Origin of the sequence: Arundinibacter roseus, assembly GCF_004348825.1 — a bacterium.
Lineage (GTDB): Bacteria > Bacteroidota > Bacteroidia > Cytophagales > Spirosomataceae > Arundinibacter > Arundinibacter roseus.
On record NZ_SMJU01000002.1, the window covers coordinates 173014 to 229503 of the forward strand.

General features: G+C 46.8%; 59 protein-coding genes (2 of these 59 cut by a window edge). 25 read left to right on the top strand and 34 right to left on the bottom strand.

Going from position 1 to position 56490, the window contains the following annotated elements; genetic code table 11:
- From EZE20_RS03205 to EZE20_RS03225, 5 genes are all read right to left on the bottom strand, one after another.
- Positions 1–1352, bottom strand: partial view of a SusC/RagA family TonB-linked outer membrane protein gene (locus EZE20_RS03205; protein ID WP_132114444.1) — the beginning only. The gene continues 2023 nt to the left of window position 1, outside the view; only the first 1352 of its 3375 coding nucleotides appear in the window; the start codon lies at positions 1350–1352; its stop codon lies beyond the left edge, outside the window.
- Between the two features lie 32 nt (positions 1353–1384).
- A complete protein-coding gene (locus tag EZE20_RS03210) occupies positions 1385–2413 on the bottom strand; it encodes a FecR family protein (protein ID WP_132114446.1) in 1029 nt (342 codons plus the stop codon).
- A gap of 57 nt (positions 2414–2470) precedes the next feature.
- The gene (locus EZE20_RS03215) at positions 2471–3145 is read right to left on the bottom strand and encodes an RNA polymerase sigma-70 factor (protein ID WP_132114448.1); all 675 of its coding nucleotides are present in this window, start codon (positions 3143–3145) and stop codon (positions 2471–2473) included.
- A 389-nt stretch (positions 3146–3534) separates the two neighbouring features.
- The gene (locus EZE20_RS03220; RefSeq protein ID WP_132114450.1) at positions 3535–4320 is read right to left on the bottom strand and encodes an L-fucose dehydrogenase; all 786 of its coding nucleotides are present in this window, start codon (positions 4318–4320) and stop codon (positions 3535–3537) included.
- Positions 4321–4422: 102 nt separating this feature from the next.
- Entirely contained in the window at positions 4423–4860 is a 438-nt protein-coding gene (locus EZE20_RS03225) for an SRPBCC family protein (RefSeq protein ID WP_132114452.1), read from the bottom strand.
- Positions 4861–5005: 145 nt separating this feature from the next.
- On the opposite strand from EZE20_RS03225, the gene EZE20_RS03230 reads away from it, so the two are divergent.
- On the top strand, positions 5006–5362 hold the full coding sequence (locus EZE20_RS03230) for an ArsC family reductase (RefSeq protein ID WP_132114454.1): 357 nt from the start codon (positions 5006–5008) through the stop codon (positions 5360–5362).
- 49 nt (positions 5363–5411) lie between these two features.
- Positions 5412–6401, top strand: coding sequence for a glycosyl hydrolase family 18 protein (locus tag EZE20_RS03235; protein WP_228713507.1), 990 nt, complete (start codon positions 5412–5414; stop codon positions 6399–6401).
- A gap of 55 nt (positions 6402–6456) precedes the next feature.
- Here EZE20_RS03235 and EZE20_RS03240 read toward each other — a convergent pair whose 3' ends face one another.
- Together EZE20_RS03240 and EZE20_RS03245 are read right to left on the bottom strand one after the other, a co-directional pair.
- Positions 6457–7098, bottom strand: coding sequence for a hypothetical protein (locus tag EZE20_RS03240; RefSeq protein WP_132114456.1), 642 nt, complete (start codon positions 7096–7098; stop codon positions 6457–6459).
- A 30-nt stretch (positions 7099–7128) separates the two neighbouring features.
- Complete coding sequence (locus EZE20_RS03245) at positions 7129–8355, bottom strand: THUMP-like domain-containing protein (protein ID WP_132114458.1); 1227 nt, start codon at positions 8353–8355, stop codon at positions 7129–7131.
- Positions 8356–8504: 149 nt separating this feature from the next.
- On the opposite strand from EZE20_RS03245, the gene EZE20_RS03250 reads away from it, so the two are divergent.
- The 9 genes from EZE20_RS03250 to EZE20_RS03290 all read left to right on the top strand — a co-directional run bounded on the left by EZE20_RS03250 (position 8505) and on the right by EZE20_RS03290 (position 19035).
- On the top strand, positions 8505–8924 hold the full coding sequence (locus tag EZE20_RS03250; protein ID WP_132115081.1) for an IS1 family transposase: 420 nt from the start codon (positions 8505–8507) through the stop codon (positions 8922–8924).
- Positions 8925–9190: 266 nt separating this feature from the next.
- On the top strand, positions 9191–10588 hold the full coding sequence (locus EZE20_RS03255) for a porin (RefSeq protein ID WP_199879867.1): 1398 nt from the start codon (positions 9191–9193) through the stop codon (positions 10586–10588).
- A gap of 37 nt (positions 10589–10625) precedes the next feature.
- Positions 10626–10889: a DUF4212 domain-containing protein gene (locus EZE20_RS03260; protein ID WP_132114460.1), complete on the top strand. Its 264-nt coding sequence runs from the start codon at positions 10626–10628 to the stop codon at positions 10887–10889.
- Positions 10890–10937: 48 nt separating this feature from the next.
- Positions 10938–12638: a sodium:solute symporter family protein gene (locus EZE20_RS03265; protein ID WP_132114462.1), complete on the top strand. Its 1701-nt coding sequence runs from the start codon at positions 10938–10940 to the stop codon at positions 12636–12638.
- A gap of 131 nt (positions 12639–12769) precedes the next feature.
- Complete coding sequence (locus EZE20_RS03270) at positions 12770–12970, top strand: hypothetical protein (protein WP_132114464.1); 201 nt, start codon at positions 12770–12772, stop codon at positions 12968–12970.
- 2 nt (positions 12971–12972) lie between these two features.
- Positions 12973–15693, top strand: coding sequence for a sensor histidine kinase (locus EZE20_RS03275; RefSeq protein WP_132114466.1), 2721 nt, complete (start codon positions 12973–12975; stop codon positions 15691–15693).
- Positions 15694–15699: 6 nt separating this feature from the next.
- A complete protein-coding gene (locus EZE20_RS03280) occupies positions 15700–16077 on the top strand; it encodes a response regulator transcription factor (RefSeq protein ID WP_165933398.1) in 378 nt (125 codons plus the stop codon).
- A 132-nt stretch (positions 16078–16209) separates the two neighbouring features.
- On the top strand, positions 16210–18099 hold the full coding sequence (acs, locus tag EZE20_RS03285; RefSeq protein WP_132114470.1) for an acetate--CoA ligase: 1890 nt from the start codon (positions 16210–16212) through the stop codon (positions 18097–18099).
- A 336-nt stretch (positions 18100–18435) separates the two neighbouring features.
- Positions 18436–19035, top strand: a complete 600-nt coding sequence (locus EZE20_RS03290) for an immunoglobulin domain-containing protein (RefSeq protein ID WP_132114472.1) — start codon at positions 18436–18438, stop codon at positions 19033–19035.
- Positions 19036–19152: 117 nt separating this feature from the next.
- Here EZE20_RS03290 and EZE20_RS03295 read toward each other — a convergent pair whose 3' ends face one another.
- The 13 genes from EZE20_RS03295 to EZE20_RS03355 all read right to left on the bottom strand — a co-directional run bounded on the left by EZE20_RS03295 (position 19153) and on the right by EZE20_RS03355 (position 28815).
- A complete protein-coding gene (locus tag EZE20_RS03295) occupies positions 19153–19302 on the bottom strand; it encodes a FeoB-associated Cys-rich membrane protein (RefSeq protein ID WP_228713508.1) in 150 nt (49 codons plus the stop codon).
- A 28-nt stretch (positions 19303–19330) separates the two neighbouring features.
- Positions 19331–19870, bottom strand: a complete 540-nt coding sequence (locus EZE20_RS03300) for a YfiT family bacillithiol transferase (RefSeq protein WP_132114474.1) — start codon at positions 19868–19870, stop codon at positions 19331–19333.
- Positions 19871–19991: 121 nt separating this feature from the next.
- Complete coding sequence (locus EZE20_RS03305) at positions 19992–20759, bottom strand: class I SAM-dependent methyltransferase (RefSeq protein WP_132114476.1); 768 nt, start codon at positions 20757–20759, stop codon at positions 19992–19994.
- Positions 20756–21670 carry a glycosyltransferase family 2 protein gene (locus tag EZE20_RS03310; protein WP_132114478.1) on the bottom strand — a complete coding sequence of 305 codons (915 nt, stop codon included), beginning with the start codon at positions 21668–21670 and terminating at the stop codon, positions 20756–20758. The genes EZE20_RS03305 and EZE20_RS03310 overlap by 4 nt, the downstream gene beginning before the upstream one ends.
- An 8-nt stretch (positions 21671–21678) precedes the next feature.
- Positions 21679–22770 carry a DegT/DnrJ/EryC1/StrS family aminotransferase gene (locus EZE20_RS03315; RefSeq protein WP_132114480.1) on the bottom strand — a complete coding sequence of 364 codons (1092 nt, stop codon included), beginning with the start codon at positions 22768–22770 and terminating at the stop codon, positions 21679–21681.
- Positions 22771–22813: 43 nt separating this feature from the next.
- Positions 22814–23221 (bottom strand): sugar 3,4-ketoisomerase, encoded by a 408-nt coding sequence (locus tag EZE20_RS03320; protein WP_132114482.1) that lies wholly within the window; start codon positions 23219–23221, stop codon positions 22814–22816.
- Between the two features lie 90 nt (positions 23222–23311).
- Positions 23312–24103, bottom strand: a complete 792-nt coding sequence (locus EZE20_RS03325) for an inositol monophosphatase family protein (protein WP_132114484.1) — start codon at positions 24101–24103, stop codon at positions 23312–23314.
- Complete coding sequence (locus EZE20_RS03330) at positions 24100–25341, bottom strand: Lnb N-terminal periplasmic domain-containing protein (RefSeq protein ID WP_228713509.1); 1242 nt, start codon at positions 25339–25341, stop codon at positions 24100–24102. The genes EZE20_RS03325 and EZE20_RS03330 overlap by 4 nt, the downstream gene beginning before the upstream one ends.
- Positions 25307–25975 carry a 16S rRNA (cytidine(1402)-2'-O)-methyltransferase gene (gene rsmI, locus EZE20_RS03335; RefSeq protein WP_132114488.1) on the bottom strand — a complete coding sequence of 223 codons (669 nt, stop codon included), beginning with the start codon at positions 25973–25975 and terminating at the stop codon, positions 25307–25309. Before rsmI ends, EZE20_RS03330 begins: the two co-directional genes overlap by 35 nt.
- Positions 25976–26066: 91 nt before the next feature.
- Positions 26067–26309 (bottom strand): 4a-hydroxytetrahydrobiopterin dehydratase, encoded by a 243-nt coding sequence (locus tag EZE20_RS03340; RefSeq protein WP_132114490.1) that lies wholly within the window; start codon positions 26307–26309, stop codon positions 26067–26069.
- Between the two features lie 125 nt (positions 26310–26434).
- A complete protein-coding gene (locus tag EZE20_RS03345; RefSeq protein ID WP_132114492.1) occupies positions 26435–26869 on the bottom strand; it encodes a hypothetical protein in 435 nt (144 codons plus the stop codon).
- 60 nt (positions 26870–26929) lie between these two features.
- On the bottom strand, positions 26930–27964 hold the full coding sequence (locus tag EZE20_RS03350) for a sialidase family protein (RefSeq protein WP_132114494.1): 1035 nt from the start codon (positions 27962–27964) through the stop codon (positions 26930–26932).
- 107 nt (positions 27965–28071) lie between these two features.
- Positions 28072–28815: an NYN domain-containing protein gene (locus EZE20_RS03355; RefSeq protein WP_132114496.1), complete on the bottom strand. Its 744-nt coding sequence runs from the start codon at positions 28813–28815 to the stop codon at positions 28072–28074.
- 203 nt (positions 28816–29018) lie between these two features.
- On the opposite strand from EZE20_RS03355, the gene EZE20_RS03360 reads away from it, so the two are divergent.
- Together EZE20_RS03360 and EZE20_RS03365 are read left to right on the top strand one after the other, a co-directional pair.
- Positions 29019–29450 (top strand): OsmC family protein, encoded by a 432-nt coding sequence (locus tag EZE20_RS03360; protein WP_132114498.1) that lies wholly within the window; start codon positions 29019–29021, stop codon positions 29448–29450.
- A 53-nt stretch (positions 29451–29503) separates the two neighbouring features.
- Positions 29504–30298 carry a thymidylate synthase gene (locus tag EZE20_RS03365; RefSeq protein ID WP_132114500.1) on the top strand — a complete coding sequence of 265 codons (795 nt, stop codon included), beginning with the start codon at positions 29504–29506 and terminating at the stop codon, positions 30296–30298.
- Positions 30299–30332: 34 nt separating this feature from the next.
- On the opposite strand, the gene EZE20_RS03370 is transcribed toward EZE20_RS03365, so the two are convergent.
- A complete protein-coding gene (locus EZE20_RS03370; RefSeq protein WP_132114502.1) occupies positions 30333–30590 on the bottom strand; it encodes a 2TM domain-containing protein in 258 nt (85 codons plus the stop codon).
- A 38-nt stretch (positions 30591–30628) separates the two neighbouring features.
- Positions 30629–30910: a 2TM domain-containing protein gene (locus EZE20_RS03375; RefSeq protein WP_132114504.1), complete on the bottom strand. Its 282-nt coding sequence runs from the start codon at positions 30908–30910 to the stop codon at positions 30629–30631.
- Positions 30911–31319: 409 nt separating this feature from the next.
- Here EZE20_RS03375 and EZE20_RS03380 point away from each other — a divergent pair, with 409 nt between their 5' ends.
- Entirely contained in the window at positions 31320–31862 is a 543-nt protein-coding gene (locus EZE20_RS03380) for a GNAT family N-acetyltransferase (protein WP_132114506.1), read from the top strand.
- A gap of 3 nt (positions 31863–31865) precedes the next feature.
- Here EZE20_RS03380 and EZE20_RS03385 read toward each other — a convergent pair whose 3' ends face one another.
- On the bottom strand, positions 31866–33569 hold the full coding sequence (locus EZE20_RS03385) for an N-acyl-D-amino-acid deacylase family protein (protein WP_132114508.1): 1704 nt from the start codon (positions 33567–33569) through the stop codon (positions 31866–31868).
- Between the two features lie 142 nt (positions 33570–33711).
- Here EZE20_RS03385 and EZE20_RS03390 point away from each other — a divergent pair, with 142 nt between their 5' ends.
- Positions 33712–33984, top strand: a complete 273-nt coding sequence (locus EZE20_RS03390) for an acylphosphatase (RefSeq protein ID WP_132114510.1) — start codon at positions 33712–33714, stop codon at positions 33982–33984.
- A 317-nt stretch (positions 33985–34301) separates the two neighbouring features.
- On the opposite strand, the gene pckA is transcribed toward EZE20_RS03390, so the two are convergent.
- Positions 34302–35891: a phosphoenolpyruvate carboxykinase (ATP) gene (gene pckA, locus EZE20_RS03395; protein ID WP_132114512.1), complete on the bottom strand. Its 1590-nt coding sequence runs from the start codon at positions 35889–35891 to the stop codon at positions 34302–34304.
- A gap of 625 nt (positions 35892–36516) precedes the next feature.
- Positions 36517–37524 carry an NAD(P)H-dependent glycerol-3-phosphate dehydrogenase gene (locus tag EZE20_RS03400; RefSeq protein ID WP_132114514.1) on the bottom strand — a complete coding sequence of 336 codons (1008 nt, stop codon included), beginning with the start codon at positions 37522–37524 and terminating at the stop codon, positions 36517–36519.
- A 247-nt stretch (positions 37525–37771) separates the two neighbouring features.
- On the opposite strand from EZE20_RS03400, the gene EZE20_RS03405 reads away from it, so the two are divergent.
- The gene (locus tag EZE20_RS03405; protein WP_132114516.1) at positions 37772–38110 is read left to right on the top strand and encodes a DUF2853 family protein; all 339 of its coding nucleotides are present in this window, start codon (positions 37772–37774) and stop codon (positions 38108–38110) included.
- Positions 38111–38266: 156 nt separating this feature from the next.
- Here EZE20_RS03405 and EZE20_RS03410 read toward each other — a convergent pair whose 3' ends face one another.
- Both EZE20_RS03410 and EZE20_RS03415 read right to left on the bottom strand, forming a co-directional pair.
- On the bottom strand, positions 38267–39667 hold the full coding sequence (locus EZE20_RS03410) for an efflux RND transporter periplasmic adaptor subunit (RefSeq protein ID WP_132114518.1): 1401 nt from the start codon (positions 39665–39667) through the stop codon (positions 38267–38269).
- Positions 39668–39721: 54 nt separating this feature from the next.
- Entirely contained in the window at positions 39722–41224 is a 1503-nt protein-coding gene (locus EZE20_RS03415; RefSeq protein ID WP_228713510.1) for a TolC family protein, read from the bottom strand.
- 8 nt (positions 41225–41232) lie between these two features.
- Between EZE20_RS03415 and EZE20_RS03420 the strand changes: the two genes are divergently transcribed.
- From EZE20_RS03420 to EZE20_RS03445, 7 genes are all read left to right on the top strand, one after another.
- Positions 41233–41883 carry a hypothetical protein gene (locus EZE20_RS03420; RefSeq protein WP_132114520.1) on the top strand — a complete coding sequence of 217 codons (651 nt, stop codon included), beginning with the start codon at positions 41233–41235 and terminating at the stop codon, positions 41881–41883.
- Positions 41884–41912: 29 nt separating this feature from the next.
- A complete protein-coding gene (locus tag EZE20_RS03425) occupies positions 41913–42275 on the top strand; it encodes an RHS repeat domain-containing protein (RefSeq protein WP_228713545.1) in 363 nt (120 codons plus the stop codon).
- A 29-nt stretch (positions 42276–42304) separates the two neighbouring features.
- Positions 42305–42736, top strand: coding sequence for a hypothetical protein (locus EZE20_RS03430; RefSeq protein ID WP_132114524.1), 432 nt, complete (start codon positions 42305–42307; stop codon positions 42734–42736).
- Positions 42717–42926, top strand: coding sequence for a hypothetical protein (locus tag EZE20_RS03435; RefSeq protein WP_132114526.1), 210 nt, complete (start codon positions 42717–42719; stop codon positions 42924–42926). Before EZE20_RS03430 ends, EZE20_RS03435 begins: the two co-directional genes overlap by 20 nt.
- 122 nt (positions 42927–43048) lie before the next feature.
- Positions 43049–43201 (top strand): hypothetical protein, encoded by a 153-nt coding sequence (locus EZE20_RS23945; RefSeq protein WP_165933399.1) that lies wholly within the window; start codon positions 43049–43051, stop codon positions 43199–43201.
- 235 nt (positions 43202–43436) lie between these two features.
- The gene (locus tag EZE20_RS03440) at positions 43437–44129 is read left to right on the top strand and encodes a DUF3800 domain-containing protein (protein ID WP_132114528.1); all 693 of its coding nucleotides are present in this window, start codon (positions 43437–43439) and stop codon (positions 44127–44129) included.
- Between the two features lie 300 nt (positions 44130–44429).
- Positions 44430–46847, top strand: coding sequence for an alpha-L-rhamnosidase-related protein (locus EZE20_RS03445; protein WP_132114530.1), 2418 nt, complete (start codon positions 44430–44432; stop codon positions 46845–46847).
- A gap of 58 nt (positions 46848–46905) precedes the next feature.
- On the opposite strand, the gene EZE20_RS03450 is transcribed toward EZE20_RS03445, so the two are convergent.
- From EZE20_RS03450 to argS, 4 genes are all read right to left on the bottom strand, one after another.
- Positions 46906–48894, bottom strand: coding sequence for a S9 family peptidase (locus tag EZE20_RS03450; protein WP_132114532.1), 1989 nt, complete (start codon positions 48892–48894; stop codon positions 46906–46908).
- 66 nt (positions 48895–48960) lie between these two features.
- Positions 48961–49857 carry a 1,4-dihydroxy-2-naphthoate polyprenyltransferase gene (locus EZE20_RS03455; protein WP_132114534.1) on the bottom strand — a complete coding sequence of 299 codons (897 nt, stop codon included), beginning with the start codon at positions 49855–49857 and terminating at the stop codon, positions 48961–48963.
- 61 nt (positions 49858–49918) lie between these two features.
- The gene (locus tag EZE20_RS03460; protein WP_132114536.1) at positions 49919–50506 is read right to left on the bottom strand and encodes a glutathione peroxidase; all 588 of its coding nucleotides are present in this window, start codon (positions 50504–50506) and stop codon (positions 49919–49921) included.
- Between the two features lie 54 nt (positions 50507–50560).
- Positions 50561–52345, bottom strand: a complete 1785-nt coding sequence (argS, locus tag EZE20_RS03465) for an arginine--tRNA ligase (protein WP_132115089.1) — start codon at positions 52343–52345, stop codon at positions 50561–50563.
- Between the two features lie 225 nt (positions 52346–52570).
- On the opposite strand from argS, the gene EZE20_RS03470 reads away from it, so the two are divergent.
- Positions 52571–54157 carry a hypothetical protein gene (locus tag EZE20_RS03470; RefSeq protein WP_228713511.1) on the top strand — a complete coding sequence of 529 codons (1587 nt, stop codon included), beginning with the start codon at positions 52571–52573 and terminating at the stop codon, positions 54155–54157.
- Here EZE20_RS03470 and EZE20_RS03475 read toward each other — a convergent pair.
- The 3 genes from EZE20_RS03475 to pyrR form a co-directional block, all read right to left on the bottom strand.
- The gene (locus tag EZE20_RS03475; RefSeq protein ID WP_132114538.1) at positions 54126–54353 is read right to left on the bottom strand and encodes a DUF2905 domain-containing protein; all 228 of its coding nucleotides are present in this window, start codon (positions 54351–54353) and stop codon (positions 54126–54128) included. The genes EZE20_RS03470 and EZE20_RS03475 overlap by 32 nt on opposite strands.
- A gap of 38 nt (positions 54354–54391) precedes the next feature.
- Positions 54392–55528 (bottom strand): hypothetical protein, encoded by a 1137-nt coding sequence (locus EZE20_RS03480; RefSeq protein WP_132114540.1) that lies wholly within the window; start codon positions 55526–55528, stop codon positions 54392–54394.
- A gap of 67 nt (positions 55529–55595) precedes the next feature.
- Entirely contained in the window at positions 55596–56135 is a 540-nt protein-coding gene (gene pyrR / locus EZE20_RS03485) for a bifunctional pyr operon transcriptional regulator/uracil phosphoribosyltransferase PyrR (RefSeq protein WP_132114542.1), read from the bottom strand.
- A gap of 64 nt (positions 56136–56199) precedes the next feature.
- Here pyrR and pth point away from each other — a divergent pair, with 64 nt between their 5' ends.
- Positions 56200–56490, top strand: the 5' portion of a protein-coding gene (gene pth / locus EZE20_RS03490; RefSeq protein ID WP_132114544.1) for an aminoacyl-tRNA hydrolase. Its footprint extends 270 nt past the window's final position; only the first 291 of its 561 coding nucleotides appear in the window; its start codon is at positions 56200–56202; the stop codon falls past the right edge of the window.

The following is a 56490-nucleotide window of genomic DNA, read 5'->3' on the forward strand; positions in this document are numbered from 1 at the left end:
GTGCGTCCCGAAAGACTGAGCTCGTGGTTGTACATCGGCGCATCCTGTGCAATTGCCAGCCACGGGTCAATCGTTCTTCCTGCGGCGCGGTTTGCTTCCTCAATGGGATTCAGAATCAGCGGTCTGCCCAAAAAATCAGCGGCATCTTCTTTCATTTGCAAATACCTTTCAGGGCCCATCATTTTAGGAGTATTGGCAAAATCCGACATGCCGTAATAAGCGTTATAGGTCAGTCGGGGCTGAGCGGACGTACCTTTTTTGGTCGTGATCAAAATCACCCCGTTCGTGGCCCGAGACCCATAAATACTTGCCGAACTGGCATCTTTCAAAATGTCAATAGATTCTATATCATTGGAATTTATATCCGAAAGTCCTCCGGTATAAATGATTCCGTCCAAAATTATGAGCGGTGCATTGCTTGCAGAAATAGAAGCATTTCCCCGAATCGAAATGGTTCCGTCGGCTCCCGGTCTGCCGGTGTCAATGACCGTAACCCCGGCCACCGAACCCCGCAGGGATTGCGACACATTCACGTTTGGATTCGTTGCATTGAGTTTAGGATCTATCCGTACAACGGAGCCCGTCAGGTCTTTTTTGCGTTGCGTTCCGTAACCTACCACGACCAATTCGCCCAGGGCTTTGGTGTCCGTTTGCAGGCTTACGTTAATGACCTGTTGGTTTCCGACGGTGCGTTCTTCGGCGGTATAGCCAACAAAACTGAAAATGAGCACTGCGTTTTCATCCGGAACGGTCAGTGTATACGCGCCTTCGCTATTGGTGGTGGTTCCGCGCTGCATACCCTTAATCAAAATACTTACGCCAGGCAGCGGTGCGTTGTTTTCCTGGTCAACAACCTTTCCGGAAATATTCAGTTCAGCTACATTTTTGATCGTAGACGCTGCGACGGTACGCTCGGCGATGACGGACTCGGATTGGTTGATGACTTCATTTTTTTCGGTTCCCGGCAGAGTCGTCTTCGATTCTGAGGTAGAAGAGGTACTGCGGGAAGCAGTTTTACTGCTGATAATATAGCCGCCTTTACCCGATTTTTTAAAAGTTAAATTCAGCGGTGAAAGCAGCCGATTGAGGTTCTGTTCCAGTGTTTGGGACGGATCATAATGTTCGGCAGGAACCTGATATTCTTCAATATTTTTACCAAAATAAAGAATATCCACCTGATGTTTTTTCTTCAATTCAAAGAGAACATCCTTCAATTTTCTGAATTTCCCTTGTTTGTCAGCTTTTACCTGCTGCTGAACCTGTTGAGCCCGTGCCCATACCTGCGCATGCAACGTGCCGGAGACACCAAGCATCAGGAGAGCAGATAGTAGAAAGTACATGCGTTTTTTCATAAAGAATAGATTTAAAAATAGGTTAATATTTTTTAGAATAAAGAGTCGGTTACAATAATTGAATCATTTTGAATGGTATAACTAAGATTGGCGGCTTCGGTAAGGGCTTTTAACAGTTCTTCGGCTGAGTGGGCCTGAAAAGATCCGTAGAGGGTAAGTTTTTTCAATTCTTCGCCTTCAATGCGGATTTTCAGGCCAAAATTATCTTCAAAAAGTTGCGTAAGTTCCTGTAAAGTAGTGCCTTCAAAAACAAAGCGATGCGCCGCCCATGCCGCATGATTCTTTGGATTTTGGATTTTACGTACATTGGCAAGCCCTGCGAGATCCACCGTTACGAGGTCGCCGGGTGCCATCATCATTTCTTTTTGCGTGTTGCCCTGCTGATACCGGAGCTGCACTTTTCCTTTATCCAGCACAACTTTGGAACCGCGTACCCGGGAGTAAACGGTAAACTCCGTTCCCAACACAACTACTTCCAGATTTTGAGGGGTTTTTACGATAAATTTCTGATTATCAAGTGTGTGCTTTACAGAAAAATTGGCTTCTCCGGTAAGTATCACTTCCCGGGTACGATTTCCAAACCCAAAAGATGGGATTTTAAGAGAAGAATTAGAGTTCAAAATCACTTTGGTGCCGTCGATGAGGTTCAGCGTTTTGGTTTCGTTGTAGGCCGTGCGGTAAGTCGTATACAGCCACATATCCTGCAAAAGCCAGGCAGCAAGCCCCAACACAAAAAACAAAGAAGCGGCGCTCCATAGGAGTCGGCGGTTGAAGCGCCAGGGCGATCCACCTTGTTCGGATGTATTCTCCTGAATAGTTTCTGGCTGCTCAGCCGTCCCGGCGTGTTGCGAGTGTGCCATGTGTTGGATGTAGGCTTCCAGCTTCTGATCAAGTTCAGGCAGATATTGTGGTGAATGCCGTTCCCATTCCACGAGCCACTCATAAAAAAGCTCCTGATTCTGAGGATGTTTCAGCCAATCTTCAATCAATCGCTTTTGCATTGCTGTACTTTTGCCTGCAAAATGATCGAAGAGTAAATATTTGTGTACGTTTGTTTCCATGAGTAGATTTATTTCTTTACGTGACAGACAAACCAAGTCTGATTTATACGTAGTATGTTAGTGACAAAACGAAAGAATTGTGAGCCAAAGCCACTGATCTTTCAGACCTGATTTCAGGATACTGAGTGCTTTATAGATGTGGGTTTCGATGGTTCGGTTTGAGAGATTCAGTTCGGTTGCAATGTCTTTTGGTGCACGTCCTTCAAAACGATTCATCAAAAAAACTTTTCGGCATTGGGGCGTAAGCGTCGAAATCAGGGCATTTACTTTCTCCAAAAGCTCTTCAATCTGCATAAGCTGTTCGGGAGTTTCTACCTGCGCCAACTGATGCGGCTGTACGGTCAGGAGTGAATCTGACTTCCGTAAATCGTTTGATAAATAATTGTATGAGCGGTTACGTACAGACCTGAACAAGTAGGCACGGTAGGAAGTGGTGACTGATTCGTAGGCCTTGGTATTCCAGAAGCTGTAAAAAATTTCTCCCACGATATCTTCGGCAATTTCCTTGGAGTATACAAACCGAACGGCATGCGTGCACATGGCGCGGTAGTAGCGCCGAAAGAGCAGTTCGCAGCCCTTTTGGGGATTCGTTTCGAATGTTTTTCGGATCAAAAGTTCGGTCGTATCCGCCTGATATGCATTCAGATTTTCTTCCTGACTGAAATCCTTCCGAGGTCCTTTATCTGATTCTTCCTGACTTTGCCAGGGATCCAAAGGTGTAATTTGAGACATTTGGCTGTGATTTGGTCTACTTTTTCCTGATATTATTCAAGAATGCTGAGGTGTATAGACAAATTCACAACTGAAAATACGTAGAGAAAATTTAAATTTTTTTTGGGAAAAGTGAAATCACCCATTTTTCGGAGTGACAATCCTGTGAGGGTGGCAATTAAATTTTAGTACAAAAGTTACCTATTTAACTCAAAAGCCGCATTTTATTCAGGATTCAGGAAAAGGGTTTTAGCAGAATAAAAAAATCGGGGTAAAGAAAATTGCCGTTTCTTTACCCCGATTGAAAGAATTTTGACCTACTTAAACGTAGGTCATGCCGTAGCTTCGTATAAAAATCAGCATTGCTTCACGTTGATACGTTTTATTTTAAGCTACAATTGAAAAACACCTCAACCAATTGCCCGGTCGAGATGTACGTAACCACCATCCACATGGATCAGCTGCCCGGTGGTATGACCCGAGCGGTCCGAAAGCAGAAAAACCACCATGTTTGCTATTTCTTCGGCGGTGGTCATGCGCTTTTCAAAAGGAATTTTTGCGTTAATCTCCGCCAGCTTTTTTTCAGGATCGGGCATTGACTGAATCCAGTCCTGATACATAGGTGTGTAGCATTCGGCTACAATCAGGGCATTTACGCGAATGCTATACGGTAGCAATTCGACGGCCCACTCGCGGGTCAGAGCGTTGCGGCCTCCGTTGGCAGCGGCATAGGCGGAGGTGCCGCCCTGTCCGGTTTCGGCGGTTTTGGACGTAACGTTCACAATTGCAGCGCCTTTTGATTCTTTCAAATAGGGCAGCGCATAATGAGCCATCAGGTAGTAATGAACCAGGTTTTTATGCAAGGAGGCGACAAACGATTCGTAACTTCCGTTTTCCAGACTAACGCCGTCGTTCACACCGGCATTATTTACAAGCCCGTCGATGCGGCCAAAAGCTGCCACCACTTCGGCCACGGCCTTGCGGCATTCGTCGGGCTGAGATAGTTCGGCGGTTACGGCAAAAGCCTTCCCGCCTGCGGCGGTAAGTTTTTCGACTGTCGCCTGATTATCAGCCTGATTGCGGCCAACTATTACCGGAATTGCATCTTCGGCGGATAGTACCTGACAAATGCCTTCACCAATTCCTTTGGCACCGCCGGTTACGAGTATTACTTTATCCTGTAAATTCAGATTCATTTTTTGAGTGATTAGTGGTAAAATCAGTAAAGGAATGTGGCCTCTTCTTTTACGCTTTTTTTCAAAATTATGAATAAAACAATCAGGTGAAACAAGCCTAATTCAGGAAAATAACCTCTTATAAATGGGTTTTCGGTAGGCAAACTGCGCCCACAGAAAAGGATACATCAGGTAGTCGAGTATCAGAAAAGGCGTACGGTACTCGATTTCGTCGGCGATGAGCGTGCCGTTGGATTCGGTCTTGATGAGTCGATGCGTATGCCGCCAAAATGACAGAAAAAAAGGTAAGGTTTGGCCTTCATCAACAAAGTATATCTCCTGCTCCGTTTCCTGCTGCGAAGCGATGATGCTTGTCCATTTTTGCTTGAATAGCAGAAAGTTAAGTTCCAGTGAGACGATGTCGCCCGGATAGCTGCCATCGAAGCGAAGCAACCGAACAGGCGGAAAAGGCGGGCTGAGTTTTGTAAAAAGGCTTTCATCAAATCCTTCCCAAACGGTACGAAGAGGAGCGGAGACGGGGGTTTGCAGTGTTACTTTCATGTTCGTAGAACTGTGAATCAACGTGGATAGTTTTGAATTTAACGAAGCATTTATCCTCGCAGAAAGCAGGCAAGGAAATGTTTTTTAAAAAATTTAATAAATTGCCTTCGTTCGTTTTTTCAGCAGTCCATTAAAAACCAAATTTATGATCACCGTTTACGGAATACCCGCCTGCAATACAGTAAAAAAAGCCCGAACCTGGCTCGATGCGCATGGCATTGCATATGTGTTTCATGATTACAAAAAATCAGGAATTGAACGCAGCAAACTGAATCATTGGATGACGCAGGTAAGTTGGGAAAAACTCGTGAATCGGGCGGGCACCACCTGGCGCAAGCTTTCAGACGAGCAAAAGGCCGCGGTCATTGATGCCAACTCGGCAGCTGAGTTGCTTCAAGTGCAGCTATCGGCAATCAAACGCCCGCTTCTGGAAGACGCCACCGGAACTATACTTGCGCTGGGATTTTCGGAAAGTGAATACGAGAAGATTTTTTCAGTTTGATTGATTTTTTCTGTACGATTTTACAAAATATTAATAATCAGATACTTACATGAACAAAAGCCATATGCTTATCGGGTTTGCAGCGCTCTCGCTGACGGCTTTGGGCAGCTGCACGACCTTACGGAAAAGCGCTTCAACTGCCAAAGATTTTAAAGTGGTGGGTTACTTTACGCCCGGCACTGCTGAGCCCGAACGTTTGCCGCTTCAATATCTCACCCACATCAACTATTCGTTCGCAATTCCGGCGCCAACAGGTGATACGCTGTTGCCACTCAGACAAGACGAAACGCTCAAACGGCTGGTAGCGCATGCGCACCGAAAGCAGCAGACCGAGGTTTTTATTTCGGTTGGTGGCTGGGACATTGGCGATGGCGGGGGAGAAGATGGCCGTTTTCATCGTATGGCCGAGCGGCCCGAAGGCAGGCACACATTCGTGAAAAGTGTCATGCACCTGGTTCGGAAATATACACTGGATGGCGTGGATCTGGACTGGGAATATCCCGATGAAAACCACCGCTCGGCAGAGGATTACGTGTTGCTGGTGAGTGAGTTGGCGGATTCGTTGCACGCATCTGGCAAAAAGCTAACCGCTGCCGTGGTGGCGAGTGGCAGTAAAGGGTATGGAACAAAGAAAGAAGCTCTTGACAAAATGGATTGGGTCAATCTGATGGCGTATGATGGCGATTACGGGGGAGATATTCTCAAAGCGCATTCGCCCTATTCGTATGCCGTGCAGAGTATTAACTATTGGATAAATGAACGTAAACTACCTGCTTCCAAAGCGCTCATTGGTTTACCCTTTTACTCTAAAAAGGGCTTTGGACAGTTTGGGCCAACCTATCAGCAGCTTATTGCCGATGGGGCAAGCGCCTATGATGACTATTGGAAAGGCGCTTTTTATAATGGCATCAATACCATTGAAGCCAAAACCCGCCTGGCCCGGAAAATGGGGCTAGGAGGAGTGATGATCTGGGAAATTGGCCTGGACACCGCAGACGATACCTCACTATTGAAGGCAATTGATCGAGCGAAACGATAAAAAAAACCGACCTGTGCAGGTCGGTTTTTTTTATCAATTTATATCCAGTTGGACCTTACAACTTTGGCACTTTGGCCTTGGCCGCTTCCAGATCTTTCTGTTTGGCCTGCATATCAATGACCGATCCTGCCAAATCGTTTTTATTGGTTTCCTGTTCTTTTGCCAGTTCTTCCAGGCGTTTTTGGGTACGCTCGATTTCTTTGGTCAGGCGCTCATTATCTTTTTGCAGTCGTTGGTGATTCTTATCCGCCAAAGAATAAAATTCTTCCGCTTTTCGAACGTCATCACGAAGAGCAGCATAGCCCGAGAAATCTTTAAGAAATTGTTCCGCAGCCCGATAGGTTGAGTCTGTGAAATTAGCGACGAAGCGATCCCCGATTTTCAAAGCCATAAATAATTGAGTAATGTTTTTGGACGTAGAGACCTGACTAATGACCTCTGCCGTAGAAGTAGTAATGCCCGGAATCGTAGCCCGGTCTACGGTATACACGCCCCGCCGGCTATTGGTTTTGCCCGTTTTTTTGAGATAATCTTCCCAATAATTCCCTAAAAAGCGGTCTGAAATGGAGGAGTTCAGGTTTAGTCCAAAATATTCTTTTTTGTCAATCGTCTGTTTTCCTGGAAAGACGTTTTGGGCCAAGAGAGAAGAACTCAGGAACAACCCCGAAATGAACAAAAGAAGGGAAAGGTTTTTCATGTGTTTTGGGTCAAAAAAATGAAATGAAGTTTAATCGTTTGTGCCATCAGAATGCGTTGGCTTTCTGGTAATTATAACTACTTTTTGGGAGTTTTTAAGCTCAGCCGCAAAAAGATACGTATCGCCACCTTCTTTAAGACGCCATTTTTTTCGGAGGTCATCCGTTTTGGCAGGGAAATTCCGTACAGTCAAATTGGCTTTGCCGTCGGGCACATAGGCGGCTATTTCCCGGGCGTTTGGTTTGCAAACCGCCCTAATCTCAAAACTTCTGCCGGGAAAATCGGCTACAAAATGCCGTGAGGTGTACAAATGCGTATGTTGCGCAAGTTTCGCTAATCCGAAGCGTTCGGCCACCGTTTTGAATGCTCCGGATTTCAGAAGAGCCGGATGTGGCTCGTACAAAAAGCTCTGCGGGTCAGAAAATGTAGTGGTTACGTGTTGCTCCTCGCCACGGGTAAAATCAAAAGCATGCTGTACCTGTGCATCCGGAAACAGCACGCGCACCCGAATAGGGATGTCTGTGCTCATCCTTTTTTGAGCATCAAGAAAGTAAAGAACCTCCTTGCATTCTCCATCAAGTCCAATTACGTATACGTCCCGTACGTGTGCTAATTGGCTGATTGCCTGATCTATATCCAAAAGCGGCGCCGTTTTGACCAGGATAAGCGGGGCTGCCCGCAGCAAAGTCGGAAGGACTTTTGTCAGGTCAGGGGTGCAGTCGTTGAGTTGAGCGATTTTGCGTTGCAGGCCATCCCGACGGGCCGGGTCGGAGTAAATCACATCAGCCGTTGCATTTGTTTGATTCAAATAATCCACGGCATTTTCTGCACAAACGGTAATTTTGGTAGCTCCCAAGGCCCCAAAATTATGGGCGGCGGTGTGAGCAACCTGCGGTTGATTTTCCAGGTAAATAACTTTCTCAAAAACTTTACTCATATAGTAACAGTCCACGCCCATGCCGCCGGTAGTGTCAATCAGGCAGTTGCCATGGCACAAAGTAGCTTTAAAACGCGCGGTTGTTTCTGACGAGCTTTGCTCTACCGAAAGGGGCGGGGGAAAAATAAGGGCCGGATTTGCGTACCATTCGGGCAGTTTTTTACGGGCCTTCTGACGTGCTGCTATTTGCCCGACCAACATCCGGATGCCAGGCATTGCCTGATGCCGCAGCAACAGTGCGGAAGTGTCTTCCTGTATATGCTTTGAAATAAAAGCCTGATCTTCTTTGCTTAGCGCCGGTATATTGGAGAAAGTAGTCATACCTCAAAAGTAAATGGTTTCGGGCAGGGAAGAAAACCACGGAATGAACAGAACCGGATCAAAATTTCACTATTCTGAGAAAAAATACTATGTTTTCTGCTAATTTGATATATTTTTGTTAAAATGTTATAGATAAAAAAATCAACGAAATGATTTCTTTAAAATGTCCTAAATGCTCTTCCTCAGAAGCGGTTAAAAACGGTGTAATCAAGAATCGTCAGCGGTTTCGGTGCAAAAAGTGCGAGTATAATTTTACAGTTGATAAAGTAGGGAAAGGTATTTCTACCTACTATGTCATCAAAGCGTTACAACTTTATATTGAAGGCGTTAGTTTCCGCGAAATTGAGCGACTTCTTGGGGTAAGTCACGTATCCGTAATGAATTGGGTGAAGAAGTATCAACTGAAAATTCCTGAAAAAAACTCCTATCATCCTACCTATAAAATACTGAATCATAAGGAGTTGATGGAGTTTTATGCCGATAGAGAAAACCTCACCGGAGCCGGTATGATCGTAACTGAGCTGGGCGATAAGTTTATGCTGATCAAATGGGAGCGTTTCAAAAGCTAGGCTATAAGAAGGGTAGAGGAAGTTAAGGCAAATTTTTAAAAGGCAAATAAAGAATTCATAAAAGCTCATTTGGCAGAACTCGATAAAAACAGCCGTTTTAGATACGTCTGTGCAGTTTTTCAGAAAAAACGATGGATTAAAATCGGAAGTACAGAATTAAGACAAACTATACAAATTTAGCATAACTATATCATCTACTTCTTTTTTACGGGCTAAACCAGGAGTTTTGATCGAAAATTAAACCCTCGATCAACCTTTCTTACCCAATGAAAAAGTTCTTCCCTCTATTTGTATTGCCCATGTTCCTCAGTGTTTTGTTACAAAGCGGCGTGTATGCGCAGGGTTCGGCCGATTATGGCGCTGGCCTGAAAGTGTCGCTCAACCCGGAAGGGTCAAAATACGTGCGGGTCCTTCTCTGGAATCAGATGTGGATGCGCAGCATTCAGAACAACCCCGGCACGCTCGTCAATGGCGAGCAGGCAAACTCAACGTTTGACATCGGAGCACGCCGTTTGCGGGCTCTTGCCTATGCTCAAATCACTCCCCGTTATTTGGTTTTGGCGCACGTCGGTATTAACAATCAGACGTTTCTGAACGGCGGTGCCGCGGGAACTACCGGCACAGGCGGCTACGGAGCCGGTAAAAAACCCGGCTTGTTTTTTCACGATATTTGGAGTGAATATGCCGTAATTCCAGCCCTGAATCCTGAAACCAAAAAGGCTAACAAGTCGTCGCTTTCCATTGGTGCCGGGCTTCACTATTGGTGGGGAATTTCGCGGATGACTTCTGCAAGTACGCTTAACTTTCTGGCTATTGACGCCCCAATTTTTAACTGGCCCCTCATCGAAAACTCCGATCAGTTTGCCCGTATGTTTGGACTTTATGCCAAAGGCAAACTCGGCAAACTCGACTACCGGATCAACATGAACAAACCCTTCGCTACAAAATTAGCAGCGCTCGAAGGAACTGCGGTTGATAATAACGGACAAAGCAAAATGTCCTACGGTGGATACGGCATGTATCAATTCCTGGATCAGGAGTCCAACTTGCTGCCATTTACGGTGGGTTCTTATGTCGGTACCAAACGAGTATTTAATATCGGAGCAGGCTTTTACCATCAATCAGAAGGTACCAAAAGCCTTCAAAATGGTAGCAGCAAAAATCACGACATAACCTTGCTTTCGGCGGATGTATTTGCCGATATGCCCATTGGCGATAAGAAAAGCAACGCCGCCGTAACTGCTTACAGCGTGTACTATAACTATAATTTTGGTCCAAATTATCTACGGAACATCGGGATCATGAATGTCGGTACTGCGAATCCCGATTTTGGTGGCGCAAGAGCCCTGGCAGGTGCGGGAAACAGCCGTCCGATGATCGGGACAGGTTCTATATGGTACACACAGGCGGGATTCCTTCTTCCAAAGGATCCGACCAAAGAAAAAGTTAAAATGCGGGTGCAGCCTTTTGCCGCCTACACCATGAAAAAGTTTGAGGCACTAGACAAAGCGGGCAACTACTTTGATTTCGGAACCAACTTTTTGCTGGACGGGCATCATGCCAAAATCACGCTGCAATATTCCACCCGACCCATTTATACGGCCAAAGATAACATCAATGGCACCAAAGGAGAGCTTTTGATTCAATTCCAAACCTACCTATAATCCCTTTATTTATGTACCCTTTAACCTTCACAAATCAATGAAAAACAATGACAAAGACAAAGCCCAGCGCTACTGGAAAGAGAACCTGACCTATCTGACAATTTTGCTGGGAGTATGGTTTATGGCCTCCTACGGTGCGGGTATCCTGTTTGCCGAACCGTTGAATGCCATCCGGTTAGGCGGATTTAAGCTAGGGTTCTGGTTTGCGCATCAGGGTTCTATTTATGTGTTCGTACTGCTTATTTTTGTCTATATCAGGCTGATGAACAAGCTGGACAAAAAGTACGGTTACGACGAGTAATCTTTCAATCTTCCTCTACTACATTTTTTACTTGAAAAAAACATTACAATGGACGTTAGAATCTGGACTTATATAATCGTTGGGCTCACATTTGCCCTGTACATTGGCATTGCCATTTGGTCGCGGGCCGGCTCAACGAAAGAATTTTATGTAGCAGGCGGCGGTGTATCGCCCCTTGCCAATGGCATGGCTACGGCCGCTGACTGGATGTCAGCCGCCTCGTTTCTCTCAATGGCCGGTCTGATCTCGTTTATGGGCTACGACGGCACTGTGTACCTGATGGGCTGGACGGGTGGTTATGTACTTTTAGCCTTACTGCTTGCGCCTTACCTGAGGAAATTCGGGAAATTTACCGTGCCCGATTTCATTGGAGATCGCTACTACTCCAACAGTGCCCGTACCGTGGCAGTAATCTGCGCGCTGCTGGTTTCGTTTACCTACATCGCCGGACAAATGCGTGGCGTAGGCGTGGTTTTCTCCCGTTTTCTGGAAGTAGACATCAACACCGGAGTAATTATCGGGATGGTCATCGTTCTGTTTTATGCAGTGTTAGGCGGAATGAAAGGTATTACCTACACGCAGGTGGCGCAGTATTGCGTTCTGATTTTTGCTTTCATGGTGCCTGCCATTTACATCTCAATTATCATGACGGGTGTTCCAATTCCTCAACTTGGAATGGGAAGTACGCTGGCCGATGGCTCCGGAACTTATCTGCTTGACAAACTCGACGGATTGAATGCTGAGCTGGGGTTTGCTGAGTACACTTCCGGTACCAAAAAGATTCAGGATGTATTCGCAATTACCTGTGCACTTATGGTAGGTACTGCGGGACTGCCCCACGTAATTGTTCGGTTCTTTACCGTAAAGCGTGTAAAAGACGCTCGTATGTCAGCCGGTTTGGCCCTTGTCTTTATCGCAATTTTGTACACGACGGCTCCCGCAATTTCGGTTTTTGCACGTACCAATCTGATCGAAACCGTAAGTAATAAAGACTATTCGAGCGTGCCCGAATGGTTTAAAAACTGGGAAACAACCGGACTACTGACTTTCACTGACAAAAATGCCGATGGAAAAATTCAGTACGTGGCGGATCCTGAGGTAAATGAATTGAAAATTGATAATGACATAATTGTTTTGGCTAACCCCGAAATTGGGGGATTGCCCAACTGGGTGATCGCCCTGGTGGCAGCGGGTGGTTTGGCAGCAGCACTGTCTACGGCAGCTGGCTTGCTGTTGGTTATTTCCTCTTCTGTTTCGCACGATTTGCTGAAAAAGATATTTATACCAACTATCTCCGAAAAAGGGGAGCTTATTTCTGCTCGTTTGGCAGCGACGGTAGCCGTAGTTATTGCCGGTTATTTTGGAATCAATCCTCCCGGCTTCGTGGCAGCGGTAGTTGCATTGGCCTTTGGTTTGGCAGCAGCTTCGTTTTTCCCAGCCATTATTTTAGGGATTTTTTATAAAAGAATGAATAAAGAAGGGGCCGTAGCCGGAATGGTAGTGGGTATTACATTGATGCTATACTACATGGTAAAATATAAATTAGGCTGGCTGGACGACACCCTGCCGCCTTCAAGCGACTGGTGGTTTGGTATATCGCCCGAAGGATTCGGAACGGTAGCTATGCTTGCGAATTTTGCAGTGTCGTTGGTTATCAGTGCGTTCACTCCTGCACCACCCGAAGACGTTCAACGAATTGTTGAAGACATTCGTCTGCCGATGGGTGCCGGTGAAGCCGTCTCTCACTAATACTGTTCCCCTCTGAAAATCGAACGACTAATCATGGCGATGTGCATGGAATCATTCGCAAAGCCTGATTAGTCGTTTGTAAAGTAACTATTTCCCTTTAAACAGGAATTTTACGTTGTGTAAACCTACTCATGAATACTCTTGACCAGCGTTTGGCGGCATTAAGTCTGCTAGCGGCTCTATTACTAAATACACCTTTGCTCCGAATTGCCAATACCCCCGCTACCTTTCGGGGTATCCCGCTTTTCTACCTCTATATTTTGCTGGTTTGGCTGTTGATGATTGGCCTCTTGATCTATTTCATGCATACCAAAAAAACCAGACAACCCTGATCATGGAGAATTACGTACTCATTGGTGGATTGTTTGCTTACCTGGGACTACTTTTCGGTATTGCTTATTTTGCCGAAAAACGCTCGCAGGCCGGGCATAGCCTGGTCAACAATCCCTATGTGTATGCGCTTTCCCTGGCAGTCTACTGCACCGCCTGGACCTACTACGGAAGCGTCGGTAATGCCGCCACGCAGGGCCCGGCTTTTTTGACCACCTACCTCGGGCCGCTCATCATGATGCCCCTTTGGTGGATCATCCTCCGTAAGATGATCCGCATTAGCAAAATCCAGCGTATTTCGTCCATCGCTGATTTTATCTCAGCCCGCTACGGAAAAAGCAAATCGCTGGGAATGCTCGTAACCGGCATTTGTATGCTCGTAATCGTCCCTTACATTTCGTTGCAGTTAAAAGCTATTTCGCTGAGTTTTTACAGCATTAGCAGCCATCAGGTTTTGGTTGACGAACGCACGATTCTTCAAGATATAGCCTTTTACAGTACCTTATTTCTTGCACTTTTTACTATCCTCTTTGGCGCACGCCGCATCGAAACCACCGAGCGGCACGAAGGTCTGGTCATGGCTATTGCGCTGGAATCATTAGTCAAACTTGTTGCCTTTGTTACCATTGGTGTGTTTGTTACTTATGGCGTGTTTAATGGATTCGGCGATATTTTCACTAAGGCGGCCCGACATCCCGAATGGCAAAAACTCCTGACGCTTGATTCTGACTCGGGACTGAACGACTGGTTTTGGCAGCTTTTACTGGCCATGGCTACGATTCTGTTTCTGCCCCGGCAGTTTCAAATGGCCGTTGTCGAGAACGTCAACGAGAATCACCTGCGTAAAGCGCTCTGGATTTTTCCTCTCTATTTATTGCTGATTAATTTCTTTGTTGTACCTATCGCCCTCGGGGGCAATATTCTGTTTGAGGGGCAGGCAGTCAACGCCGATAACTACGTTTTGGCAATCCCGCTCTTTTTTAATCAGGATTTGATGGCCATGTTTTCCTTTTTGGGAGGATTTGCCGCCGCAACCGGCATGATTATCGTAGAAACCACCGCCCTGAGCGTCATGCTCAGCAACAACCTGCTGCTACCCCTGATTTTGAGCCATCCACGGTGGCGCTCTTCGTTGGCCGAAGGAAGCGTCAGTTTGGTTTTGATCATTCGTCGCGTATCCATAGCGGTTTTGCTTTTGATTGCTTACTTATATTATGATCGGGTGGTTGCTGCTTCGCCGCTTGTATCCATCGGGCTGGTTTCGTTTGTCGGTGTGGCTCAGTTTGCGCCTGCCATGATCGGTGGATTATTCTGGAAAAGAGGCAATCGAACCGGGGCAATTTTGGGCCTTGTGGGCGGCATTCTTGTATGGATGTATACGTTGGTGGTACCAACCCTGGTTTCAGCCGGATTTTTACCTCAATCTATTTTGATAGAAGGTCCCTTTCAGCTTCATTGGCTCAGACCGGATTCACTCCTTGGTCTCAACGGATTAAGCCCAATTGCGCACGCACTTTTCTGGTCACTCCTGGTTAATTGCGGGTTTTATATCTGGGGAGCGCTCCGTTTTTCTCAGGACTCCCTCGAACACAGTCAGGCGGTGCTTTTTGTGGATGTATTTACGTATTCAGAAAAAATGACGGGGTCGGTCAGTTGGCAGGGGCAAGTGCTTATAACGGACATTGAATCCCTACTGAGTGCTTTTTTAGGGAAAGAACGATCGTTTCGTCTGATGGCTTTTCTCAAACGCCGATACGGTCTCGACACACGAAACCCCTTTGCCGAGCCGCAGCTTGTGACCTACGCCGAGCAGGTATTAGCCGGAGCAATCGGTACCGCATCTGCCCGAATCATGGTTTCGTCGGTTACCAAAGAGGAGCGAATTACGGTTCAGGAAGTGGTGTATATGCTTAAAGAATCGCAGGAACTGATTGCCCTGAACAGGAAATTGGACCGAACCTCAAAGGAACTCAAACGTGCCGGTAAAAAACTAAGCCTTGCCAATGAAAAGCTCAAAAAGGTAGACAAATATCGCGAGGAATTTATCTCGACCGTTACGCACGAAATCCGCACCCCGCTGACGTCGATTCGGGCTTTTTCAGAAATACTCTATGATAATCCTGACATGGGGTCGGAAGAGAAAGAGCAGTTTTTGGGGACAATCATCAAAGAATCTGAACGCCTGACGCGTTTGATTAATCAGGTGCTGGACCTTGAAAAAATCGAGTCGGGAAAAGCAAATCTGATCTTTGAGCCTTGCCATATGCCGGATATTATTCGGGAAGTCATGGACTCGCTAAGTCAGCTGGCTCATGAAAAAGGAATAAAAATAGAGAGTAAGTTTAAAAGCCGGCAATCTCTTTTTCGGGGAGATCGGGATCGGATGACTCAGGTTTTGATTAATTTGGTTTCTAACGCCATTAAATTTTGTGAAAAAGATAAAGGGTATATTAGCGTGGAAAGTTGGGAAATCGGAACGACAATTTGGGTGAGCGTCATTGACAACGGACCCGGTATTGAAGGACATTTTCAAAGCCGTATTTTTGAGAAATTTTACCAGGCTCAGGACAAAAGAAGCAAAAAACCATCCGGAAGCGGGCTAGGTTTGGCTATTACAAAAAAAATCATTGAGCTGCATCAGGGGACAATTTCTGTTGAAAGTAAACCCGGTTTTGGTGCCTGTTTCCTGTTTCAAATTCCCACCCAACCTGAACATAATCCGTGAATGTGTATGATAAAAGTTGTGATTGCAGAGGATGAACCGAGCATTTTACTATCGCTCGAATTTTTGATGAAAAAGGCCGGGTATCAGGTTTATATTGCCCGTGATGGTGCCGAAGCCCGGGACATAATCGACCGGGAGTTGCCGCATATCGTGTTGTTGGATATTATGATTCCCGGCATGAACGGCTACGAGGTGTGTCAATACATTCGCTCTTCGCCTACGCTGACCAACACCCGCGTGGTGTTTTTGAGTGCCAAAAATAAAGACAGCGACCGGGAGTACGGTTATCAGATTGGTGCGGATTTGTACATTCCAAAACCATTTTCAACCCGTGACCTGATGACCAAAATTAATATGCTTGCCGTTAGCGTCAGGCAGTTTTAGTCGTATTGACAACTTCGGGGATTTGAAAAAAAACTGTTTTAATGGCTCGGATAAATGATTAGTAAAGTCACAATGTTTTTATAATCAATTACTTATTAAATAATCTCCTAGTAACTTAACCAAATATTTAGTATGAATATTACCACCTTTGAAGAGTACCAAACCGCCTATGCCCAAAGTGTGAGCGATCCTGAGGGTTTTTGGGCCGAAGTAGCTCAGCAGTTTGTCTGGAAAAAACCCTGGAAAAAAGTATTGGAATGGAATTTTACCGAACCCAGCGTAAAATGGTTTGTGGGCGGCAAAATGAATATTACAGAAAACGCCCTCGACCGGCATCTCGCCGATAAAGCCGATCATCCCGCTATTATTTGGGAGCCCAACGAGCCCGACGATCAGCCCGTAACCATCACGTACAGTATGCTGCACACCCGCGTGTGCCGGTTTGCCAATGTGCTCAAAAAATACGGCGTTAAAAAAGGTGACCGTGTGTGTATTTATTTGCCTATGGTGCCGGAACTAGCCATTGCGGTATTAGCATGTGCCCGCATCGGGGCCGTTCATTCGGTCGTTTTTGGCGGGTTTTCAGCCCAATCCATTGCTGACCGGATCAATGATGCAGGCTGTACCATGGTCATTACGTCGGATGGCGCCTATCGGGGCGCTAAGGTAATTCCGATGAAAAGTACTGTGGACGATGCGCTGGAAAAGTGTTCAACTGTCAAAAATGTGATCGTCATGACCCGCACGCGCACACCGATTTCTATGCTCAAAGGACGGGATCATTGGTGGGAAGAAGAAGTAAAACACGTGGATGCCATTTGTCCGGCGGAGGAAATGGATGCCGAAGATACGCTGTTTATCCTGTATACCTCCGGCTCCACTGGAAAGCCAAAAGGCGTAGTGCATACCTGCGGCGGCTACATGGTGTATGCGGCCTACACCTTCTCGAATGTATTTCAATATCAACCCGGCGAAATCCATTTCTGTACGGCAGACATTGGCTGGATAACCGGCCACAGCTACATTGTGTATGGGCCGCTTTGTGAAGGCGCCACGTCGCTGATGTTTGAAGGAGTTCCGACCTATCCCGATGCCGGGCGTTTTTGGGAAATCGTTGAAAAACATAAAGTAAATATACTGTACACGGCTCCCACGGCTATTCGGTCGCTGATGAGCTTTGGCCTGCAATATGTTAAGGATCACGACCTTTCGTCGCTGACCAAACTGGGCTCGGTCGGTGAGCCGATCAACGAGGAAGCCTGGCAATGGATGAAGCATAATATCGGGAAGAATAACTGCCCGCTGATAGATACCTGGTGGCAAACCGAAACGGGTGGAATCATGATTACGCCAATTGCTGGTGTCACCCCCGAAAAACCTACCTACGCCACGCTTCCTTTGCCGGGAATTCAGCCGCTGCTGGTAGACGAACACGGAAATGAAATTGAAGGCAACGGGGTGAGCGGAAATCTGTGCATTAAGTTTCCGTGGCCGGGCATGATCCGTACCACTTACGGCGATCATGAGCGGTGCAAGCAAACGTATTTTTCTACCTACCCGGGGCTATATTTTACCGGAGACGGCTGCCTTCGCGATGAGGATGGATACTACCGGATCACGGGCCGTGTCGATGATGTGATCAACGTGTCTGGGCACCGCATCGGAACTGCCGAAGTAGAAAATGCCATCAACATGCACCTTGGCGTTGTAGAATCAGCGGTGGTGGGATATCCGCATGACATCAAAGGACAGGGGATTTATGCCTATGTTATCACGGAGCACAAGCCGGATGATCCCGAAATGTTTCGGAAAGATATTGCCGTTACCGTTACCCGGGTCATCGGGCCGATTGCCCGGCCGGATAAAATTCAATTTGTGAGCGGATTGCCAAAAACGCGTTCAGGGAAAATTATGCGTCGGATTTTGCGTAAAGTAGCCGAAGGCGAAACCTCATCACTCGGCGATACTTCTACCTTGCTGGACCCAACAATCGTGGATGAAATTAAGGACGGAGCTCTCTAAGAAAAAATAGAATTTTTAACTGTATCAAAAAAAGGTCAGGCGAATTACGCCTGACCTTTTTTTGATACATAAACATTTGTGAAAATTACTATAATGGATATTTTTTTTCACATCTTTATGTAAAGTTTTTGTAAAAAAAAGTTATAAAAAAAGATTAGAAATACTGCATCTCCGGTATAGTATAGTTGATGATTTTTATTCATACTCCCTTAAAAATACAATAATTAAGGCCTGTATGCCCATTTAATGAATTGAGGGAGTGGATTTTAATTTTTTGATGTGTTTCTTTTTTTATATATTTGTTACAAAATACACACACTAAATACATCTTGACTTGTGAAAAACTATTTTTCACTTAGAGCACTCCTACTTTCAGTAGGGGTGTTTTGTGCAGGTTTAGCTCCGCCGCTGAAAGCTGCACCTTTGGCTATACGGGCCCGATTGACTTGCTTTGAGGGCAATGTATCAATCGAATTGGTTATTCAATCCAGAAATAAAATCAAGGTCGATAAGGGGTCCCTTGTAACTCAGGACGACTCTTCCTTCATTGTTCGTAACATAAGCGCCAGTCAGCTTATTACCATTACTGAAATTACCGAAACTGATACACTTACCAGCCAATTTACGGTTCCCGTCATTGATCCATTGCCCATTACTCCACCCATTGTTTCGAGTTCAGCCATTTGTGCCGGTTCTCAACCGGCTGCCTTGATAGCGCTTGTTGGGCAGGATCAAACGGTAGATTGGTACGATTCGCCCACCAAAGGGCGCATGCTTGCCGCCGGACAGCTTACGTATATCCCGCCCAAAGCCGGGCGTTACTATGCCGAAGCGCGTAATCAAACGTTGGGTTGTTTAGGAAAATCACAGCGTAGCGAAGCGGTTGTGACAATTAACCGCACGCTTTGCCCGATCGTGACCATCAAAAGACGGTAATTTTTTTATTTTATTTTTATATAATACATAAAACGGTGACGCCTGTTAAATGACGCCACCGTTTTATGTAGGAACCAATCACTCAAAACTCGAATCGAGTCTCAAATAATCCTTCGGCTATCCAATGGAACTGGTCGATTTGGGAGCACACCCGCAGCCTTTGCCACACCCCGCCTCAGCAGGACGCCGGAGCGCTTTCCAGACCCGAATACCAAGGTAGCTTAGGGCAGCACAAAAGATGAGTAGGACGATGAGTTGCTGAATCATGACGAGGATGTTTGATCATTTAACAGCGCTACGCCACCCAATTGTTCCGTTGGGCCAACGTTAGCGCGTGCTGATAGTGGTGTTCGCTATGCCAGGCGTACATGGCAATGACCTCCGAAATGGGGTAAATTCGGCCCGTTTCGGGATGTTCGTAGGTTCGTTGTAGGTCGGTTTCACTCAGCGAATTTAGCAGCAGGACCAACCGGATATGAAGGTATTTCAGTAATTGCAGCGAAAGGTCAATAGAAGCCGTTTGGGCGTCGGGGAGCTCAGCCCAAAGATTTTCCATGTATGGTTTTATCGTCGGAGATTCCTCGGTTAGGGCGAGCCGGAACCGAATGTACGCATTCATGTGGCTATCGGCTACGTGATGAATCAGTTGCCGGATTGTCCAGCCGTCAGGGCGGTAGGGTGTTTCGAGTTTTTCTTCATCCCAGCTTCCCAAAAGATTGATGAACTTGGAAGGCAATGCGCTGATAATCTGAATGTTAGTTTTTGTTTCATCCAGCGAATGCACTTCGCCGGCTTTGAAACGTCCAATAGGGTATCGCAGGTTTTCGAGTTCCATACTAAGATTGGGTGGTAATTGGTTAAAATTAAACTCAGTGACACGAATGTAAGAAAAAGCTCCCGATCAATGCCCAATTGCCGGCATAAACTACGAGAAGCCGGACACGATTATTGAAATTTTATTTGCTTCGGAGTTGCATAAAAAGGGAACTTCCGAACGGAGCCCGGGGTAAAATGGTACGTTCAAGCTGAGTCGCACCTTTGAGGATGGCGTTGATAAAATCGCCCGGATATTTTACATCCGATTCTACGTCCGAACTCATGGAGCTTTGCCGCCGAAGCTGATAGCGCTGCCACTGCCGTACGAGCCAAATCGGAAGCGACAGCAGAAACGGCCAATAGGTATGATACGAAATCGTTAGACCGGCAGCAGCGGCATAGCGCTCAAAATCAGCCAATACAAAGCGGCGGGTGCTTCCTACGGCCAGGTCGTGCATGCCTGCAAAGGTGTTGAAGGCGTGGATGTTGATAAGCAGAATTCCGTTGGGCGTAAGTCTGTCTTTAAAGTGGGTCAATGCCCGAATGATTTCTTCGTCGGTTAAAAAATAGAGCGCATCATTGCAGCAAATAGCGTCGAAAGTTTGACCGGGACGAAAGGCGTCTACCGCACGCAAATCCCCGAACTCAACGTCGAGTTTTCGGTCAAGTGAAAATTCAATGGCATGTTTGGAGTAGTCAAATCCTGAGAGGCTTTGGAATCCGTTTTCACGCAAAAAAGATAATAAACCGCCCGTTCCACAAGCTGCGTCCAATAGCCTGATTGTCTTCTGGGAAGCGCCCGCATGTTTTTGTAAGTGTTTCAGCACCATGCCATGCAAAATCTGATACCACCACAGGCTGCGCTCTACCTGATACATGCGATCGTATTCTTCCCGGTTGTTTATCATGAAACTATTTTTTTTATAACAAATTGAGGTTGACCACTTTCTGCCATGAAACTCTTGCCAATGTATTCTCCCAGGACGCTCAAAAGAGTACACTGAATTCCGCCGATCAGAAGCAGCGTAGCCGTTACTACCTGCCAGCCTTTGGGGTCATCGGGCCCAATGATCCACTGCCCAAACAAAAATAATAGTAGCAAGGCTCCGCCTCCCAGCAACGTCAGCCCGATGGGTAAGAAGAGTCTGATTGGTAAGGCCGAGTAGCAAAAGAGAATGTTGAGAAAAAGCGAAATCAGCTTCCGAAAGGTATAATTAGATGAACCGGACTGTCGCTTCTGATGGCTGACACGAACGCTTCCAATGGTGCGGGTAACCCGAAAAATCAGTCCATCAATATAGGGGTAAGGTCCTTTATATTGGATAATTTCCTGCACTACTTCCCGCCGGATCAGCTTAAAACTTGACAGATACAAATCTTTGGGCTTGTCCAGCAAATAACTCGTGATCCAGTTGACAAATTGACTGCCCATGTTGCGGTAGAGAGCGTGTTCTTTTTTGTCATAGTAAGTATACACCACATCAAAATTACCATGAGTAGCGGTATCTATTAATTTCAAAATTTCTTCGGGAGGATTTTGAAAATCGTCGTCAATCATGACACAAAAATCACCCTGCGCATGATTTAACCCGCACATAACGGCATTGAATTCACCGAAATTTCTACGTAAAGAAATAAACGTCACCTCCGGTTTTTCTTCGGCAAGTTTAGTACAAACCGCCTCGGAAGCGTCCCGACTGCCGTCATTGACCAACACAACCTCATACGAAATACCGGACAGTGCCTGCTGCAAACGCTGAATTAGTGAGGCAATGGAACCTTCGCTATTGTAAACGGGAATAATGACTGAAAGCCTCATACGTGTACTTATCCCTTAAATTGATTGATGCAATCACAAATATAGGCGACCTGTTCGAGTGACAGAACCGGACTCAGCGGTAGGCTCACGACTTCCTGATGAATCTGTTCGGTGATGGGTAAACGCAGGTGACTATACTGTTGATAGGCTTTTTGATGATGAATCGGCAACGGGTAATGAATATTTGTTTGGATGCCACATTGGAGCAAATAGTCAATAAAGGCTGCGCGGCGAGGATGCCTGACCACAAAAAGGTGCCAAACGTCTTCATCAAGCCGATCGGCGGGTGGAAGAACCAATTCGGACAACTGAATGGAGTTCAGGTAATATTGAGCCAATTCCCGCCGATGCTGATTTTCACGATCCAGAAAAGGAAGTTTTGCATTCAGAACAGCTGCCTGCATTTCATCAAGCCGGCTATTGACACCCTGATATTCATTGAAGTACTTTTTGTTGGAGCCATAGTTTCGGAGGTATCTGATTTTTTTGGCCAATTCGGCATCGGACGTGACCACCGCTCCGGCATCACCCAAAGCACCGAGATTTTTGGTTGGATAGAAACTAAAAGCAGCGGCATCTCCCAGCGTCTCCTTTTTGCTGAAAGCATAAGTTGCCCCGTGAGATTGTGCGCAATCAGTTACTATTTTTAATCCAAAACGTGAGGCAATTTCCTGAACAGGAGCCATTTCGCAGCTGCGTCCGTACAAATGAACCGGTAAAACAGCTTTGGTTTTATAAGTAATTTTTTCTTCGATGCGAGCCGGATCCAACAGCATCGTTTTGGGGTCCGGTTCAACAAATACGGGTACAAGTCCTAAAAAGCTAATCGAAAGGACCGAGGCTATGTAGGTATTCGCCGGAACAATGACTTCACTATCTTTTGGGAAATCGTACGCTTGCAGAATTAGCTGGAGGGCGTCTAATCCGTTGGCTACGCCCACACAATGCGAAGCTTCGCAATAATCCGCAAAGCTCTTTTCAAAAGTAGTCAACTCCTGACCCAAAATATACCACCCTGATCGGACGACCCGCTGCACTGCGGTTTCAATAGCCGCCTGATGCGGGGCATTTAGTTGCTGTAAATCCAAAAACGGAATCATGGAAAAATCGCTTTACTTCGTTTGTATACCTTTGAAAATCAGGCTATTTTGAAATTAAGCTTCGGAAAGACTCTTCCAGTGACCGCGTGTCATAGGGTTCATCAATGTAGTCGCTGCGGTCATAATATTCATTGGAAAGAACCAAAAGTATGGCATCTTCCGAAAAATCTTCCATTGTATGCCAGTCGCGTGGTTCTAAAATCAGGCAGGAGGAGGGTTTTTCGAGCCAATAATTTGCCTCTTCATCGCCCGTATGCACATATACCCGGCATTTTCCATGCAGGCAAATGAGTGCGTTCCAGGTTTTTTTATGTCGATGTCCTCCCCGGGGAATCTCTCCGGCACCATAAATATAGAATACCCGTTTTATGTTACCGGGCATTATTTTCTCAAAAACCGTAAGGTTTCCGGACTCAGAGTGAAAGGTATTTAGCTCTAATAAGCTAGGCATGTAGAATGTTTGAATAGTGTGATGTATTTTAATTCACGAATCCTTTCCCCTCTATACAATATGCAAAATACGTGTTTTTTGCTACAACCATTAAAAAATTTCCTTGATCACCGCCAATAGTTCCGGGTGCACCGGGCTACCTGCCACAATATCTCCTCCAAATAAATATTTATTTCCTCCTGAAAAATCAGTTACAATTCCACCCGCTTCCTGAATCAGCAACACGCCGGCGGCCATATCCCAGGAGTTGAGATTGTACTCATAAAAACCATCAAATCTTCCGGCAGCTACATAAGCCAGGTCGACCGCTGCTGCACCCATGCGCCGAAGGCCGTGCGTCTTTTGCATCAAAACTTCCAGGATTTTCATGTACCGGTCATGCTTGTCAAATTTGTAGTACGGAAAACCCGTCGCCAGCAAACTTTCGCCCAGCTGTCGGGCTTTTGAAACGTGCAGCTGCTCACCGTTGCACCAGGCGCCACCGTTTTGCCAGCCATAAAAAAGCTCGTTGCGGTTAGGCTCATGAATGACACCCAACAGCGGCTCCGTACCACGCACCAGGCCAACGCTGACGCAATAAACCGGAAGTCCATGTACAAAATTGGCCGTGCCGTCCAGCGGATCAATGATCCAGTTAAGTGCTTCGGGGTTGGGTTCCTGCCCGGTGGTGCCTTCTTCGGTAATGAAGCTAGCTTCTGGTAAAAGTGCTCTCAAACCGTCAACAAGCAATTTTTCGGTTTCTTTATCAACGTAGGAAACCAGATTGTTCACATCTTTATACTCAATTTTGTCTTGTTTAAACAAAGCGGCTTCCTGTTGAATAAAGGAAGAGGCCTGACGAACAATCTCAATAGTTTCGGTGGTGAGTTTTTCCAGATTCATAGGTTGTTTTTTTCAGTAACCGGTATTTTTTCCAAAGAATTATTGATGTAATAGACTCTCGTAATCAGTAAAGCCAGGATAGGAATTACGACATAATTATGTTTCAAAAGATTGCCTGTTGAAAAAAGCAGTAACAATCCGTAGCCCATCAGAAACCACTGAAACCAGGCTGGTTTTTTGGTCTTTGAAAAATAAAAAACCACCGGAAGCCATAGCGGAAACGCCCACAGTATATCATAATTCCAGTTCGTAACGCCATGATTGGTCCCAAACCAAAGTAAGACGATAAGCCAGCCCGTAAGCCCTATGATGCTAAACAAAATTTTGTCGAGCGTAAAATTGAGTCGATCCGTTTTGAGTTGCCACACGGTATAGGCAAGGATCAGCCCGGCGAGCACCCAAAAAAAGATCATAGGAGTAAGTCCGATTGATTCTTCTTCGGGATACGCCGCGTACATCACACGTTCCGAGAGCACAAGTGGCTGCACCTGCCCGGCGGCATCGGCTATTTTGGAATCAGTAAAAGCGGCGCTCAGGTTATCAGGCAAAAAAGTAGCCTGCTCAGGCGTGGCGATTTCGTCGGAAGGGGCGCCAATCGCCAGATCCATTCCAAAGTCGGACCAGGGCTTTTGTTTGTACGCATATTTGTCAATCCATTGCCGAAAACTCCTGGTTTCGCGGGTGTAGCCTGCAAAAGAAAGGCTGTCGCCGCAGGCGGCTTGCAGAGCATCGCGCAGGCGGGTGGAACAGTTATCATAAAAAAACTTGTACTGATACTCTCTGTTTTGAGGTAAAAGATTAGTTTCCAGGTAATTGTATAGTCGCTGCTTTTGCTGAGGCGATAGCCGGAGTTCCTGTTCCAGCACGGAGCGATTTTCGGATTGCCAGTAGGCAAATTGCGGAGAAAGCGGATGAACCGAAATGGTGTAGGGAAGCGTGCCGCGTAAAAATTTAACGTAAAAATTTCCGGTTTCAAAACTGAAAGTCCCGTAACTATACGCCCGATCAAGCTGATAAACAGGATCATAAACCCATAGAGCGCTGTGGCCAAAACTTGAATAAAGCGCATCGCCGGGCCCGACGGTGATGAGGCTGATCTTGGCCTGTGGACTCAGGCTAAGCTGTGCCTGCGCCCGATCAAACGAAACCAGAAAAACAAAACAGAAGGCCAATGCGAGCTTTAAACCCGGCAGCCGGTGGATTTCAGGGCTTTCCGCCCACAACAATAACGATTTCACCTTTGACACTTTTTTCGGTAAAGTAAGTAATAATTTCCTGTAAAGAGCCCCGGACGTTCTCTTCATAAAGTTTTGATAATTCACGGGAGACGCAAGCCGGGCGCTCGGGGCCGAAATACTCCGCAAACTGCGTCAGAGATTTGACAAGCCGGTGGGGTGACTCATAAAAAATCATGGTGCGGGTTTCTTCGGCCAACTCTTTCAGGCGGGTTTGGCGACCTTTTTTGTGCGGTAAAAATCCCTCAAAAGTAAAGCGGTCGGCGGGCAAACCGGAGTTGACAAGCGCGGGTACAAAGGCCGTTGGCCCCGGCAGGCATTCTACGGCAATCTGTTGACGAATACACTCGCGAACCAGTAAAAATCCGGGGTCCGATATAGCAGGCGTACCTGCATCCGAAATCAGCGCCATCGTTTCACCTTTGAGCATCCGAGCCGTCAGTCGTTGAATGGTTTGGTGCTCATTATGAATATGATAGCTCTGCATGGGCTTGCTTATTTCCAAATGTTTGAGCAGGTGTCCGGACGTGCGGGTATCTTCCGCAAGAATAAGATCTACGCTTTTCAAGACCTGAACAGCCCGCAGGGTAATGTCTTCCAGATTGCCGATGGGAGTCGGGACGAGGTACAATTTCATGCCTTCGCAATTGCTTTTTGAATGTGCAAAGAATCGAAGGTAGGAGAAAACGAGCAATTCAGCAATTGCGTCGTCACGCGCAGGGATTCAATCAGCTGCTTTTTCGATGAATTATATCAATGGCCTCAGCCAGATTATAGTCTTTTTCTGTAACCACATTGCCCGCATCATGGGTTGTAAGTTCAATCGTAACTTTATTATACACATTTGACCACCACGGATGATGTCCCTGCGCCTCCGCCAGCTCAGCGACCTTCGTCATAAATACAAAAGCTTCACGAAAATCGGCAAAGGTAAACGTGCGGGTAAGTTTATTGGAATGTTCAATCCACATAATGTTTCGGTTTTTAGAAGTTGATATTTACTTATTTATGTAAAGATTTGATAGAATTGTTTTTGGAATAAAGTTTATTTAATTATTTGTGAATCAGGTTTTTATAAAAAAGTATAGCGATTTTATCAACGCTGTTTAAACGCCCGTAACTGAACGTGCCGATCGGGGTAGGAGGTGTTGCGGGTGCAGCGAAGGGTTTCGAGTAAAACCAGGGAATTGTTCTGAAAAACTCCTTCGCCCTGAATCGAAGCAGCGCCACAGTCGGCTTCGCCCAGGCCACGGTCGTAGCTGAACCGGTGGTTTTTCATGGTTACAAGGTAACTAAACTCGTTGGGTGAGGTTTGTAAAATCTGTATTTGACTATCAGAAATTCGAGAGACTTCGAGCGTTATTTTGGTTGAATCTGTGGCTAGTTCATTTGCCAGACGCTGCGAGCGGTAGCCTGCGTAAGTGCCTTCAAAGGAAGAGTTTGCCTGCGCTTCGGGTACGCGTTCAGTCTCTTTTTGACAGGAAAATAATAGAAAAAAAGCCAGAATACAGCAGGAAAAAGGGGAATTCATATCCGTTGATTTTATGTAAATACAACGACAGAATCCCCCGGATAGTTTTTCTACGTATACTTAAAAATCGAGCGCCAGCACCACGTGACGTACCTTCCGTCGCTCCCAGGTATAGGTAATATGTACATTTCCGTCGGCAGCCTGTACTACGGCCGGGTAGCTGTATTCGCCTCGTGGTTGATTTTCAAGTACATGCACATCGGCCCAGCTCATGCCGTCTTTGGATACCGCCACGTGCAATTTTTGCCGACCATTGTCCCAGTCTTTTCCCCGAATCGTGGGGTTATAGATCAGTACCTGCCAGCCGTTTTTCAACGTTACGGCGTCAGTTCCCGAGTTTGGGTTGAGCAAATGAGTTTTGGAAAAAGTCCCCCAGGTTTTACCTCCATCTTCCGACCATACTTCGGCAATCTGATTTTGTTTGCTGCGGCAGAGCATTTGCAGACGGTTGCCGGGATAAGTCAAAATACTGCCCTGAATCACGTCCAGGTCGGTTTTGTGGTCAATCGGCTCTACTGTCCAGGTTTTTCCACCGTCTTCCGATCGTTCGATATGAGCTTTCCAGCTCGTTTTGGTTTCCGTACTCGACGGGCTCAATATCGTGCCGTTGGCCAGTTGCGTGGGTTTGTTTTTGATAGGTCCCAGTACGCCGTCGGGCAGGCGCTCGGCCTTCGACCAGTTCGCTCCGTTGTCGGTAGAAGTGCGCACCATACCCCACCATTCCCGGGGTGAGGGACCTACTTTATAAAACAAAAAAAGGACACCCGCCTGCGATTTAAACAAAACCGGATTCCAGCACGGATAACGAAGCTTTTCACTCATAATACCTTCGTCCATAAGCAAAGGCTTGCTCCATGTGCCGTTTTTTTGGCTGGCGAGCCAAATCCCGACATCCTTGTTTCCTTCTTCGGTGCCGCCAAACCAGGCCGCCATCCAGGTTCCGGGTGTAACTTCCACGATAGTGGAGGCGTGGCAGGAAGGTACGGGCGGATTTTCAAAAATAAATTCCTGCGTAATCAGCGTGGCTTTGGGCTGAGCGAAACCTGCGCCGGAAAGCGCAAAAAGGCAGAGAAAAAAACTGAATCGTTGTAGCATATAAGCAGAATAGGTAAGGGTAAAGGAATAAAAACGAAATCGAGAAAGCGACTTGCGCCACCTTCTACATAATACCTCGACCTACTAAAATAGACTAGTGCGGGAACCTACTTATTTTTTACAAATACATGTCGAATGTTTCCGATTCCGGTCGGGCGCTCGTCTACCTCAAATTGTTTGAAACTTTTGATTAAGGGCAACAATTTGGCAAACCCATAGTTTCGGGCATCAAAACTGGGTTGTTTTTTTATAAGTAAATTTCCCAGTTCACCCAAAAATGCCCAGCCATCTTCGTCGGCCAAATCTTCGATGCTGCCCGAAATCAGAGTCAGTAATTTTGGGTCCGTGCGTACATTTTTTTCAATGATTCGGGGAGCCGTGGCCGAAATTTTGGACGGCTCTTCTTTTTGTAAAATTTCAATATAAATAAATCGATCACAGGCCGACGTAAAGGCCGAAGGAGTTTTTTGCTCCCCCATGCCAAACACCTTCATGCCCGCCTCGCGCAGACGAATGGCCAATCGTGTGAAATCGCTGTCGCTCGAAACCAGGCAAAAACCGTCCACACGCCCGGTATATAAAATATCCATGGCGTCGATTATCATAGCCGAGTCGGTAGCGTTTTTCCCGGAGGTATAGCTGTACTGTTGGATGGGTGTAATGGCATTTTCGAGCAGAACGGCTTTCCAACCGCCGAGGCGAGGATTGGTCCAATCGCCATAAATACGCTTAAACGTGGGCGTACCGTACTTGGCAATTTCCTCCATCATGCCCGTCAGATTGGCGTACGGTACATTGTCAGCGTCAATCAAAACAGCCAATCGAAGGTCAGGTATTGTGGTGGTTTGCATACTGTTCGGGGTCAGTTGGGGAAAAATCAGTCATAATTATGTGTTGATAAAGGTGAAGGTAAAGTATCAAAAAAGAACCTGCAAAATAAAATTTATGATTCAGAAGTTTTTAACCTTAAAAACTAATTGGATTTTTGTACAAAATTTGGGCACGGATTTTCATAATTTAACAAACAAAAGCCCTAAAATAATAACCAATATTCATGAAAATAGAACTTATTCGGGTCAATGATGCCTTTCATTTTGAAGGTTCAGGTTCCTCAGAAATAAAAGTACATGTAGATGGATCACCCGAAATCGGCGGACACAATGCCGGCGTAAGGCCGATGGAACTACTCCTGATGGGATTGGCGAGTTGCAGTGCGATTGATATTGTGCTGATTATGAAAAAACAGCGGCAGGAAGTTACTGATTTTCGCATTGTGGCCGAAGGTGACCGCGTGAAAGAAGACGGCACGCAACGAAGCCCGTACCGCACGATAAACCTGCATTTTATTCTGAAAGGAAAAAATCTGGATGCTGATAAAGTGGATCGGGCCGTGCAGTTGTCGATGGAAAAATACTGCTCCGCTACGGCGCAGTTTGAATCGAGCGCCACAATAACGCATTCTGTAACGGTAGAGACAGAAGACTAACTAATTGATAACTAATTTTTTATAAATAGTTTTTTATAAAAACAAACTCAGTCATGCAACAATACCACGATCTCCTCCAACATATTCTGGATAAGGGTACACGCAAAACCGACCGGACGGGCACGGGCACAATCAGTGTGTTTGGCTATCAGATGCGCTTCAATTTGGCCGAGGGTTTTCCGCTCGTGACCACCAAAAAAGTACATACAAAATCCATCATTCATGAATTGCTGTGGTTTCTGAAAGGAGATACCAATATCAACTACCTGAAAGAAAACGGGGTGAAAATCTGGGACGAATGGGCCGATGAAAACGGCGACCTTGGCCCGGTATACGGCAAGCAGTGGCGCAGTTGGTCGGCTCCTGATGGCCAAATTATCGATCAGTTTCAGGAGATTTTACATCAACTTAAAACCTCCCCTGACTCCCGGCGGATCATGGTATCGGCCTGGAATCCGGCTGACCTTCCGCATATGGCTCTTCAACCCTGCCACGCACTTTTTCAGTTTTATGTAGCTGATGGTAAACTTTCGTGTCAGCTCTATCAACGCAGCGCCGATGTGTTTTTGGGAGTTCCATTCAACATTGCAAGCTACGCTTTGCTAACCCTGATGGTAGCGCAGGAGTGCGGCTTTGAGCCGGGCGATTTTGTGTGGACAGGCGGCGACACGCATATCTATCTCAACCACCTGCAACAAGTGGAGCAACAACTGGGTCGGGCCATTTTGCCCTTGCCCACGATGCGGCTGAATCCGGACGTAAAACGGGTTTTTGACTTTACCTATGACGATTTCACGCTGGAAAACTACGATCCGTGGCCTGCCATCAAAGCACCGGTGGCGGTCTGATAATCCTGGCCTCTCCGTATTTGGAGAGGCTTTTTTATTGATTCTGAACGAGCTTCTGATATTCTTTCTCGGCAAGGTCGCCTTTATCCAAATAGGCCCGGTAGTATTCTCCCATTAAACCCAATCCCCAGAAAAAGAGAGGAAATGCTGGCCAGAAGAAAGTGTTTGGTCCGCTGCCCAAATACCAGAAAACAATCAGAGCGGTATTGATAATCAGGTAGGTTACTACACTGTTTTTGAATTTGGCCCGCAATTGAGCAAGGCGCCATAGCGCTTCATTTTTGGTTTCCATGTGTCTGTATTTTTAAATGTTTGAAGTATTTTTATGAATTATCTTTTCTTTTCCAGTAATTTCTGGTATTCCCGTTCTGCGAGTGAACGCTCATCGATGGAGCCGTAGGCCGAAAAGTAATGACTTGTCAGGCCAATGCCCCAACCCAACATGGGCCAAATGGGCCACGGGTGCATGTTACGTCCCCACGGTTGCAATTGCATAAAATAATACACAATCCACAGTCCGGCATTTACCAGTAAGTAGGTTCGGGCGTGGATTTTGAAAGCGGCCCGATTCTGCGCTTTTTTCCAGAGGTACTCGTCTCGATTCGTTTCCATGATCAATTAAATGGCTGATTGTTAGTTGATTAATTTGATGATGTAAAGATATAGTACGAGGTTTGCCGGAAGAACAAGTTTCGGATGAATTGATAGAAAAACGGAATGAATCTGAAAAATCAGGGAGTGAAACGATGCAGGTATAAAAATTTATAATCTCGATTAGCTAAAATCAGATTAATGATCGGTGAATAATCCTGTAAAGAAAAGTTAGAGTTGGAGAAATTTGTCAGCCGGCCCTGTTCGCTCAGCCTGACATTCAAAATTATTTACATTTTAATTCACTCATCAATAATGATCGAAAAATTTTGAAATTCATTTTGTCAATTTTTTCAAATAAAGTCAATACCCAATCAAAAGGTATTCGCAACTTTGGAACTTGCAAAAAGAAATTAAAGCATATAAAAAAATGGAGTTGTGTACAGAACGATTAGTACTTAAAGAAACGACCTGGGATGATGTGGAGCTTATACACAGCCTGCATTGCGTCAAAGAAGTAGAAGAATTTAACACCATCGGGATTCCGCGTCACACAGGCGATACCCTCGAAGTGATGCTGGTAGCGCTCGAAGATCAGCAGTCGGTGCCGCGAACGCACTTCGCCTGGACCGTTTGGCTTCGCGACACCCGGCAATTTGTGGGAGAAGCGGGCATGCATCTTTCGGCAGACCGGTTTCGGCGGGGCGAAATTCATTACAGCCTTTTTCCTGAGTATTGGCAAAATGGCTATGCTACCGAGATTGTAAAGAACATCATCAGCTTTGGGTTCCGGGAGTTGAACCTGCATCGTATAGAGGCGGGCGTTGCCAAAGACAACGCTCGGTCGATTCGGGTGGTTGAAAAAGCCGGCATGCAGTGCGAAGGCCTGAGACGAAAATCGCTCCCCATTCGGGGGGAATGGATAGATAATTTTCAGTATGCTATACTGGAAGATGATCCGAAAGACTATTAGCACTCACTTTTTTTGAGAGGTCAATCCCGGACCGTAAACCGCTTTACCGGGCATGGCAAGCGTATGAACGCCCTGATTCAGCACCTGCGTTCCATTGACAAATACATGCAAAACACCTTCGGCCAACTGATGAGGCGCATTGAACGTGGCTTTATCCTGAATTGTGGCAGGATCAAAAATGACAATATCGGCAAAGTAGCCGGGTTTCAACTGACCGCGATCCGGTATTTTTAAATGATTGCAGGGGAGCGATGTGAGGCGGCGAATGGCTTCTTCCAGCGTAATTATTTTTTCTTCGCGCACATATTTTCCCAGCAGGCGCGCAAAATTGCCGTACGTACGCGGGTGCGGGTTGCGGGTGAGGGAGTTTCCTTCCGGGGCAATAGACGCAGCATCTGAGCCAAAACTCATGTAGGGCAGGGCGATCTGCTTTTTTACATTTTCTTCCGACATCAAAAAATACGCAACACCCACTCTTGTGTCATCCTGCACGACCAGGTCCATCGCCGTTTCCTGCCAGGATTTTCCACGCAAACGGGCCACTTCGGATAGCGTTTTACCTACATATTTTTTGAGAGAATCTTGCTTAAAACCCAGCAAAATGGTGCCATCCGGGCCCGCAGCGAGGCAGAGGTTTTCCCAATCGGGTGCTGGCTTTGACATTTCTTCGGCAACTTTTTTGCGAACTTCCGGCTCCTGCAACCGCCGCCGCCACTCCTGCAGACCGCCTTCCTGCACCCACGGGGGCATAGCTGCATCTAGTCCGGTAGCCCCGGCAATGTAGTTGTACATATTGGCCGAAAGTGGCAATCCGGCGGTTCTGACACTGTCTATTTTGGCCAGCACGTTGTCCAGTTTATTCCAGTTGGATTTTCCGGCGGCTTTTAAATGATATATCTCCACCGGAATCCGGGCTTCTTTGCTAAGCCTGATCATCTCGTCAACGGCTTGTTCAAAACGATCTCCCTCGCTGCGAATGTGAGCCGTAAACAGGCCGCCGTACTCAGCAGCAACCTTACTGAGTTCAATTAGCTCGTCGGTGGTAGCAAAGGTAGCCGGTACATAAATGAGCATTGTCGTGAGACCCATTGCGCCTTCCTGCATGGCCTGCCGCACCAGATTTTTCATACGGTTCAGTTCCTGCGGAGTAGGGGCGCGGTTGATTTGCCCCAGCTCATGTTCCCGAATTTCGGAGGCGCTCACGAAAGAGGCAAAGTTGGTGGCGACCCCTTTTTTTTCAAGAACCTTCATAAATTCAGCCAGCGAAGTCCAGCTGACCTCGTAGGTTTCTTTGCCCTGCTGCTCAATCATGTCCTTTTTCATTTGGGGAGAAAGCGGACCCATGGAGTTTTCGCCGAATACTTCCAGCGTGACGCCTTGTTTTATATCCGAAAGAGAACGCCCGTCAAGAAGCAAGGCCGTGTAGGCGTGGCTAAGCATATTGACAAAACCCGGTGCTACGGCCTTTCCCTGTGCATCTATTTCCTGTTTGCCTTTTCCCGTTACTTTCCCAACTGCTACAATGCGTTGCTCGTTCAGCGCAAGATCACCCGCAAAAGGTTTGTTGCCGGAGCCGTCGTAAATAAGCCCATTTCGGATCACTACATCGTAGGTTTGTCCAAGCGCAGCTAATGGCAGAAGTAGAGTTCCGAAACCCAAAAGACAAAAGAAGCAGCGCAAAAAGCGAGACAGGTGTGTAAAAATCATTATCAGTTGGTTTGATTTTTTTAAGTAAGATGCAGGAACAGCCCGAATTTTAAATTTACAAAATAGAGTTCTAAAAATGATTCATTAGCCGCAGGAAAGGGTAATTTTAATAAATTTAAAGCAACCAGAGGAATAGTCTTGTATGAAAAAACATGTCAGTATTCGCGTGCAGGGACGGGTGCAGGGAGTGTGGTATCGGGCTAATGCCGAACAAAAAGCCCGGCAGGAGGGGATTCATGGTTTTGTGCAAAATAATCCGGATGGAAGTGTAAGCATTGAAGCCGAAGGAAGTCCGGAGGCGCTTGATACGTTTTTGGATTGGTGCAGACGTGGGCCATTACTGGCGCGGGTAGATGACGTGCAGGTGCTGGAAGGTCCTTTGGTTGGTTATGCTACCTTTGAGCAAAGACGTTGAAAATGATTTTTGGGATGAAGTGATTTTTATAGATTGTTTTAGGAATGTGTGAAGTAGCTGTAAAGTTTTGCATATCGTGCAACAGTACTTTTTCCTACGCTGTAAAATTTACGTTCAATAAAAGAAGAAGGTAAAGATGAAATGATTCATTGATTTTCAAAAAAACAACCTCAGCGAGGCGTCTTGTTTGTGTAGGGTTTTCCTTGTTGAAATGCTTTTGAGCTCCGTTAGGAGCGGCCCATCTTAGGTTGATGCTGGCGGGCCGCTCCCAACTTTAAAATACAGCTTAAATTTGCTTGATTATTTAATGTTTACATTCAGCTTACTTTCGGCCCTGCAGCAATGATTTCCTCTGTACATCCATCCCTGAATACCTCAAAGTTTTTTGAAAACAAACTCGCCAAATGATTTAGCGTTTGGTCATAAGCCGAAGCATCGGACCAGGTTTGTTTGGGGAAAAGCATCTCGTCTGGTAGTCCGGCGCAGGTTGTCGGAATCTCAAACCCAAAAACGGGCTCTGTTTGGGTAGGTGCAGTCGCAAGAGTGCCGTCATGTATGGCGTCGATAATCGACCGGGTATATTTCAGTTTGATACGTGAACCGGTACCATAGGCACCGCCCGTCCAGCCGGTATTTACCAACCATACGTGCGTATCATTTTCCTGAATTTTCTGGGCCAGCAGTTCTGCGTATTTGTTGGGATGCCACACCATAAAGGCTGCCCCAAAACAGGCTGAAAACGTAGCCTGCGGTTCGGTGACACCCATTTCGGTGCCCGCTACTTTGGCTGTGTAGCCACTGATGAAGTGGTACATCGCCTGCGAAGGGCTTAGTTTCGCAACGGGCGGCAGCACACCATAGGCATCACAAGTCAGGAAAATGATGTTTTTGGGATGCCCGCCCACGCACGGAATCCTGGCATTGGGAATAAATTCAATGGGGTAGGAGGCGCGGGTATTTTCTGTAATTGAGGTATCGTCATAATCAACGACGTGCGTTTTTGGATTATAGCCCACATTTTCCAGAACTGTGCCGAAGCGAATAGCCTGATAAATTTCGGGTTCTTTTTCTGCCGACAAGTTGATGGCTTTGGCGTAGCAGCCCCCTTCAATATTAAAAATACCCCGGTCGGACCAGCAATGCTCGTCATCGCCGATGAGGTGACGCCGGGCATCTGCCGAAAGGGTGGTTTTTCCCGTGCCGCTCAACCCAAAAAACAGACTTACATCCCCCGTTGCACCTTCGTTGGCCGAGCAGTGCATCGACAGGATATTTTGTTTTGGCATGATATAATTCATGATCGTAAACACACCTTTCTTCATTTCTCCGGCATACTCCGTTCCCAAAATCACAAATTCTTTTCGCTCAAAGCACAAGTCTACGCTCGTGCGGGAGTTCATGTGGGTGGTGTAGGGATTGGCCGGAAACTCGCCTGCGTTCAGGATGACGTAGTCCGGCTCGCCAAAAGTTTCAAGTTGCTCTTCCGTGGGTCGGATCAGCATGTTATGCATAAAAAGGGCATGATAAGGGCGGGTACAGATGACGCGCACTTTGATCTGATAGGCAGGATCCCAACCGGCGTAACCATCTACGACATATAATCTGGTACGGGTATTGAAATAGTCGATAGCGCGCTGACGATTGATGTCAAACGTATGTTCGTCCATTTTTATATTCACCGAACCCCACCAAATATCGTCCGTACTTTCGGGCCTTTCAATGATGCGTTTGTCTTTGGGGCTGCGTCCGGTTTTGGTGCCCGATTGCAGCATGAGCGCCCCGGTGTCCGAAATAGCCGCTTCGTCTTCGTAGCGGATGGCCAATTCGTATAGTTTGGCAGGTGCAGCATTTCGAATAAATTCTTTATTGCGCAGTCCGTATTGATTCAGGGTAAAGGCAGTTGTCATGATATGGTTTAATTAGGCATGATGAATTAGTAGCTATTAGGAATTAGGTTATTAGCCATTAGGAATATGTTGTTGTAAATCAACACTTTGTGGTACTTTTAAGAATAATCTAAATATGCTCAAATACTTAAGTAGCTATGAGCATTTAGCGATTAGCTGTTAGCTTTTTTATTTACTTGATTTTCAGGGTATTGTAATAAATTTTTTGTGTAAAACAGTATAATCTAATTCTGCACGATTACTTAAGTAGTCAGGCAGAATTAGTTTAGAGTATAAATTTTTAATGGGCATCTCTTGAATACTAGTACTACTTATGCCTCGTAGAGGCTTACCGTTAGTAGAATAATGTCCATTTATCTCTCATGAGCTCCGCTAGGAGCGGCCAGTGGGTGCTGCTGATGGTTCGCTCCTAACGGAGCTAGTTATACTCATTATCAACAAATTGACTACAAACGGTTAGCCCGGCATGGAATGCTCCTGCGGAGCATTTGAGAGTTTATATTTTTAGAATATAATCTAATTCTGCATGATTACTTAAATACAAACAAAAATAACCAGGAACTTTACCTTTCAGCCCTACGAACGACAGCTGAATAGATGATGGTAGTCATGGTGTTTTAAATTCTTATTTCAGGTGTTTTTTGAGCTGTTCCATCACGAAGGCAGGTGCGGCGCCCTCGTACAAAATCCGATAAACAGCCTCGGTTATGGGCATAGATACCTGATACTTTTCGTTCATTGTAAAAATACTTTTTGCTGCATAATACCCTTCGGCAATCATTTTCATTTCGAGCTGAGCGGCCTTGACGCTGTACCCGCGCCCAATCATATTTCCAAAAAGCCGATTCCGGCTAAATTGCGAGTAGGCCGTCACGAGTAGATCGCCCAAATAGGCCGAAGAACTCAAATCGCGTTCACGCGGGTCAACCGCCGTCACAAACCGCCTGATTTCCTGCATGGCGTTGGCTACCATCACCGCCTGAAAATTGTCGCCGTAGCCAATGCCGTGCGTAATGCCGCATGCCAGCGCTACTATGTTCTTCATGACGGCTGCATATTCGACGCCATACAGGTCGGTGAGAGGGTTGGCCGTCACGTAGCGACAGGTCATCAGCTTTGAAAAATCTTCGGAACAGGCCAGATTTGTGGAGGCTATTGTTAGGTACGATTGCTTTTCCAGCGCTACTTCTTCGGCGTGGCATGGCCCGGCTATGACGCACATATCATCCAAAGGTATTCCGTAAGTTTCTTCAATCCAGTCTGTTACGAGTTTGTTTTTGTGAGGAACCATCCCTTTTATAGCCGATACGATGCGCTTCCCTTTCAGTAACTCAGGAGACAACTCGCGAAGCGGCTCTTCAATAAACGCTGCCGGAATTGCCAGCACCACGTACTGTGCTCCTTTAATGGCTTCTTTGATTTTGTCGCAGACCTTCACTTTTTTAGGTGAAAGATAAACGTCGCTCAGGTAGCTTGGGTTGTGGTGGTAGGTTCGGATATGAGCGATGTCTTCCGCGCTGCGAAGCCACCAACGCACCTGAATGTGCGGCTGCTCACACAGGATTTTGACCAGGGCCGTGGCCCAGCTGCCTCCACCAATAACCGCGATTTTTTCCGTAAGAGTTTGATTCATTTGAGGTGATTTTATCTGGTACAGACAGGTCTCAGATTTCGTTGACTGAAAGCTGTACAACTGTATAGAGTGGTTATATATTTTTAAATTATTGAGGATTGAAAAAATGCCGCCTTTTTCCTTAAAATAAATTCCTGAGAAACTTTTAGGGTAAAGCTACGTCCTGACTTTGATTTATATTAAAAAAATGTTTCATTGGTGTAAGCAAAACGCCCTACTATTTTCATTCCTAAATAAACCTAAATTTATGAGCAAATTTGACGATTTGATTGCAACTTATCTGGACCAAGCCCAAAAAATCGGGGTTTCAGTTGATTCTGAGTTATTGACAAAAGTTACAAAAGGATTGGGTCCTTCGATCTATAATGCGGACTCTGCGAAGGTTTCCTGCGGCGATCAATCGGAACTTGACCGGTTGAAAGCTAATTTCCTGATCAAAAAACTTGGCCTCGCCGACAGCGCCGAACTTGATGCTGCCATTCAGTCGGTTTGTGAAACATTCGGAAGCTCAAACCGCAACAAATACCGGGCGCTGTTTTACTACCTGTTGGTTGTTAAACTTGGGCAGGAATCAGCTTACGCCTAAGAAGAATTCGACTCAAAATGCAGCAACCAGTGATTTGATTCCCTGCTACTTAGCAAGTTCTTCGGAAATAGAAATAAAAAATCCTTGCGGTAAGACCACAAGGATTTCCATTTTCTTAACCTAAACTAAATCGAATTAATACATAGACAGAACGTATTAATCGTCATTTTCTTTTGAATCTTTTGCACCTTTTTTCACCTCAGCCTGCTTCCTGATAATCTTATCATCATTTTTGAGACTTTTGGATACAATTATAAATGGTCCCGATACTATCGTTTCGCCTTCTTTGAGACCGGACAGTATCTGAATATTTTCAAAGTCGCTGATACCGGTTTTTACTTCACGTACTTTGGCCACACCTGCGCTATCCACAAAAACCACTTCCTTGATTGGCTCTTCTTTCACAGATTTTTCTTTGTCCTTCGGAGTATCCGGCTGAGTTGGGCCTTTGGGCTCATTATCGGTTTTATTGCTACGAGTGGTTACAGCAGCAATAGGAACTGACAGTACATTAGGTCTCCGATCGGTGATAATATCAACCGAGGCAGTCATGCCGGGTTTGAACGGATAAGACCGTTTGGTGCGGCTATTCATTAAGTCCTGAAATGATTCGTTCAGAATTTTTATCTTCACTTCAAACTCCGTTACTGCATCAGCTGCTGCCGAGCCCGTAGCGGATGTTAATCCGCTTGCCGTGTTGGCGATTTCGGTTACAACACCCTGAAATTTCCGACCGCTTCCGCTGTATGCATCAACGTCGATTTCGGCGGTATCGCCCAACATCACGCGTACGATGTCATTCTCGTTCACATTCACCCGTACTTCCATATTGCTCAGGTTGGCAATTCGCATGAGTTCAGTTCCGGCCATTTGGCTTGTCCCAACCACACGTTCGCCAACTTCCACATTCAGGAGGGAAATTACCCCGCTCACAGGGGCAAAAATGGTGGTTTTGCGGAGGTTTTCGGCAGCGTCGCGTAAGCCCGCCTCTGAGCTCTTGACGTTGAATTGGGCCGCAGATATATTGGCTCGGGCAGCTTCAATATCCTGCTGAGCTACCTGATAGTTCGCCCGGATTTGTTCAAAATCAGCGGCCGAAACTACTTTGTCTTCAAATAGTTTTTTGTTCCGATCGTAGTCCGCCTTGGCCCGGAGCAAACGCGATTCGGCTTGTGCCAAAGCAGCTTTTGATTGCTCCACCGAAGCCTTGCTCGAATTAACCGTTGCCTGTGCGCGGGCAAAAAGCGACTCGTAGTTATCGGGTCTGATTTTCAATAAAAGTTGTCCCTGCTTCACCGAATCGCCTTCCTCGACGTACAGAGCAGTTATTTCACCGGATACATCCGGACTCAATTTTACTTCAACTTCGGGCTGCACCCGCCCCGACGCACTCACGCGTTCGATAATGTCAGTCTTTTTGACAGTGCTGAATTCTACTTCCGTGGGCTTAGTCTGCCCCACCCATCCGGCCTGTTTGGCCACCACAAGGCCGCCGAGCAGTACCACAACCACACCCCCCACGATCCACCATATACGATTTGAAGATTTACGAGCCATATTTTAGTTTAAGGTTTACTGTTTTGGAAAAATTAATAAGTGAATGTGAGTTGATTAGTCAAGAGTTAAAGGCTTGTTCATGTAAAAATCCAGAATTTTTGTCCGCAGGACATAATCGTACTTGGTCTGAATCAGGTTGGCCCGCGCGCGGTCCAAATTAGCCTTCGAAATACTATAATCAGCGGAATTTATGGCACCCACGCCCAACCGGCTTTCGGACACGCGGAAGGCTTCTTCGAGTGCCCGCACCTGATTGGCCGTAGCGCTATACCGTTTTCCTGAGTTTGATAAATCAATGTAAGCCTGCTCTACGTTCAGGCGTATTTGCTGACTAATCAGATCGGCCTGAAATTCGGTATTTTTCTGCTGGATTTTGGCATTGGCAACCCGGTATTTCGTTTGGTAATTAGTAAAAATGGGAATTCGCAAACTCAAATTGAGCGAAGAATTTCGGTTAAAGTTCAACTGATCAAAATAGCCAAAGTGTTGCACCGAGCCGTTAGGTACGGTCACAAGTTCCACGACCGGAAAGGTAAATTCTCCCGCCTGCACAAAGCGGGTTTGCGAAGGAACGGGCGTGGTAGTTGTGCCGGTTCCATCAGCCACGAAGCGCTCGGAAGGCGCCGCGCTGGAAAATGCCGAGCTAAGTCCGCCACTTAATGACAAGCTGGGCAGCCCCTGCGATTTGGCCACTTCTACGCCCTGCTGTGCCGCCTGAATCCGAAGTTGGGCCGCCTGCATCTGCGGCAAATTTTGTATGGCTGTTTCGTATACTTCATTTACCGACGATTCATAAGCCCGTAGTGCCGGATCGGCTACGTTGAGGCGCTGCACCGTAATTTGCTCACTTGCAGGCAAATTCATCAATTGTTTGAGCGTCAATCGGGCCGATTCCAGGTTATTTTGGGCATTTACCAGCGAAAGTTCGTCGTTGGCAATCTGTGCCCGCAGATCAAACAACTGACTTTCAGCGAGTGTGCCCGCATCCACAAGCCGTTGGGTACGGTCGAGCTGCAACTGCGTGGCCTCAATCTGCCGGGTAGATACCTCAATCAACTCTTCATTGCTGAGAACCTGCACGTAGGCAAGGGCTACATTGAGCATCACGTCGTTGCGGTTGGTCGCAAAGTCTTTTTGGCTGGCCTGAAGCGTGAGGTCATTTTGCCGAATTGTATTTTGCAGCTGAAAGCCGTTGAACAGCGTCACGCTCGAATTGAGGCTATAATTGTTGAAGCTGATATTCTGCTGCACAAATTGGTTGGTAAAAGGGTCAATGTTTCGTCCGAAACTAAAACCCTGCGAGGCATTGAAACCCAAACTTGGCCAACGCTGCCATTTGGACTGAATAAGGTTGTTTTGGTCGGCGCTCACCTGCAGGGCCGACTGTTTGATCTGTAAATTGTTTTGCAGGGCAATCTGAATACATTCTTCCAGCGAAAGCTCTTCCACCTTCGGGTTGGTGGTGCTTTGGGTCGTGACCTGAGCGAGGGTAGGGGACAGAATGCTGCTGAGTGAGCAAAGCAGTAAAAAAATGGGTTTTCGTAACAAGTACATCATAGAAGCGCATGGTTTTGGTAACCAATATTACTAGATCAAAGAAAATTCAACCATCCTTTTGGGACGGGCGGTTGCATGGATTGTTAAAATGGACGTATCTGCTGATTAGTAGGGAATTTTCAGGTGCTAATATCATAAATCTTGATGTCAGCAGGAAGACCTACGAACTCGACCAGCTGACCTACCACTACCTGGGCAACCGGCTGCACCGAGTAGACGACGCCAGCGGCAGCACCGAGGGCTTTGCCAACGGCAGCAACCAGGCCAACGAAATGGCCTACGATAACAACGGCAACCTGACGCGCGACCTCAACCGGGGCTACGCCGACAACGGCCTGCTGTACAACGCCCTCAACCTGCTGCGGTATATCAACAAAGGAGGGCAGGAGCTGCGCTACACCTACGACGGCACGGGCGCCAAACACCGCCTGCAGGCCCCGGCGGGCATTACCTACTACGCGGGGGCCTTTGAGTACAAAGGCGACGGCACCCTGCTGCGCATTGGCCTGCCGGAAGGGCAGCTCATCCGCAACACCAACGGAACATACAGTTTGAATTACTACCTGAAAGACCACCTGGGGAACGTCAGAGTAGTTTTCGATGAAAGCGGCACGGTGATCCAGATGAAACCGACTACTACGCCTTTGGCCACGAAGTAAGCCGCAGCGGCAGTGATAAAAATAAGTACCTGTACAACGGCAAGGAGAAGCAACCCAACACGGGCTTTTTGGACTACGGCGCCCGGCAGTATGATGCTACGTTGGGCAGGTGGATGAGTGGGGATCCGCTGGCCGAGCAGGCGCCCGACTGGACGCCCTACCGATATGGATTTAATAATCCGCTGAAGTACACCGAACGGGCATGCTCGAATATGAGTACTCCGACGGCTATGGCACTTACAGCGCTCAGAACTCCTCCGCTTCGGTTACGCCCGGAATTGCTTATCAGATTGAAACAACAAAGGGCGATGGGAGTAAAAATACTGGAACCAATGGCCCCGGAGGAGATGGAAGAAGCAATAAGCAGCCAGGCAACTCCTACCGTGATTTAGAGCAGAACCCGCTACTACCCGTTCAGGCGATGACGGCATTGTATGAACTGACAGGCCTCGGCGCCCTCTACAATGCCGGCATACAGTGGCTTGCTACTGGGATAAAGCTAGGGCTGAAGAAAGCAGGTGTTGAATTAGCAAAAAAAGAAGGTGTAATTTTGGCGGATGATGCCGCGGGAGGCATATCCTTAACCAAACATGGGGCCGAACGATTAGCAGGGGTAGCAGCAACAAGAGGAGGAGTACTTTCTATTGAAGAAGTTAAAGCAATTAAATTATTAGTTCAAAAACCAATTATTCAGGGTGATGGAGCAAAAGTCTTCATACATGAAGTTACACCAGGGAGATTTAGTGGATTCATAGAAAATCAAAATACAGGAAAACTAATTACAACTATGAATAATTGGTCAAAAAAATCAATCAATAAAATGGGAAAAAATCATGGATGGTCAGTTGAATAATAATTCAGAAGTATTGTGTTGTTTTTGTGGAAACTATCTTTCACTAAAAGATGCATTAGTGTTAAGTATATATCCTAATATTGACAGTGAAGAAAGCCAACAACTTTTTTCACATAAAAATCATTTTATTGAAAAGATAGTTAAGTCTATTCCCTTGCATCCCGATTTTTTTGAAGATGATACTGAATAAATTTCAGGTTACCATTTTCCCCCTTCGTAGCTGGACTTCAAGCTCTTATCAGCTAGGAATTACAGTACTACCTCAAAGACCACCTGGGTAACGTCAGGGTAGTTTTCGATGAAAGCGGCACGGTGATCCAGGAAACCGACTACTACGCCTTTGGCCACGAAGTGAGCCGTAGCGGCAGTGATAAAAACAAGTACCTGTACAACGGCAAGGAGAAGCATCGGAGCGGCGCACCGCCCAACGACGGGCTTTTTGGACTATGGCGCCCGGCAGTATGATGCTACGTTGGGCAGGTGGATGAGTGTGGATCCGCTGGCATATAAAAGAGATTGGCTGAGACCATTATTGGCAACTGGGGTTGAGTTATAGTCTATACGGTTATCTCTCAGTTATGGGTAAACTTGGCCTAAGAAAACTTTTCAGTTGGGAATTTACGTTATATTTGTAATGCAGTTGAGAGGTCTGACGAATTCAGGCCGTGAGAACATGGTTTCTCCTTGACTGCCTTTTTTTATGCATTTACTTTACATTGACGAATCAGGTAGTGCCGGAGACAGGCAGCAGAAACATTTTGTGTTGGCTGGCATTTCTATTTTTGAGCGCCAAAGTTATTGGATAGCGAGTGAGCTGGACAAAATAGCCGAGCGGATAAACCCTGCCGATCCAATGTCAGTTGAGTTTCATGGGAGTCCGATTTATGGTGGAAAAAAATTCTGGAGGCAGTTTGAAAAGGAGCAACGGTTTCAGGTTCTTAAAGAAGTACTAGGTGTATTTGCCCAATCAAATATCTCAAACCGAATTTTTGTTTGCGTTTTCAATAAAGAAAAAATTTCTCCAAATGATCCAGTCGAACTCTCTTTTGAGCAAATAGCGAGTCGATTCGATCATTATCTCGCCAGGTTACATAAGAAAAACGATACCCAACGTGGCCTGATTATCTTCGATAAATCTACTTACGAAACAACCATTCAAGGTCTTGCAACCGATTTCAGAACTATCGGACATAAATGGGGCGTCCTCCGTAATTTATCTGAGGTTCCCCTTTTTCTGGACTCAAAGGCCTCTCGACTTATCCAATTAGCTGACTTAGTTGCCTATTCCGCATTCAGAAAATATGAACATGGGGATGATCAGTTTTTTTCAATCATTGAAGAAAGAATTGACCAGGTTGGTGGTGTAAAACACGGATTATGTGAGCGACTTTGATTACAATAAGGAAAAACATCGCAGCGGCCCAAGCCCCCAGGCCTTCACACCCACGCAAAAATTACCTCAAAAACCACCTGGGCAACATACCGTCCCCTCCGTGGCCTGAGTCTCCTCAGGCCCTTATCACCCCCTCCGTGGCCGAAGTCCCCTCAGGACCTTCGCACCCACCCAAAAAATACCTCAAAAATCATTTGGGCAATGCACCGCCGAGCAGTCGCTACCTGCATTATTCATTCGCTGATGTACAAATGATTGTTAGATTCATTAGATTTAACCCCTGAAAAATAGTAACCTATAATGAAAAAATGTACTTCCGCCGTCCTTGTTCTGGCTGGACTTGGGCTGTTAAATTGTGCTTCACCACCCCGACAGCAAACCTCGCTCAGCGGTCTGCTGTCAGAAACCGATAGTCTGATTGGCCGCTCTGAATATCTTCAAACTCCATTCGTCAGCGCCGGAGACCGAGTCTATATGGTGGGTGCGCAGAACGGTAGTTTTCCGGATTTGGGCTGGCACATTGAGGGCGAAATGGGTGGAATCTGGGATCATCCCATCAAATTGCTGGACGGCTTTACGGCCACTTTACACGTCGGCGACCGAGCGTACTGCCTCGATCAGGCGACGCAGTTTATAAACTACCCCTTCGCCAATAAGCTGGTTTTCCGCTTTCCCGATATCAAAGTTTGGGTAGAGCGCTTCCATTTTGTGCCCGATGGTAAAGAAGCGATTCATTTGGAATATATTATTCACAACGAGCAGCCGGAAAAACAAAATATATCGCTCGAATGGACCGCCTACACCGATTTGCGCCCCACCTGGCTGGGCGAACGCACTCAAATGATTGACGGGCCTGACCTGCCCACCTGGGACGAAGAAATGCAGGGATGGATCGCTAAAGATAGTCTGAATCCGTGGTTTGTAGCTGTAGCGGCATCGGTGATGCCCCAAAGCCATACAACAGCTCCCGCCAATTGCACGTACAGTCCGAAAGGCAAGGGTACCCGTATGGCAATGACTTATGCGCTGGAAGTGCCTGCCAACGGAATGGCTTCTCTTCCGCTAACCGTGGCGGGCTCGTATAAGTCTGAGAATGAGGTCAGACAAACGCTCGCTACGGCTGGTAAAGACGCTGCGCAGGATTTGCTGGCGAAGCAAAAACGCTACCAGGAAATAGCCCGTCAGTCGCGGCTGACGATCCCGGACAAGCAGCTACAGACGGCCTACGAATGGGTAAAATACAACACCGATTGGCTCATCCGCGATGTACCGAAACAGGGGCGAGGGCTTTCGGCGGGGCTTCCCGACTATCCGTGGTGGTTTGGTGTTGACAATACCTACACCTTGCAGGGGGCGATGGCCACCGGACGCTTTGATCTGGCAAGGCAGACGGTTGATTTAATTCAAAAATTGTCAGAAAAAGAAAATGGGAATGGACGGATTATCCACGAGGTGTCCACCAATGGTGCGGTTTTTAATCCTGGGAATGTAAACGAAACCCCGCAATTTGTCTCGTTGATTTGGACGATGTACCAATGGAACGGCGACAAAGAGTTTCTTAAAACTTATTTTCCTGCGGTTAAAAAAGGGCTGGAATGGCTGCTTGCAGAAAATGATAAGGATGGAAATCTGCTTCCCGATGGATTTGGCATGATGGAAATCCACGGGCTCAACAGCGAGATGATCGACGTGGCGGCTTACACGCAGCGGGCTTTTTCGGATGCGGCCCAAATGGCTCAACTGATGGGTGAATCCGAACTTGCCACTCGCTACGCAGCAACAGCGGCTCAATTGAAGGTAAAAATAAATCAGGATTTTTGGGTGCCCGACTACCGTTCCTACGCCGATTTTATTGGCCTTCCTCCTCAAACCTTGAAGCTCATTGACGATGCGCTGATTCGGGCCGATACGCTTAAAAAACCCTGGGCGGTAGAAGAACTGAAAGCAACGGCTGAACGGGTAAAAAAGCTGCCTGCTGCCCAAAAACAGGGATTTGTACTACACCATAATTGGGTAGTCAATACGCCCATGGAAACCGGCGTGGCCGATACCGCCAAAGCACTTGTAGCCCTTGCAACCGGTAGTCAGTTTGTGAATCCGTATGGCATGTTTGTGACGGGAATTGATCGTGACGAATCGGCTGGAAAGGATGAAAGTTCGTTTGCAAAAGGCAAAAAAGTTTTTTCCTACACGGGTGCCGTCATGACCCTGCCGACTGGTGTTCAGGCGATTGCCGAAAATAACTATGGCCGGCCTGATGAAGCGTTGGGCTACTTGAAGCGCATGACCCGCTCGTTCGGCTATGCGTTGCCCGGCTCTCTGTATGAAGTTTCGCCGGATTATGGCATGGTTACGCAGGCCTGGAATTTGTACAGCTATGCGGTACCGATTGTGCAGCAATTTTTTGGCATCAAGCCTCGAGCCGATTTAAAAACCGTTCGGATTCAACCGCAAATGCCGTCCGAATGGCCACAGGCAAGTCTTGAAAATGTGCAAATTGGAGATAATGAACTGAGTATTGATTTTTCTCGAAAAGATGCTGTTGAAAAACTCGTTATTTTCCAGACAAAACCCGACTGGAAATGCCTGATTGCGTTTCCGGCAGGAAAATTTTCAATCTGGACGTTGAATGGAAAAAGTGTAAAACCTAAGCGGGACGGAAATTTTGAACTTCTTGAAATTTCGGGAAAAGAAATGACCGTAGAAGTAAGCAAATAATTTATTCAAGAACAAAAACAAGGGGGAGATGCCGCTATCGACGTCTCCCCCCTTGTTTTTATTTAGAAACGTCAAGGTACTTATCAAACCATTTCAAATAGCGCTCAAACCGATCTTTCTGATAACTAGGTACAGAAATTCCGTGATATTGCCCGGGATAAATCACGAGCTGAGTCGGAACGCCCAACGACCGAAGCGCCTGATACATTTGCTCGGTGCCGGCGGCAGGTACATTAAAATCCTTTTCACCCACCATAAACAGCGTCGGGGTTTTGATCCGATCGGCATGTAAAAACGGGAAACCTACTTTCAGGTAGTTGTCAATATTTTTCCAGGGAAGACCCAATTCGTTTTCATTTTGTAAAATATACTGATCTACCCCATAAAAAGAAAGCTGCATGGAAACGCCGGCGCCACTCGCAGCGGCTTTGAAACGGGTATCGGTAGCGATTGTGGCATTGGTTAAAATGCCGCCGTAACTCCACCCGCCAATACCCAACCGCTCAGGATCAGCGATGCCTTCTTTGACCAGATAATCAACCGCTCCCAGCAAATCCACGACTTCCAGATTGCCCCAATCCGCATAAATACTCCTGGTAAATTCGGCTCCCCGGCCATTGCTGCCCCGGTAATTGACGGCCGCTACGGCGTAGCCACCTGCTGCCAGCATCTGCCTTTCAAGGTCAAAGCCCCAATCGTCCTGTGCTACCGGTCCTCCATGTATGAACACAAGTAAGGGAAGATTTTTGCCGGAAGCATTGCCCGGCGGACGAAAGAGCAGCCCCGAAACCTTGGTACCATCTTTGCTCGTGGATGTAAAACCTTCGGGTGCAGCAATGGCAAGAGGTGCCATAAATGAATCCTGATGCATAGTCAGGCGTCGGGTAGCCCCTTTTTCGAGCGCGTAAAGTTCGGCAGGCAGCGTGGGAGTGCTCAGAATGGTGAGCCACTCGCCATTAGGATGTTTTTTTAACTCCGTAAAGGCCTTCTCGCCATCAGCCACGCGGCTGCTTTTGCCGGTGGAAGCATCAAAACGGGCCACATAACTTTGGCGATCGTCGTCAACCAGTCCATAGACACTTTTACCATCTGCCGACCAGCGAATCGTGCTGACATCGCGGTCGAGGGATTGTGACAAAACCTTGGGCGATCCTCCCTGAGCGGGCACAACGGCCAATTGGGACTGATCGTACATGCTATACGTTTCGGACGACGAGCGTAGATAGGCAATCGTCTTGCCGTCGGGGCTCCACCGTGGCGACGAGTCGCTGCCTTGCCAGGTGGTCAGCTGTCGGGCGGGAGCGGCAGGTTTGGCTTCCATGACCCAAATATCGGTATTGGTGTTGCGGTCGGGCTCGGGTGTGCGGTTGCTGACAAACGCCAGAAAACGACCATCCGGCGACCACACGGGCGATGATTCGTTATAGTCTCCCTTCGTCAGGGTGTCAATTTTGTTCGTGGCCAGCGTATAGACATAGAGATGGGTAGTTTCGCCAATGAGGTAACCTTCAATATCCTGCTTAAACTTAAACCGATCTGTAACAATGGGGTCTTTGGTTTTTTTATTGGTAGAAGTATCTGCCAAAGTCTTAATAGCCAGGGCAATCTGCTTACCATCCGGCGACCACGCATAGTCTTCCAGCGAGTGTTTCAGGCTTGTTATTTTTTTGGCTTCACCGCCCCGCCGATCCATCAGCCACAGCTGTGCCTGATCCAGGCCGCCACGGGAAGAAATGAAGGAAAGGTACTTGCCGTCAGGGCTCCATTCGGGCGACGATTCATTGTCGGGCGTGTGCGTAAGTTGCAGGGATTCTTTTCCGTCCCAACTCACCATCCACAGGTCTTTTTTTCGTTTGTTGGCGGCTGAATCTGCCGAGGAAAGCACGTAAGCCACCCAGCCACCATCGGGCGACACTTTGGGTTCAGATACTGATTTCAGGCGGTAGACATCCGAGGGTTTCAGCGGACGTTTGGCCGAAGACTGCGCCAGCAGCGTACCAGCCGCAAGGCAAGTAAGCAGAAGGGAGTTTAGTAGTATTTTGCTCATAAAGTTTATTTTTATAAGTAGTTGGGAAAGAGGATAGTACGCCAATAAAATAACTTTAATGATTGCTTACGAAAAAATCAACCCAAGACCAACCAATACTACAAATAGCAGCGTAGAAAGCGCCATTTGTTTCAGGTAAGGATCCAGTTCAGCGGCTTTTTTCAGGCGGGAAACTGCCAGTCCATTTCGGATAAATAAAGGAAAACTTAGGAGAAATAGCAACTGCATACCGTGGGAATAGTGAAGTAACGTGTACAGCAGCATGCAGCCCATGCCCGCCACCAGAATAATCCAGTGATAGACAATCGCACGCTCGCGCCCCAGCCGTACCGGAATGGAGTTTTTGCCCGTAGCCCGGTCAGAATCAATATCCCGAATATTATTAATATTCAAAACCGCAACCGCAAATAAGCCGCAACTCGTGGCCGGTAGAAGCAAATTCCAGTTCCACACCAGCGCGTGTAAATAATATGTACCTAAAACACCTACCCAACCAAAAAAAATCAGTACCGACAAATCGCCCAAACCAACGTAGCCATAGGGGCGTTTTCCGGCGGTGTAGGTTATGGCCGCGGCGATGCAGGCAAGTCCCAAAGCCAGGAACGTCCAGAAAACCGAAGCCGGGGCATTTTTTAGGGAAACGTAAAGCAAAGCTATTCCCGAAACCAATGACAAAACGGAAAACACAACGACAGCCCTGCGCATAGTAGCCGCCGGAATCAGCCCCGCCTGCACGGCCCGTCGGGGGCCTTCGCGCAGATCACTGTCTTTGCCGCTCACGGCATCGCCATAGTCGTTGGCAAAATTGGACAAAACCTGCAGAAAAATGGTGGTGAGTACACACAGACCCGCCACAAGTCCATTGAAATTGTTAGTGGAATAGGCCAGAAAACTGCCCATGAGAATACAGGACAAGGCAAGCGGTAAAGTGCGCGGCCGGGCCGCTTCAATCCAGGCATTCATGGGAAGGTCACGTATGAAAAGGGCCTGTATCGTGGATACAGACCCGGTTTTATAATTAATTTTATAATCCGACAGCTTTTTTAAATTCAGCATCCGAGGGTTTTACACCGGAAGCAAAAAAGTGGGTGAGCTGTCCCTGTTCATTTACTACATATTTACAAAAATTCCAGGTAGGTGCTTTATCATTCCAGCCGTTTAGCTCTTTGGTCGACAGCCATTTGTAAAGAGGGTGCTGCAATTTGCCGACAACTTCTACTTTGTCAAACATCTGAAAGGTAACTCCGTAATTTTTTTGGCAAAAAGTGGCAATTTCCTCTTCTGAACCTGGCTCCTGTCCACCAAAATTATTGGCCGGAAAGCCCAGAACGACAATGTCCTTACCATATTTTTCATGAAAAGCCTGCCAATCGGCATATTGTGGGGTATAGCCACATTTGGAAGCTACATTGAGCAAAATTACCTTTTTGCCTTTATACCGGGCAAGGTCAATGGTTTCATCACCAATTAGTGATTTAACCTTAAAATCGTAGAGTGAGCCCGCAGCGGCAGGTTCGTTGGCGGGGCGGGTGGCGGTTTCTTTTTTGTCGGCAAAAAGGCCCGACAGCAAGGTTGTAAGCATAAAAACAAGCGAAACGTTTAAAAAGCTCATAAAGAATAAGGCTTTGAGTACAAAATTGAACAGGAACTCAGGTGTTCGCCGGAATTACATTTTTTCGGGAACATCTATGCCTAATAACCCCATGGCGTGACGGATTGTTTTTGCCACCGCTGCCGACAACGCCACCCGAAACTGTACTGCCTGCGGATCAGGATCAGCGAAGATGGAAAGTTCGGCGTAAAATTGATTGTAAAGTTTGGCTAACTCGAAAGCATACAGGGAAATAAGCGCCGGGGAAAACTCATCACTCGCCGATTGAATTCGTGCCGGATACTGTGACAGATAAAAAACCACTTCCGCTTCTGTACTATGTACTGCAAAACCCTCCGCCGGAACCGCCGCCACTACGCCGTTGCTTTCGGCCTTGCGCAAAATGGAGCAAAGCCGGGCGTGCGTGTACTGAATGAATGGGCCAGTATGTCCTTGAAAATCAATGGATTCTTCGGGGTTAAACAGCATTCGTTTTTTGGGATCGACTTTAAGCAAAAAGTACTTCAAGGCTCCCAAGGCCAGCATGTGGTAGAGTTTTCGGGCTTCGTCTCCGGCAAAATCTTCAATTTTGCCCAATTCTCGGGTGCGGTTTTCGGCGGTTTGGGCCATTTGTAAAATCAAGTCGTCGGCATCCACGACCGTACCTTCCCGCGACTTCATCTTGCCCGACGGCAAATCCACCATGCCGTAGCTCAGGTGAAAACACTCCTGCGCATAGGGGCGGCCGAGTCGCTTCAAAATGGCGAAAAGGACATTGAAATGGTAGTCCTGTTCGTTGCCAACTACCCACATGTAGCGGTCGTTGTGGTAGTCTCCGTATTTGAGTTCGGTAGTTCCCAAATCCTGCGTGATATATACCGAGGTGCCATTTCCCCGAAGCACGAGCTTGTGATCCAGGCCTTCTTCGGTCAGGTCAATCCAGACAGACTGATCTTCTTTTTGATAAAAAACACCTTTTTTCAGACCTTCTTCTATAATATCTTTTCCTAACAGGTAGGTGTTTGATTCGTAGTAGGTTTTGTCAAATGAGATGCCCATTTTGTCGTAGGTTTGCTGAAAACCTTCGTACACCCAGCCATTCATTTTTTTCCAGAGCGTTACCGTTTCCTCGTCGCCATTTTCCCATTTAATCAGCAAATCCTGAGCTTCCAGAATCCACGGTGCCTGCTTGGCGGCGGCGTCTTCCGTCATTCCTTCGGCCACGAGAGCCGCTATTTGCCGCTTATATTCTTTATCAAATTCCACATAATATTTTCCGGCCAGGTGATCGCCTTTCAGCCCCGACGATTCGGGAGTTTCGCCTTGTCCGAGTTTCTGATAGGCCAGCATCGACTTGCAGATATGAATGCCGCGGTCGTTGACAAGGCAGGTTTTGACCACCTCATAGCCGTTGGCTTTTAAAATGCGCGCCACCGAGTCGCCCAGGCAGTTGTTGCGTAAGTGCCCGAGGTGCAGGGGTTTATTGGTATTGGGAGAAGAGAATTCTACCATGACCGATTGCCCGTTGGCCGGCTGATTGCCAAAAGACGAATCAGCCACGATGTCTTGCAGCACTTGCAGCCACGCACTGCTTTTCAGACTCAGATTCAGAAAACCCTGTACCACATTGAAGCCACTTACAAGCGAAGAATTCCCGACAAGGTACTCGCCAATCTGCTGCCCGATTTGCTGCGGGGCGCGGCGGAGGGCTTTGGTAAGCGCAAATGTTACAAACGTATAGGTTCCCTCAAATTCTTTTTTAGTTGGTTGCAAAACCAGGTCATCAATGGTAGTTTCAAAACAGGCCTGAATAGCGCTGTGAATATCCTGTTTAAGGGTCGTTTCGATGGTTGACTGCATATCAGAAGAGTAAACTTTGGATGAGCGCCATGCGCAAAAGGCAAAGGTGCCCCGCTGCAAGCCGCATTCGATTTGCAAAATTAGGGCAAAAAACTTACCCTGCCTTACCTTCCTGCAACCTTATTCGTAAATTAGCGTTTAAGTGTAAACGAAATAAAGCTATCTTACCCCAGGTAAAATACAACTCGTTTCAACGTCTTGACGTACCCCCGGAATCAGAAAATCATGATAAAAAGAAAAAATATACTCCCACAAAAGGTGCGCATGTGGCTCCTTTCGTTACTGATACTGTCGCAAACCCTGGCTTTTGCGCAGCTCGAACAGACAACCCGAATTGAGATTCCGACCCGCGAAATGTCCAACGAGCAGTTTGATGTTTTTTCACTCGGGGATCAGGGCGCCCTGATGGTCATTCGGCGAAACGACTACCTTGGTACTCGCAACGAGCAATGGGTTTTTACTAAATTTAATACAGACCTGAATGTAAGCTGGACGCAGGAGTATAAAATGGATTTTAGGTACATTCCTATAATGTCGTACCAAAATCCCTACTACGCCTATTGGCTGTTTGCTGAGCCGGATACGGATCATTTCCTGTTTTTGCAGCTGGATTTGGAAAGAGGATTAATCGATATTCATCGGGGAGATTTACTCGCAAATGTCAGCGTAAACCAATTTAAAGTCATTGGCAGCAAGGCGTTGGTATCGGGCTACTACCGAAACCGCCCGGTGGTGATTGTCCATTCGTTTTTTGATCATACTACCCGCGTACTTCCCGGACTTTTTGAGCGAAATATGGAGATTAACAACATTGATGTTAATGAGCAGGAAGGATTGATCAATGTAATTACGTATTCTATTCGTAAAAAAGAATGTCTTTTTACAATCAAAACGTATAATTATGAGGGGAAGCCACTCAAAAGTACGGTTTTGAAAGATCCTCAAAACAGCCTGATTTCCGGGCAGATTGTGCCGCTCAATGCGGATGATTCCTACCTGATCGGAAACTATTCGGTGGGCTGTACGCCATTTTCCCAGGGTTTGTATGTCACACATATCGACGATAATATTCCGGAAACACCACAGTTTATTGAATTTTCTGAACTGCAAAATTTCTTTAACTATATGAAGCCCAAACGCCGTCAGCGCATGCTCGACCGTATCGGAAAGCGGAAGTCTCTGGGTAAAGAAAATAAGTTTCGCTACCGCCTGCTCGTGCACGATTTGATTCAAAAAGATGACGAAATTATTCTGGTAGCTGAGGTGTATTATCCCAATTACAAAACCAATAGTCCGGCTACTTTTAATGGACTCAGCCGTCAATACATGCGTTCAATGGACGGATTTAGGTATACTCACGCCATTGTGTGCGGGTTTGATCGTCAGGGAAATTTCCTTTGGGACAACTGCATTGCCATCAAGGATCTTACAAGTTATGAATTGCGGGAAATGGTTCAGCTGACCCCGATTGATAATTATTTTTTGCTGGCTTATCCGCAGGACGGCGACATTCATACAGAGGTGATTCGTCGGGAGAAGGTGGTGGTGGCACGTGAGAAATACGAGATTGAAGCCCGTTCTGAAAATGAAAAAGTACTGCTCAACGAAAATGCCACGCTTGCGGCCTGGTATGACCGATATTTTTTGGCTTATGGGATTCAGCGGGTGGGACTAGGCAAAAACCCTCTTCCGGGCAGCGCTCAGCGGGAAGTTTTTTACATCAATAAGTTTACGTATAATGTGGATGAAAACGGCGAACCAAAGGAAACCAAAGAAGCTTCTAGGAAAAAAAGCGACGGATCAAAAAGATGATCAGATTTAGTAGCAGACTGAAAAGCACGAGAGTGGTGATCGGGAAATAAAGTCGGAAATTTTCTTTTTCAACGCGAATGTCACCCGGCAGTTTTCCGATCCAGTCCAGTTTATCATGTAGAAAATAAACGAGTATTCCCAGGAGCATCACCACGATGCCCGCGAGTATTAAATATCTTCCGGCAGATTGATTCATAAGGAGTTGTTCCTAAATCATTTTAAGAAGAAAGTTTCTTATCGGCGCTGTTCGTTTACCCAGTTCTTTTTCAAATCTTCCAGATCCTGATCAGAGAAAAGATATACTGTTCTCAAAACCTGAATCGCCTGATTCAGACGAGCCGTTTCTGCGGTTTTGTCGCTCAGGATTTCGTATACGGTAGGTGATCCTTGTGGCGGGAAACGCAATAACGTGAGAACTTCATCCAGGCGAGCCTCCGACAAAACTTTGTTTGGAATCGTTCGAAGGCCGAGCATCCAGCCAATGCTTCGGCTCTGCATATGCAAGGCTTCTGCCTGTACAGAGACAGTAGGTTGAGGGGTGTTGATCAGGGTTATGGTGCGCTGACAAGCCTGAATTGCTGCTGCGGCATGTAGCTTTTCCCACGCAGTAAGAATTTCCGAAAATGCCTGATCGCGCTGCGGCTGATATGCGGCACCGGCCTTGTAGGCGGCTTGCAAACGGATAAACTGCGTCTTGATTTGATCGTACGGCCCGGTTCCGTCGTTCCTGTCGGTTTGAGCGGCCACTGCCGCCGCCGCCCGGTCGGGCTGCGAATGAAGCGTGGGGTTGTCGCTTGAAGGAAAAGCAGGATTTGCCCCAAAAATCGCCAATAGGCGATCCACCGTAGCGGGATTGTTAATGTTTGGATTCTGAATGTATAAGTTCAGACCGTAGTTGTATAATGTAGCTCCAAACAAAGCCTTTTCGATGAGTTCTGCGGGTTCAATACCCTGTTCATCAAAAAGATAGCTGCCGAGAACTCCGCCCGTACCGCTGACGGGTGGGCCGGGTACGTACGTTTGTGCAGACGCTCGGCTAAGTTTGTTGAAATACCCATCGGTTCCTTCCAAAAATTCCTGCATGTAGGTGGAGGTCGCATTTTTTACGGTCGGATTATTGGTTCCGTAGGCAAGTACAAGGTCCCGGCTATTGATCGGAGCTCCGGTATTTCCTGTCCGCATGACGGCGCTCAGGTTGCTGAGGTTTTCCAGTAGCGCTCTTTCCTGTACAGAATACTGTTGAAAGGTAGCACCCTCATAGCTCGTCGGTATGCTGAGTTCGGGAGGGGGTGTTTCTTTGTTGGAACATGAGATTATAACTGAACCAAAAAGTCCACAAAGGGCAAAAATCAAAATAGGAGTAACACGCATGAATGATGTTCAGTTAGTTTGGCAATAGAACGTAGGCTTGCTTTCAAAAACTTTCTGAAAGCATATCTTAATCTACCAGCCAAATTCGGTCGGCCTCAAAGCCCTGCTCTTTCCATTCTACCAAAACCCGCTGACTATCGAGTGTGTTTACTTTCATGCCTACATAGTCAGGTTCTATGGGCAAATCGCGGTTGTAGCGGCGGTCAATCAGGACAAGCAACTCCACGCGCCCTGGGCGGCCAAAAGCCGTCATCGCGTCCAAAGCGGCACGTACCATACGCCCGGTAGCTACTACATCGTCGATCAGAATAACATGTTTGGTTTCTACCAAAAAAGGTACCTGCGTTTTGTTTGGCAGGATGGGTGAATCACGCCGCCGAAAATCGTCACGATAAAAAGTAGCATCAAGATGACCTAAGGGCACTTGAAACCCGGTGCGTTCGCGGAGCTCGGCAGCTACACGCTCGGCAAGGTGAATGCCGCGCGGCTGTAACCCCAAAATAACGGAATTGGTAAAGTCCTGATGATTTTCAATCAGTTGCTGACACAACCGACTGACCATAATTTCTAAAAGTGGACTGCTGAGAATGAGTCGTTTTTGAGCCATTTGAATATTTCACGACATTTGTGGCTTAAAGTAAGGTCTTAACAACGAATTTTCTAAACTTTTTATGAAATACCTCATCGCCGGTCTTGGAAATATTGGCCCCGAATATGCCCTCACACGCCACAACATAGGCTTCATGACGCTCGATCGCCTGGCAGCACAGCACGATTTCCGGTTCTCCTTTGAGCGTTTGGCCTACACCGCCGAATGGAAGCACAAAGGACGGCAGATTCACTTTATAAAGCCAACTACCTACATGAACCTCAGCGGTAAAGCCATTCGCTACTATATGGATACGCTGAAAATTCCGATTGAAAACGTGCTGGTAATTGTCGATGAACTCCAATTGGACTTC

Coding starts and splice junctions, on each gene's coding strand:
- EZE20_RS03410 (WP_132114518.1), bottom strand. CDS start 39,667: ATGGCTCGTAAATCTTCAAATCGTATATGGTGGATCGTGGGGGGTGTG.
- EZE20_RS03255 (WP_199879867.1), top strand. CDS start 9,191: ATGAAAAAGTTCTTCCCTCTATTTGTATTGCCCATGTTCCTCAGTGTT.
- EZE20_RS03220 (WP_132114450.1), bottom strand. CDS start 4,320: ATGAATCTGAATTTACAGGATAAAGTAATACTCGTAACCGGCGGTGCC.
- EZE20_RS03340 (WP_132114490.1), bottom strand. CDS start 26,309: ATGTGGATTGAACATTCCAATAAACTTACCCGCACGTTTACCTTTGCC.
- EZE20_RS03460 (WP_132114536.1), bottom strand. CDS start 50,506: ATGAGCTTTTTAAACGTTTCGCTTGTTTTTATGCTTACAACCTTGCTG.
- EZE20_RS03415 (WP_228713510.1), bottom strand. CDS start 41,224: ATGATGTACTTGTTACGAAAACCCATTTTTTTACTGCTTTGCTCACTC.
- EZE20_RS03475 (WP_132114538.1), bottom strand. CDS start 54,353: ATGAATCAATCTGCCGGAAGATATTTAATACTCGCGGGCATCGTGGTG.
- EZE20_RS03250 (WP_132115081.1), top strand. CDS start 8,505: ATGATTTCTTTAAAATGTCCTAAATGCTCTTCCTCAGAAGCGGTTAAA.
- EZE20_RS03420 (WP_132114520.1), top strand. CDS start 41,233: ATGGTTTTGGTAACCAATATTACTAGATCAAAGAAAATTCAACCATCC.
- EZE20_RS03470 (WP_228713511.1), top strand. CDS start 52,571: ATGATAAAAAGAAAAAATATACTCCCACAAAAGGTGCGCATGTGGCTC.
- EZE20_RS03435 (WP_132114526.1), top strand. CDS start 42,717: ATGGATGGTCAGTTGAATAATAATTCAGAAGTATTGTGTTGTTTTTGT.
- EZE20_RS03360 (WP_132114498.1), top strand. CDS start 29,019: ATGAAAATAGAACTTATTCGGGTCAATGATGCCTTTCATTTTGAAGGT.
- EZE20_RS03355 (WP_132114496.1), bottom strand. CDS start 28,815: ATGCAAACCACCACAATACCTGACCTTCGATTGGCTGTTTTGATTGAC.
- EZE20_RS03445 (WP_132114530.1), top strand. CDS start 44,430: ATGAAAAAATGTACTTCCGCCGTCCTTGTTCTGGCTGGACTTGGGCTG.
- EZE20_RS03380 (WP_132114506.1), top strand. CDS start 31,320: ATGGAGTTGTGTACAGAACGATTAGTACTTAAAGAAACGACCTGGGAT.
- EZE20_RS03315 (WP_132114480.1), bottom strand. CDS start 22,770: ATGATTCCGTTTTTGGATTTACAGCAACTAAATGCCCCGCATCAGGCG.
- EZE20_RS03370 (WP_132114502.1), bottom strand. CDS start 30,590: ATGGAAACCAAAAATGAAGCGCTATGGCGCCTTGCTCAATTGCGGGCC.
- EZE20_RS03260 (WP_132114460.1), top strand. CDS start 10,626: ATGAAAAACAATGACAAAGACAAAGCCCAGCGCTACTGGAAAGAGAAC.
- EZE20_RS03270 (WP_132114464.1), top strand. CDS start 12,770: ATGAATACTCTTGACCAGCGTTTGGCGGCATTAAGTCTGCTAGCGGCT.
- EZE20_RS03400 (WP_132114514.1), bottom strand. CDS start 37,524: ATGAATCAAACTCTTACGGAAAAAATCGCGGTTATTGGTGGAGGCAGC.
- EZE20_RS03480 (WP_132114540.1), bottom strand. CDS start 55,528: ATGCGTGTTACTCCTATTTTGATTTTTGCCCTTTGTGGACTTTTTGGT.
- EZE20_RS03275 (WP_132114466.1), top strand. CDS start 12,973: ATGGAGAATTACGTACTCATTGGTGGATTGTTTGCTTACCTGGGACTA.
- rsmI (WP_132114488.1), bottom strand. CDS start 25,975: ATGAAATTGTACCTCGTCCCGACTCCCATCGGCAATCTGGAAGACATT.
- EZE20_RS03245 (WP_132114458.1), bottom strand. CDS start 8,355: ATGACTACTTTCTCCAATATACCGGCGCTAAGCAAAGAAGATCAGGCT.
- EZE20_RS03295 (WP_228713508.1), bottom strand. CDS start 19,302: ATGATTCAGCAACTCATCGTCCTACTCATCTTTTGTGCTGCCCTAAGC.
- EZE20_RS03385 (WP_132114508.1), bottom strand. CDS start 33,569: ATGATTTTTACACACCTGTCTCGCTTTTTGCGCTGCTTCTTTTGTCTT.
- EZE20_RS03320 (WP_132114482.1), bottom strand. CDS start 23,221: ATGCCTAGCTTATTAGAGCTAAATACCTTTCACTCTGAGTCCGGAAAC.
- EZE20_RS03215 (WP_132114448.1), bottom strand. CDS start 3,145: ATGTCTCAAATTACACCTTTGGATCCCTGGCAAAGTCAGGAAGAATCA.
- EZE20_RS03405 (WP_132114516.1), top strand. CDS start 37,772: ATGAGCAAATTTGACGATTTGATTGCAACTTATCTGGACCAAGCCCAA.
- EZE20_RS03230 (WP_132114454.1), top strand. CDS start 5,006: ATGATCACCGTTTACGGAATACCCGCCTGCAATACAGTAAAAAAAGCC.
- EZE20_RS03225 (WP_132114452.1), bottom strand. CDS start 4,860: ATGAAAGTAACACTGCAAACCCCCGTCTCCGCTCCTCTTCGTACCGTT.
- EZE20_RS03325 (WP_132114484.1), bottom strand. CDS start 24,103: ATGAATCTGGAAAAACTCACCACCGAAACTATTGAGATTGTTCGTCAG.
- EZE20_RS03235 (WP_228713507.1), top strand. CDS start 5,412: ATGAACAAAAGCCATATGCTTATCGGGTTTGCAGCGCTCTCGCTGACG.
- EZE20_RS03390 (WP_132114510.1), top strand. CDS start 33,712: ATGAAAAAACATGTCAGTATTCGCGTGCAGGGACGGGTGCAGGGAGTG.
- pckA (WP_132114512.1), bottom strand. CDS start 35,891: ATGACAACTGCCTTTACCCTGAATCAATACGGACTGCGCAATAAAGAA.
- EZE20_RS03450 (WP_132114532.1), bottom strand. CDS start 48,894: ATGAGCAAAATACTACTAAACTCCCTTCTGCTTACTTGCCTTGCGGCT.
- EZE20_RS03455 (WP_132114534.1), bottom strand. CDS start 49,857: ATGAATGCCTGGATTGAAGCGGCCCGGCCGCGCACTTTACCGCTTGCC.
- EZE20_RS03210 (WP_132114446.1), bottom strand. CDS start 2,413: ATGGAAACAAACGTACACAAATATTTACTCTTCGATCATTTTGCAGGC.
- EZE20_RS03280 (WP_165933398.1), top strand. CDS start 15,700: ATGATAAAAGTTGTGATTGCAGAGGATGAACCGAGCATTTTACTATCG.
- EZE20_RS03310 (WP_132114478.1), bottom strand. CDS start 21,670: ATGAGGCTTTCAGTCATTATTCCCGTTTACAATAGCGAAGGTTCCATT.
- EZE20_RS03305 (WP_132114476.1), bottom strand. CDS start 20,759: ATGATAAACAACCGGGAAGAATACGATCGCATGTATCAGGTAGAGCGC.
- EZE20_RS03365 (WP_132114500.1), top strand. CDS start 29,504: ATGCAACAATACCACGATCTCCTCCAACATATTCTGGATAAGGGTACA.
- EZE20_RS03430 (WP_132114524.1), top strand. CDS start 42,305: ATGACGGCATTGTATGAACTGACAGGCCTCGGCGCCCTCTACAATGCC.
- EZE20_RS03265 (WP_132114462.1), top strand. CDS start 10,938: ATGGACGTTAGAATCTGGACTTATATAATCGTTGGGCTCACATTTGCC.
- EZE20_RS03240 (WP_132114456.1), bottom strand. CDS start 7,098: ATGAAAAACCTTTCCCTTCTTTTGTTCATTTCGGGGTTGTTCCTGAGT.
- EZE20_RS03300 (WP_132114474.1), bottom strand. CDS start 19,870: ATGGAACTCGAAAACCTGCGATACCCTATTGGACGTTTCAAAGCCGGC.
- EZE20_RS03350 (WP_132114494.1), bottom strand. CDS start 27,964: ATGCTACAACGATTCAGTTTTTTTCTCTGCCTTTTTGCGCTTTCCGGC.
- EZE20_RS03440 (WP_132114528.1), top strand. CDS start 43,437: ATGCATTTACTTTACATTGACGAATCAGGTAGTGCCGGAGACAGGCAG.
- pyrR (WP_132114542.1), bottom strand. CDS start 56,135: ATGGCTCAAAAACGACTCATTCTCAGCAGTCCACTTTTAGAAATTATG.
- acs (WP_132114470.1), top strand. CDS start 16,210: ATGAATATTACCACCTTTGAAGAGTACCAAACCGCCTATGCCCAAAGT.
- EZE20_RS03375 (WP_132114504.1), bottom strand. CDS start 30,910: ATGGAAACGAATCGAGACGAGTACCTCTGGAAAAAAGCGCAGAATCGG.
- EZE20_RS03345 (WP_132114492.1), bottom strand. CDS start 26,869: ATGAATTCCCCTTTTTCCTGCTGTATTCTGGCTTTTTTTCTATTATTT.
- argS (WP_132115089.1), bottom strand. CDS start 52,345: ATGCAGTCAACCATCGAAACGACCCTTAAACAGGATATTCACAGCGCT.